This is a genomic window from Micromonospora antibiotica, assembly GCF_017599305.1.
In the GTDB taxonomy this organism is placed as follows: domain Bacteria; phylum Actinomycetota; class Actinomycetes; order Mycobacteriales; family Micromonosporaceae; genus Micromonospora; species Micromonospora antibiotica.
In genome coordinates, this window is sequence record NZ_JAGFWR010000001.1 from 57,672 (window position 1) to 115,342 (window position 57,671).

Consider the following 57,671-nt stretch of genomic DNA (forward strand, 5'->3'; position numbering starts at 1 on the left):
GGACGTCGAACACCACCAGGAACCGACGACGGCGGACACCACCGACCGTCGGCGTCAGCGTGCCCTCCCACCCGTCCGGGCCGCAGGTGGCGGCCAGCCTCACCCTGCGCCGCGACGATCCGCCCACCATCCGCACACCACCAGGCACCACGACAGAAGGGGTCCGATCCGTGGCGATCAGCCGACGAGCACTCATCAAGGCCGTGGCCGCATCCGGGGCGCTCACCGCAGCATCGGTGGCCGGGCTGCCCGGCGTCGCGTGGGCGGCGAACACCGCGTACGCGATGACCTACTTCACCGAGACGCCGAGCTTCCAGGGCGCGGACTACGGCCTGCACCTGGCGGTGAGCCGCGACGGTCTCAACTGGACGCCGCTGAACCAGAACAACCCCGTCGTCACCCCCACCCAGGGGCAGCTCGGCCTGCGCGACCCGTTCGTGTTCCGCAAGCAGGACGGCACCTTCGTGGTGCTGGCCACCGATCTCAAGGGCACCAACTTCGGCCTGAACAGCCAGTACCTGCACGTGTGGGACTCGACCAACCTGACGAACTTCACCGGCTACCGCCGGATCAGGATGCACACCCTGCCCAACTCGCACACCTGGGCGCCGACCGCGTTCTGGGACGCCGCCCGCGGCCAGTACGCCATCGTCTACTCCTGCAACAGCGGCGGCGACGTGCTGATGGTCAACTACACCAGCGACTTCGTCAACATCGGCCCCCAGCAGGTGTTCTTCAGCCCCGGGTTCGGCGTGCTCGACGGCGATGTCGTCGTCGACGGCGGCACCACCTACCTCTACTACAAGAACCTCTCCACCGGTCTGCTGCACGGCGCGCGCTCCTCGACCGGGGCGCCGAACAGCTTCACCACCTACACCAGCGGGCTACGGATGGGCAACGCGATCGAGGCTCCGCTCCTGGTCAAGAACAACGACGGCAGCGGCTGGCGGCTGTGGGGCGACTCGTTCAGCCCGGTCAACGCCGACTACTACATCTGGTCCACCTCGAACATCGGCGGCAACTCGTGGACGGCGCTCAACCAACGGGACTACACCCCGCCGTTGAACGCCAAGCACGGCTCGATCGTCGGGATCAGCGACGCCGAGTACAACGCGATGGTGTCCCGCTGGGGGACCCCGAACTGGGTCCGGCTCAAGTCGTCCAACCTGCCGGACTACGTCGTACGGCACAGCAACGGCGTCGGCCGGATCGACCCGTTCCCGTTCGACCCGTACCAGGATCAGTTGTGGCGGATGGTGGCCGGCCTGTCCGACGCCGCCGGGGTCTCGTTCGAGTCGGTGAACCGGCCGGGCAGCTTCCTGCGGCACAGCAACTACGCCATCCGGCTCGACCCGAACGACGGGTCGGCGACGTTCCGGGCCGACGCCACCTTCCACCGCACCGCCGGCCTGGCTGACGCGGCATGGACGTCGTTCCGCTCCGCCAACTTCCCCGACCGCTACCTGCGGCACGCCGGGAACCTGCTGCGGATCGACCCGCTCAGCGCCGGTTCGGCCCTGAACGACCGGCAGGACGCCACCTTCCGCATCACGCCCTGACCGAGGAGGACACCATGACCAGGACCCTGCTGCGCCGCGGTGCGGCGCTGCTCGCGAGCCTGCTCTGCGTGGTCGTGCTGACCCCGGTCGCCGGCCACGCGGACAACCCCATCGTGCAGACCGTCTACACGGCCGACCCGGCGGCGCTGGTGCACAACGGCCGGGTCTACCTCTACACCGGCCACGACGAGGACGGCTCGACGTACTTCACGATGAAGGACTGGCGCGTCTACTCCTCGGCCGACATGGTCAACTGGACCGACCACGGCTCCCCGATGAGCCTGGCCACGTTCAGCTGGGCCAGCGCCGACGCGTGGGCCGGCCAGACCGTCTACCGCAACGGCCGTTTCTACTGGTACGTCCCGGTCAAGAACCGGGCGACCGGACGGATGGCGATCGGCGTCGCGGTCGCCGACAGCCCCACCGGCCCGTTCCGCGACGCCATCGGCCGGCCACTGGTGGAGAACGGCGAGATCGACCCGCACGCCTTCGTCGACGACACCGGGCAGGCGTACCTGTACTGGGGCAACCCCAACCTGTGGTACGTGCGGCTCAACACCGACATGGTCTCGTTCTCCGGCGGCCCGACCCAGATTCCGCTGACCACCGCCGGCTTCGGCACCCGCAGCGGCAACCCGAGCCGCCCCACGTTGTACGAGGAGGCGCCCTGGGTCTACAAGCGCAACGGCCTCTACTACAACGTGTTCGCGGCCGAATGCTGCTCGGAGTTCATCGCGTACTCCACCGCGCCGGGCCCGACCGGGCCGTGGACCTACCGGGGGACGATCATGCCCAGGCAGGGGGCCAGCTTCACCAACCACGCCGCCGTCATCGACTTCAACGGCGGCTCGTACTTCTTCTACCACAACGGCGCGTTGCCCGGCGGCGGCGGTTTCACCCGCTCGGTCGCGGTGGAGAAGTTCGCCTACCGCGCCGACGGCACCATCCCCACCATCACCATGACCGCCTCCGGCGCACCGCAGGTCGGCACGCTCAACCCGTACGTCCGCCAGGAGGCGGAGACGATCGCCTGGTCGGTCGGGGTGGAGACCGAGCCGTCCAGCGAGGGCGGGATGAACGTCGGCTGGCTCAACAACGGCGACCACATCAAGGTCAAGGGGGTCGCCTTCGGTGCCGGCGCCAGTTCGTTCACCGCCCGGGTCGCGTCGGCGACCACCGGTGGCCGCATCGAGGTACGGCTCGGCGGCGTCACCGGCACCACCGTGGGCACCTGCACCGTCCCGGTGACCGGCGGCTGGCAGACCTGGACCACGGTCACCTGCCCGGTCAGCGGCGTCACCGGCACCCAGGACGTGTACCTGCGGTTCGCCGGGGGCAGCGGCAACCTCTTCAACGTCAACTGGTGGCAGTTCCGCTGACGCCCCGCCGCCCCGCCGCCCGGCCGCCCGTCCCACCGTGGCCCGCGGCGACCACCTCCACCCCCACGCACGAGGAGACACCTGATGACAGGACGCAGATCGAGACTCGGGTCGGTAGCCGCGACGATGCTGCTGGCCCTGGGCCTGGGCACCGCGATGGTCAGCGGCGGCCTGGGCACCTCCGCCCGCGCCGCGGACGTCGGGACGACCGCCGCGACGGCCGGCTGCGGGAAGGCCCCGACCCTGGCCAGCGGCACCCACACCATCACCAGCAACGGCAAGAACCGCAGCTTCATCCTGCGGGTGCCCGACGGCTACGACGCCAACCGGCAGTACCGGCTGGTGCTCGGCTTCCACTGGGTCGGCGGCACCGCCACCGACGTCGCCACCGGTCAGACCGTGCAGCGCGACGTGTGGTCCTACTACGGCCTGCAACGACTGGCGAACAACAGCACCATCTTCGTCGCGCCCCAGGGCCTGAACAACGGCTGGGGCAACGCCGGTGGGGAGGACATCACCTTCGTCGACAACATCCTCAGCCGGGTCGAGGCCGGGCTGTGCGTGGACACCACCCAGCGGTTCGCCCTCGGCTTCAGCTACGGCGGCGCGATGAGTTACGCGGTCGCCTGCGCCCGGCCCACCGTCTTCCGGGCGGTGGCGGTCTACTCCGGCGGGCAGCTCAGCGGATGCAGCGGCGGCACCCAACCAATCGCCTACTTCGGCGCGCACGGCATTCGCGACGGCGTGCTCTCCATCGCCGGCGGGCGTACGCTGCGCGACCGGTTCGTCCGCAACAACGGCTGCACCGCGCAGAGCCCGCCCGAGCCGAGCCAGGGCAGCCTGACCCACCGCAGCACCACCTACTCGGGCTGCCGCGCCGGGTACCCGGTGGTGTGGGCGGCCTTCGACGAGGGGCACATCGCCGCCCCGCAGGACGGCGCACCCGGTGACAGCGGCACCCGCACCTGGCTGCCGGCCGAGACCTGGCGGTTCTTCACCCAGTTCACGTCGACCACGCCCGCGCCCACCACCCCCGCGCCAACCACACCCGGCCCGACCACACCCGCACCGACCACCCCACCGCCGGGCGGCGGGGGCTGCGCGGTCACCGCGACGGTCAACGCGTGGAGCACCGGCCTGACCGAGGACCTCACCGTCACCAACACCGGCAGCACCCCGGTCAACGGCTGGTCGCTGATCTTCACCCTGCCCGGCGGGCAGAGCATCACCTCCGGGTGGAACGCCACCTACACGCCCGCCTCCGGCCAGGTCACCGCCCGCAACGTCAGCTACAACCCGACCATCGCCCCCGGCGCCTCGGTCAGCATCGGCTTCCAGGCCAACCACACCGGCAACGCCGCCGCGCCGCCGACGTTCACCCTCAACGGCGTCACCTGCACCAGGTAACCGCCGTACCGGTCGCGGGCGGGCCCGGGGTGGCCCGCCCGCGACGCTCCCGGACGCCTGCGTCCGGGAACGGCCCGCAGCTCAACCGACCGTCCAGGCGCGGAGCTTGTCGGGATTGAGGACCGTCCAGATGCGCCTGATCCGGTCACCCACGACGTCGAACGCCAGCACCGCCCCGACGACACCCGCCACCTGCGCCACCAGACCTGGCCGCCCGTTGACCGTGCACTCCAGGAGCCGGACGCCGGAGGCCGCACCGCCCCGATCGGCGAAGAAACGCGCGACCTGCCCGGCACCCTCGGTCGGGTGGAGTACCGCGCTGACCCGCCCGCCACCGTCGCCGGTCGCGGTGGCGTCGGGCGTCAGCAGACCGACGAGCGCGTCGATGTCGGCGGCCTGCCACGCCTTCCTGAACTCCCGGACGATGCCGGCCTGGCGGGCGGTGGGCACGCCGGGTGCCGGTGCCCCGCGCACGCGGCGGCGACCGGACGAGGCCAGCTGGCGGCACGCCGCCGGGGTACGGCCGACGACCTCGGCCACCTCGGCGAAGGAGTAGCGGAAGACGTCGTGCAGGACGAACGCGACGCGCTCGGCCGGGGTCATCGACTCCAGCACCACCAGGAAGGCCATCCCGACCGACTCGTCGAGGGCGATCTGGTCGACCGGGTCACCACCGGTGGGGTCGCTGGTCCACTCCGCACGTGCGGGCAGCGGCTCCGGCAGCCACTGGCCCACGTAGCGCTCCCGGCGGGCGCGGGCCGAGCCGAGCAGGTCGAGGCAGATCCGACCGGCGACCCTGGCCAGCCAGGCGTCCGGGGCCGCGATGGCGTCCCGCTGGCCGGGGGTCAGGGCATACCAGCGGGCGTACGTCTCCTGCACGACGTCCTCGGTGTCGGCCAGGGACCCGAGCAGCCGGTACGCGAGATTGACGAGCTGACGCCGTTCGCCGACGAGCCCGCTCGGGGCCGGGCCGGGCCGGTCGGACCCCGGACCGGTGGGGTTGGTCATGCTGCCGCCGGCCCCCTCGCCCGCTCCCCGCCCACCGGCTCGACCGACGTGCGCCAGCGGTGGCGACCCCGGCACGCCGCCTGACATTCGGCAGGGCTGTGTCGTCGTATCAGTGCACCGAACACTATCCCAGCGACGGGGGAAAAACGATCATGGGACCAGTGAACCTGGCGATCATCTACTACAGCGCCACCGGCACCGTGCACACCCTGGCCCAGGCCGCGGCCGAGGGGGCGCGGCAGGCCGGCGCGAACGTACGCCTGCGCAAGGTGGCCGAGTCGGCCCCGGCCGAGGCGGTCGATGCCAGGGCGGAGTGGGCCCAGCACGTCCAGGACACCGCCGACGTCGAAGTGGCCAGCGGCGACGACCTGGACTGGGCAGACGCGGCCCTGCTCGGCACCCCCACCCGCTTCGGCAACGTGTCGAGCCAGCTCAAGGCGTTCATCGACACCCTCGGCCCGCTGTGGTTCCAGGGCCGGCTCGCCGGCAAGGTCTACTCGGCCTTCACCGCGTCGAACACCTCGCACGGCGGGCAGGAGTCGACCCTGCTGTCGCTGTCGAACGTCTTCTACCACTGGGGCGGGATCATCGTGCCTCCCGGCTACACCGACCCGATCCAGTTCCAGTCGGGCAACCCCTACGGCACCTCGCACGTGGCCGGCAGCGGCCCGCCCGGTGACGTCACCCTCCAGGCAGCCCGCTACCAGGCCCGGCGCGTGGTCGACACCGCAGCCGCACTGAAAGCCGGACGGCCCGCCTGAACCCCTCCCCGCCCCGACCGGGCGGATCGCCCGGCCTGAGCAGGCCGGCCGGAACGGGGGCGGTCGGGGCGGGGCGGTCAGGGCCGTTGCGGAGCGCGACACTCGCATAGACAGGCGGTGTTACGTTGAAGCGGTCCACTAGCGACCGTCGAGGGGGTGTGCATGGCCGAGACCACGGGGCGGGTCCTGCCGGTCTATCTGGTGGCGGACGAGTCCGTCTCCATGACTCCGGTCGTGGACGAGCTGAACGCCGGCCTCCAGTCACTCCACGACGCCCTGCTACGTGAGCCGCTCGCAGCGGCCAAGGTCCGCTTCTCGATCATCGGGTTCTCCGAGGACGTGATCGTCCACTCCGCACTGTCCGACCTGCGCAACGAGTCGGCGCTGCCGCAGCTGTCCGTACGGGCCGGGACGGCCTACGGCGTCGCGTTCAGCCTTCTGGTCGACCGGATCCCGGCCGACGTGCGGGCCCTCAAACGGGAGGGCTTCGCGGTGCACCGGCCGGCGGTGTTCTTCCTCAGCGACGGCCAACCGACCGACCCGGGCGAGTGGGAGCCGGTCTATGCCGAGCTGACCGACCGGGAGCGCACCCCGACCGCGCCGAACATCATCGCGTGTGGCATCGGCGAGGCACGGGCCGAGACGATCCTGCACGTGGCGACCCGGCCGGAGTTCGCGTTCGTGGCCACCCCCGGGGTCGAGGTGGGGTTCGCGATCGCCGAGTTCTGCACCGCCCTGACCCGCAGCGTCATCAGGTCGGGGCAGGCCGTCGGTGGCGACACGGCGGAGCTGGTCGTGGAGCGGCCGGACAGCTTCCGGATGGCCGTGGACGTGGTGTGAGCTTCGACTGGGCTCCTCCGCTGATCGGGGCGACGGGCCCGGAGCTGCCGGCCCGCGCGCCGCAGACGCAGCCGTACCGGCCGGACACCGTGCTCGACGGGTGGGCGACGGACGGCTTCGCGGTGCGGGCGGCCTCGGTGCGCGGGCCCGGCCACCGGGCGTCCGACGTACCCCGGCAGGACGATTTCGCGCTGGCCACGGCGGACGGTTCGGTGATCGCGGTGGTGGCCGACGGGGTCTCCAACGCCCCGCTGTCCCACCTGGGCGCCACCATGGTGTGCCGGACGGTCGTCGACTACCTGCTGCGCGCCGACGACACCGTCGACTGGCACGACCTGCTGCGCTGCGCGGGCTGGGCCCTGGTGGAGTACGCCGGGCGGCAGCTGGGTGAGCCCGATCCGCAGCGGGCCGAGGCGCTGCTGGCCAGCACCGTGGTCGTCGCCCTCGTCCGGCCGGACGGGCCCGGTCGGGCCGTCGCCCACCTGGTCCGGGTCGGTGACTCGGCCGCCTGGCGGTTGCGCGACGGCACCTGGGAGCCACTGCTCACCGACCCGGCCGACCCGCAGGACGAGTTGCTCCCGGACGGCGTCGCCGCCCTGCCCCGGGTGCCCACCGAGGTCGACCCGGTGGCGGTGACCCTCGTCGCGGGCGACGTGCTGGTGCTGGCCACCGACGGTTTCGCCGAGCCGCTCGGTCACGGCACCGGGGATCTCGGGCGACTGTTCGGCGACGGGCTGACCACGCCGCCCGCGATGACCCGGCTCGCCTGGATGCTCGACTTCGCCGGCGGGGCCTGGGACGACGACCGTACCGTGCTGGCCGTCTGGCCGGTCCCGCCCGAACTGCCATGACCAGCCCACTGCCGCCCGAGGTGAGCCTGTCCGCCCTCGGCCCGCGTAACCGCATCGGGGTCGGCGGTCAGGGCACGGTCTACGCCCTCACCGAGGACCCCCGGTGGGTCTACAAGGAGTACGCGACCCGGCTCGTGGACGACGTCGACGTGACCACGCTGAACCGTTTCGTCCGACTCGCCGCCGACGCCGGACCGGACGCGGACGCGCTGCTCGGTCTCGCCGCCTGGCCCACCGCCGTCGTCCGTAAGGAGGGCGTGGTGCGGGGGTTCCTGATGCCCCGGGTGCCCGACCGGTTCCGGGTCCGCATCCAACTGCCACGCGGGCCGGACACCGTGCTGGCACAGGTGCAGTACCTGCTCAACAACGACGACTACCTGCGCGGCCGTGGCCTGCACGTCGACGACCGGATGCGCCTCGAACTGCTGCGGGACACCGCCGAGGCGCTGACCCTGCTGCACCGCCTCGGGGTCTGCGTCGGTGACCTGTCGCCGAACAACCTGCTGTTCAGCCTCGACGCCCGGCCCCGGTGCTACTTCATCGACTGTGACGCGATGCGCCTCGATGGCGACTCGGTGCTGGCGCAGGCCGAAACCCCCGAGTGGCACGTGCCGGACGCGGACGCCGAGGAACTGGCCACCCCGGCCACCGACGCGTTCAAGTTCGGACTGCTCGCGGTCCGCCTGTTCGCCGGTGACCAGCAGACCCGCGATCCGGCTGCGGCGCAGCGGCGGCTCGACCGGCAACTGGTCACCCTCGCCGGCCGGAGTCTCGACCCGATCCCGGACCGCCGGCCGGCCCCGGAGCACTGGCTGGACGCCCTGGAGCGGGGCATCCGACGCACACCGCCGACGGCACCGGCTGCTCCCCCGACGGGCCCGGAGCCGCCCGGTCAGGGGTCGACGCGCCCGAACGCCCCCCGCCGGGACCCCGTACGCCGCAACGTCCCCCGGCCCGGGGTGGTCAACCCCCAGCCGGCCGGCCGGGGTTGGGGTCTGCTCGTCGCGGCGATCGCCGCGATCGCGGTGATGGCCGGCCTGATCAGCGCCAACAGCGACACGACGAGCACGACCCCCCGGGCCCGGTCGAGTCTGCCCACGGGAGTGCGGTGGGACGCCACCACCGTGCCCTCCTACCCCCGGGTCCTGCCCACCCGCTACCCGGCAGGGGTGCCCGCAGCGCCCGTCCTGCCGCTACCGACCCGGTTCGACCTCGAAAAGCTCCTTCCCCTGGCCAGGCCCTGCCTGTTCAGCGACGTCACGGTGGGGCGCGGCCTCAACCGGACGTCCGCCCGGACGAAGGCGGCGGTCGCCGCCGTCGGCAGCTTCCTCTGCGGGATCAACATCGACTCACCACGCCTGGCCGACCGCAGCAGCACCCAGACCGCGCGGGCCGCCACGTTGGCGGACCGGGGCCCGTTCCGTGGCGCGACCATCATCGGGATCCGCACCGCGGCCAGCGGCAGCCCTCAGGTCAACGTGGTGTTCGTGCCGAGTGGTGAAGGCTCGTCATCCGGTTGCTGGCGCTCCCGGCTGTCACTGGTCAAGGACGGTGCCGGATACCGCGTGGGCTCGCTCGCCGCCCCGGCCCGGGCCTCCTGCCCGTGACCGCTGGCACCCTTGTGCAGCAGGTCGTTGACGGCGGCGGCGGTGGACGGGGGCAGCGGACGACCCTCCTCGACCGGGAAGCCCAACTCGGCGACCAGGCTGCGGTGCCGCAGGTCGACGGTCGCCTCCACGGTGTCGGCGAACAGGCCCACCGCGGATCGGGCCCGCCACCAGAAGACGACACCGAGGGTCGCGCCGAGCGGTGCCGCCGGCCACCACCACGGGGTCAGCGCCAGGTAGAGCACCGCCCAGCCGGCCGAGGTGACGGCCCGGTCGAACCGGTCACGGGCCTGCATCACGTCGGTCCGGCCGTCGGCGGTGAGCAGCAGCCAGAGCCGTGGCCAGATCAGGCCCAGGCGGAGACCGTACTGCGCGGCGACCCGGTCGTCGGCGAGGCGGATCCGGTCACCGATCCACGTCGGCCGGGCCGGTAGGTACACCGCCGGGACCACCCGGTGTTGCGCGTCCAGCCGACGCGCGGCAGCGGCCCGGCGGCGGGCGGTCAGCGTCGCCGCGATCCGACCCGCCGGGCCGGCCCAGGAGCCGAGCCAGAGGTGGCGGACGACCCGGCCGGCCGCCTGGGCGCCGACGGCGGCCACCGCGGCGACCGCGACGACGAGCGACCCGACCACCACGGCCAGGCTGACCCGGCCCTTCAGGTGGTCGAGCGCGTCGGCGGCGGCGAGCGCCGCGCCGGGCACGTCGAGGACCCCACCGCGCCCCGGCAGTACGGCGAACGCGGCGACCAGGCACCACAGCAGGCCGGGGCCCAGCGCCCGGGTCAGCCAGCGGTCGTTGAGGCGTCGGCCGACCTCGCCCAGCAGCACCTCGATCATGGCTCGGTCCGGTACGTCATCGGCGTACCGGCGAGCGCACAGTGCGGCACCCGACCCCGGTCGTCGCGGTGGGCCCGGCGTGCACAGCGGTGGTGTGGACAGCGGTAGTCACCGTTGAGCACCACCGGCGCGAGACCCTCCAGTCGGGCGCCCCCGGCGTAGTCGGGAAGTAACGGGCCGGAGCCGATGCCGCGCTCGGTCTCGGGCTCCGGTCCGACGGTCCAGCCGAGCTGCCGGCAGACCTCCTCCACCGGCCGGCCGGCGGCCAACTCGTCGAGCAGGTCGTCGAGCAGGTCGGTCCACATCCCCGCCTCGGCCCGTTCGCGCAGGGTCGGTACGGCGGCGCACAACGCGGCCAGCAGACGACGTTGCTCCATACACGACACTCCTGTCGATTGACGCCCGAGCTGCCGTCGAATCTACTGAATCCGTGCCATCCGAAGCGGGATCCGTCGATTCGATGGATCCGCTCATCGTCGCCTACAACGACAGCGGCGACGTGTCGCTGCTGGTCCGGGCCGAGGACGTGGCGCGGGGCCTGCTCGCGTCCGATCCGTCCCGGGTGGATGTGCTCGCCGCGCTCTCCACCGTCCTGATGTTGCGGGGCCGGGCCTCGGACCCGAAGCACCTCGACGCGGCGGTGGTCGCCGCCGAGCAGGCCACGGCGCTGACCTCGCCCGGTGATCCGTGGTGGCCGTACGTCAACGCCCAGCTGGCCCTGGTCGTCGGCTTCCGGTTCGAGCAGCGGCGTGAGGTGGCGGACCTGTCGACGGCGAAGCGGCACGCGGACGTCGCGGTGGCCGCCGTCGGCGCGGACGACCCGATCCGGATCGACGTGCTGGTCCGCTGCGTGAACGTGTACCGGCTCAGTTTCGAACGGTTCGGCCAGTTGGCGGACATCGACGCGGCCGTACGCCTCAGCCGGGAGGTCCACCGGTCCACCGACCCGGACCACCTGCTCACCGCCCGCCAACTGCTGGCGCTGTGCCTTGTCATGCGCTTCACCCGGACGGGCGGTCCACGCGACATCGACGAGGCGATCGAGCACTGCCGCAGCGGTCTGGCCGCCATGCCCGCGCGGCACGTGGACCGGGCCGCCCTCAACGGTGTGCTGGTGATCGCGCTGGTGCAGCGTTGGGTGAGCACCGACCATGCGGACGAAACCGACCTGCACGAGGCGGTCCGGGTCAGCCGGCAGGTCGTCGCGGACCTGCCGGCCATCGGCACGGTCCGCGCGCAACTGCTGGCCACCCACGGGGTGCTGCTGGTCCTGCACGGCCTCAGCAACAACTCGTCGGTGCACCTCGACGAGGCGATCCGCAGCGCCCGGGAGGCCGTCGACGCACCGACCGCCGGCACCCAACGGGCCGGCCACCTGGTCAGCCTGGCCCACTCGCTGCTCGTCCGGGCCCGGATGAGCAGCGACCCGGCCGGGGTCAGCGACGCCGTCGACACCGGTATGGCCGCCCTGGCCGGGTTCTCACCGGGCCATCCGGACCGGGCACGGGCCCTCAACGTGCTCGGCACGGCGTTGCGGATCCGCTACCTGATCGATCACGACCCGGCCGACCTCGACGCCGCGGTCGGCATGTGGCGGTCGTCGTCGGCCTCCCGGGCGGGTGCGATCGAAATCCGGATGACCGCCGCCCGCACCTGGGCGCAGACCGCCGCCGAGGCCGGTGACGCGGCGCTGGCCCTGGAGGCGTACGGCACCGCCGTGGGTCTGCTGCCGCTGCTGGCGTGGCGGGGCCTGGACCGTACCGTGCAGGAGAAACGGCTGACCTCGGTGGCCGGCCTGGCCGGCGATGCGGCGGCCTGGGCCATCGCCGCCGGTCAGCCGCAACGTGCGGTGGAACTCCTGGAGCAGGGTCGTCAGGTGCTGTGGTCACAGGCCCTGCAGACGCGCAGCGACCTGTCCGCGCTGGCCGCGGTCGCACCCACGCTCGCCGACGAACTCGACCGGACGCGCCGGGAGTTGGACGGCGCCGGGGCGTCCCCGATCGTCGCGCTACCGTCCCGGCCCGGCTGGGAGCTGGGCCGGGACCTGCTGACCAGCGCGCTGGGTGGACCGCACCGTGCCGAGACCGAGGACGCCGGTCACCGCCGCCGGTTGGCGGAACGCTGGGAGCGGCTGGCGGCCGAGGCCCGCCGCCAGCCCGGCTTCGAGAACTTCCTGCACCCGCCGTCGTTCGCCGCCCTCCAGCCCGCCACCAGGGGCGGGGCCGCGGTGCTGGTCAACACCTCGCGGTGGCGCAGCGACGCGATCGTCGTCACCGCCGACGGGGTACGGGCCGTGCCGCTGCCGTGGCTGTCGCACGACACGGCGCAGCGGCGTGCCGCGGCGTTCCTCGAGGTGCAGCGGGCGGTGGAGGGGGGCGGCGGGCCGGCCGAGCGGGCCGCGTTGCACCAGACGCTGGTGTCGTTGCAGCGGTGGCTCTGGGACACCGTCGGGGAGTCCGTCTGTGCGGCCCTCGACGACCTGCTCGACGTCGGGCCGGAGCGACGGCACCGCGTGTGGTGGTGCCCGACGGGGCCGCTGACGATGTTGCCGCTGCACGCCGCCGGCCGGTTCGGGGCGAGCGCCCCGCTCGCCGCGCGACGCCGGATCTCGATCGCCGCGCGTTGCGTGTCGTCCTACACCCCGAGCCTGTCCGCGCTGCTGCGCGCCCGCACCACCCCGGCGCCGGCCGGGCCGCCGCGGGCGTTCGCGGTGGGGCTCGGCACCCTGCCCGGCCAGCCGTCGCTGCCGGCGGTCAGCGACGAACTGCGCGCGGTCAGCTCGCACGTGCCCGGCCTGCGGGTGTTGTCCGGTCGCAGCGCCACCGTCGAGGGTGTGCTGAGCGCGCTCGAACGGCACAGCTGGGCGCACTTCGCCTGCCACGGCGACCAGGACTTCAAGCGGCCCAGTGCGGCCGCCCTCCGCCTGGTCGACGGCAGGCTCAGCGTCCTGGACCTGGCCGGCCGCCTCGCCGCCCGCAGCCAGTCGGCCGGTGGGGCCGACCTCGCCTACCTCTCGGCGTGTCGCACCGCGGCGGGCGGCCGGGACCTGCCCGACGAGGCGATCCATCTCACCGCGGCGCTCCAGATGGCCGGCTTCCGACATGTGATCGGCAGCCAGTGGGCGGTCTCCGACCGGGTGGCGGCCCAGGTCGCCGGCGACGTCTACGCCGGGCTGAGCGCCGGGGACCACCTGGACGCCGACGGTGCGGCCGTCGCGCTGGACGCGGCCATAGATCGGGTACGACGGGCGCACCCGGACCGCCCGGAACTGTGGGCGGCGCTGGTCCACACCGGCCCCTGACCCTCCGGCAGCAGCGGCCGGCGGGGGCGTCAGCGCCGCTGGACCGGGATCACCGGCAGCTCGGGGCCGGGTGGCACAGCTTCGCGGTGCTGCTGCGCGACGATGCCGGCGGTGATCTCGTCGGGTGGCACCGGACGACCGAAGTGCCAACCCTGCCCGTTGTCGCAACCGGCCGCGGTCAGCCGGTGGGCCTGCTGGGCGGTTTCGATGCCCTCGGCGGTCACGACGAGACCGAGCCTGTGCCCGAGCGACACGACGGTGCCGAGGAAGTCGTCATCCGTGCCGGGGCGACGGGCCCCCGGCCAGCGGGCCGGCTGCGCCGACGGCCGGGTCAGACTGGCGTCGAGTTTGAGGCCGTACAGGGGCAGGGAGCGGAGGTTGGCCAGATTCGCATAGCCGACACCGAAGTCGTCGATGACGATCCGGACGCCGAGTTGCATCAACGCCGCCAGGGTCTGCGTCACCACGCCGGTCAGGTCGATCACCGCCTGCTCGGTGATTTCCAGGTGCAGCAGGTGCGGCGGCAGACCCGTCCGGTCGAGAATCTGCGCCACCTCCCCGGCGAGGCCGGTGCGGTGCAGCTGGCGTACCGAGACGTTCACGCTCACGTACAGGCCGGGTTGGATCCGCTGCCAACGGCTGGCCTGCCGGCACGCCTGCTCCAGCAGTTGGCTGCCGAGCGCCACCACGAGGCCGGTGCGTTCGGCCAGCTCGATGAAGCGGGCGGCGCTCAGCAGCCCGAGCTGGGGATGCCGCCAGCGGGCCAGGGCCTCCACCCCGGCCAGCCGCCCGGAGCGTAGCGCGGTGACGGGCTGGTAGGCGGCGGTGAACTCGCCCCGTCGCAGCGCCGCCGGCATGGCCGCCGACAGCCGGTAACGCTCGGCGTCGGCGTTGCTGCGGTCCTGGTCGAACAGGCGGAGGGTGGCCTTGCCGTCCGCCTTGGCCCAGTGCAGCGCGATCTCACCGGCGCGCATCAGGCGCGCGGCGCCGCCGTCGGCGACGGTGCCCTCGGCCACCCCGGCACTCACCGTCAGCGGCACCTCGGTGCCGTTGACCCGGAACGGGGCGGCGAGCACGGCGAGCGCCCGATCAGCGATCTTGACGACGTCCCCGGCGCAGGTGGTGTCGCGGACCAGGATCGCGAACCGGTCGCTGTCCAGCCGCGCCACCAGGTCGAACCGCCCGTCGGCGAGCGCGCCGAGCCGGGCGGCGATCTCGCGCAGGAGCAGGTCACCCACCTGGTACCCGAGTACGTCGTTGACCGCCGCGAAGTCGTCGACGTCGAGGCAGCAGACCCCGACCCGGTCGGTCGGTGCCTCGGCGGTGGACAGCCGTCCCAACTGCTCGGTGAGCAGTGTCAGGTTGGGTAGTCCGGTCAACTGGTCGTGCGTGGCGAAGCGGCGGAACCTGACCTCGCTGACCCGTAACGCCTCCTCGGCCTGGGTGCGGGCGGCCAACGCGGCAAGCCGGACCGTGTCCTGGGCCCGCAGGCTGTGGTCGTGCGCGGCCGACGTGAAGCCCGTCGCGAGCTCCGCCAGCAGGTCGTTCAGCCGGGCCGTCCGGGTGGGATCGGCGGCGACGCCGAGGTCGCCGAGGAGCCGCGAGGTGAGGACCGCGATCGTCCCACCGAGCGCCTCCGGCGACCCGAAGCCGGCCGCCACCAGGTCGGCACCGATCCGACGGCCTTCGCCGGGCCCGCCCGGTCCGGCGAGAACCGCGGTGACCACGCGGTCCGCGAGCCCGGTGACGATGCGGTGCCGTTGTTCGGCGCTGATCGGCACGTAGTGGGCCCGGTGCAGGGCCGTGGCCCACGCCGTCACGAACTCCCCGACGCCCCGGCCGTCGGCGGCGGGCCGGTCGTCGGCCCCGTCGGCGGCGGGCCGGTCGTTCACCTGCGGCGTCCGACTCCGACGTAGAAACTCATCCGTTCCGGGTGCTCGCCGACGTCGGCCTCCGACTCGGGACGCCACAGCGGGGACCACACCACGCCGGGTTCAACCAGGTCGAGGCCCGTGAAGAAGTCCTCCACCTGGGCGCGGGTCCGGGCGGTGACCGGGGTGTTCGTCCGGCCGCTGAGCCGGGCGCCCTCGCCCATCTCGTCCGGCCGGCTGTCGGTGGTGACGTGGCTGATCGCCACGCAACTGCCGGGGGCCAACGCGGTCCACAGCCGCCTGATCAGTCCGTACGGGTCGTCGTGGTCGGGGACCGCGTGCACCACCGAGACGAGCAGCAGGCCGACCGGTCGGTCCAGATCCAACAGCCGGCGGACCTCCGGATGGTCCAGGATGGCCTCCGGATGGCGCAGGTCTTCGAGCAGGGCGACCGCGTTCGGTTGGCCGGCGAGGATGTGCGTGCTGTGCGTCACCGCCACCGGGTCGATGTCCACGTAGGCGACCCGGGAGTGCGGGTCCACCTGCTGGGCGATCTCGTGCACGTTGCCCACCGTCGGAATACCGGACCCGATGTCCAGGAACTGACGGATCCCCTCGTCGAGCATGAACCGCACCGCCCGGTGCAGGAACTCGCGGTTGGCCCGCGCGACCAGGCGGAGATCGGGCACCGCAGCCAGTGCCTGGCGGGCGAACTCCCGGTCGACCTCGAAGTTGTGCGAGCCGCCGAGCCAGTAGTCGTAGGCTCGGGCCACGCTCGGCCGGCTGAGATCCACATCTGCTGGTGCCCATTCCGGCCGTTCCATCGTCACCCTTCCAGCACCACGCATTGACGAGACCGCCGCCACTATAATCGGAACTTTGCCACCATTGCACCGCGCCGAGATCCCTACGCCGGTCCGCAGGTCGACGGGTGTGCCGGTGTCGGCGGGGGCCTGACCGTCGGCGTGGTGCTGCCCAACCGGCCGGCCGATCCCGGCGTCGGAGACCTCGGTGCACGCCCGCCGCCGGGAGCCGTACGACCGCCACGTCCGGTACCAACCTGGGCAGATGATCCGGGAGGCGCTGCTGCGGTTACGGGCGACGACGCCCTGCTCAGGCTGGGGGCGCAGACCTACGGGAGCTGCGCGCGCCGCCAGCGGCCGATCGGTGCGGAACGACCCGCCGTGCGGCCGTCCGCCCGCCACTGCATCTCGTGTGCGTAGGACCGACGGGCCGGGCGTCCGTGACGCCCGGCCCGTCGGCTCACGGCCTGCTCAGCTCGCCGCGCAGGACAACGTTGGTACGCCGTTGACGGCACCCGACGATCCGAGGAAACCGAAGGTCGTGCTGCCACCGGCAGCCAGCGCTCCGTTGTAGCCGACGTTGCGGGCGGTGACGGTCGAGCCGCTGGTGGTCAGCGTCGCGCTCCACGCCTGCGTCACCTGCTGCCCGTTCCCGAACGTCCAGGTCACCGTCCAACCGGTGATCGCCGAACTGCCGGCGGTCACCCGCACCTCGGCCTGGAAGCCGCCCTGCCACTGACCGGTCACCGTGTACGACGCCGCACAGGACCGCCCGGTCGACGGCGGTGGGGTCGTGGTGGGCGGCGGGGTGGTGGTCGGCGGAGGCGGGGTCGTGGTGGGGGGTGGGGTGGTGGGCGGCGGCGTGGTGGGGGTGGTGCCGCCGACGGCGCTCATGATGGCGTCGATGATGCCCTGCTGGGTGACCGTGGCGTTGCCGCGGTTGAACAGCCCGAAGCCGTACGCCCCGTTGTAGCCGTTGTCCCAGTAGGCGGTGGCCGCGCCGTACTTCTTGGCGGCGGCCACCAGGGTGCGCGCGTAGTCCGCGCGGTACCTGTTGTTCGTCGGGTCGGCCGACGTCTTGTCGACCGAGCCGTACTCGCCGACGAAGACCGGGTAACCACGTGAGACGAAGGTGTCGCGCACCTTCTTCAGCTGCCCGTCCATGTAGTCCTGCTGACCCCAGGTCGACTTCCGGGACGCAGTGGTGGCGTTCGGCCCCCACTGCGTGATGGTGCCGTTCTCCTCACCGGCGAAGTCCCAGGGGTCGTAGTAGTGCACGGAGATCATGAGCCGTTGCTCGTTGGCGGGCACGGACGACGACCGGTACTGGTCCGTCGGCAGCGCGAAGCCGTAGTTGCCCACGGTGTAGTCGATGTTGGTGTTCCAGCCGGGGACGAGCAGCCAGCGGGAGGTGTTGTTCCCGCCGGTGCGGCGGACCGTGTCCACGAAGATCTGGTTGTAGGCGTTGATGTTCGAGTAGCACGGCTGGGTGGGATTGCCGTACTGCCCGTCGAACTCCTCGTTCATGGATTCGAGGATGAGTCGCTCGCTGTAGCTCTGGAACCTGGTCGCGATCTGCTGCCAGACCTTCTGGTACTTGTCCCGGATCGTCGTCTGGTTGGACGAGTCGCAGATCAGCCACGAGCCGTTGACGGTCTTGAAGCCGTCGCCGTGCATGTTGATCAGCACGTACAGGCCGCGGCCGTAGGCGTAGTCGACGATTTCCTTGATCCGGTTGAGCCAGGCGGAGTTGATCGTGTAGTTCGGGGCGGACCCGATGTTGCCCAGGTAGGACACCGGGATGCGGATCGTCTTGAAGCCCGCCGCCTTGACCCGGTCGATGAACGCCTGGGTCACGACCGGGTTACCCCAGGCCGTCTCGCTGGGGATGCCGTTGGCGTTGGCCTCCAGGGCGTTGCCCAGATTCCAGCCCGCCCCCATGTCGGCGACGAGTTGGGTGGCGTTCACCTGGGCCATGCTGTCGGCCGAGGCGGAACTCGTCAGCACGGCGGTGGAGCCGGCCAGCGCCAGTACGCCGGAGAGCACGGCGAACTGCACCTTCCTGAGGGTCGATTTCACAAGAGTCTCCCGTCTTCGAGCCCATAGTCACGCTGGGTTGTCGAAGCGATTCGACGATATTTCGACTGCCTGTCCCGGCAGCCGACGGGCCGCCAAAGGATAGATGCATACACATCGATAAATCAAGGTCGTCGCCGCACAGTTGCCCGTCAGGGGCCATGGCGGACGCGCGACGGGCACCGTCCGGAGCCGCCGGGGAGGGACGCCTCACGGGCCGGATGTCCGGCCGGGCCGGCTCGCGGGCCGGATGTCCGGCCGGGCCGGCTCGCGCCCGGAAGGTCCGTGACGATGGCCTGACGACGGCACCGGGCCCTGACGGTACAGCCAGCGCTACCTCGGTCGGCCCGCCACCTGGATTGCTGGAGGCGATTCCCAAAAATATGGTTTCTCTGCAGAAGAAATCAACGAAAATGGGAGTCCGGCGATGTCGGTTAATAGTGCACGACTCGAATTCGGGTCGACAGTTGACAGAGAGACGCCAGTGGCGGCGGTGCGGGTCCAGCAACTGCGCAAGGTCTATGGCGGGGATCGGCACGCGGTGACCGCGCTCGCCGGAGTCGACGCCGCCTTCCAGCGGGGGACGTTCACCGCGGTGATGGGCCCGTCCGGCTCGGGCAAGAGCACGCTGCTGCAGACCGCAGCGGGTCTGGACCGCCCGACCAGCGGCCTGGTGTGGGTCGGCGACACGGAACTGTCGAAGCTGTCGGAGACAAAACTGACCAAGCTGCGACGGTCGGAGATCGGGTTCGTCTTTCAGGCGTTCAACCTCGTCGGAGCGTTGACGGTGCAGGAGAACATCACGCTGCCGTTGCGGCTGTCCGGAAAGCGGGCAGACCCCCTCTGGATACAGCAGATCGTCAACCGGGTCGGGCTCACCGAGCGGCTGTCCCACCGCCCTTCGGAACTGTCCGGCGGGCAGCAGCAACGCGTCGCGATCGCCCGGGCACTGGCCACCCGGCCGGAGGTCATCTTCTGTGACGAACCGACCGGCGCGCTGGACACCCAGACCGCCGGTGAGGTGCTGGCCCTGCTGCGCTCGGTGGTGGACGAGGCGGGACAGACGGTCATCATGGTCACGCACGACCCGGTGGCGGCGTCCTACGCCGACCGGGTGATGGTGCTGGCCGACGGGCGCATCGTGCAGGACATGCCGCAGCCGGGCGCGGAGCGGATCGCCGAGCACCTCGCGACGCTCGGGCGTCGTCCGCAGCTGACGCAGGAGGGCTGACCCGTGCTGAAACTGGCCGGACAGATGCTGCGTCACCGCAAGGGCAGCGCAGCCGCCACCCTCCTGGCGATGACCGCCGGAGTGCTGATTCTGATGTCGCTGGGCGTCCTCGTGGAGTCCGGCCTGCGCTTCACCGCCGCCCCACAGCGTTACGCGGCCGCCGACGTCGTCGTCGCCAACCGGGACATCACCCTCACCTCCACCATGCTCGGCGAAAAGGAAACGAACACCGTCGCGCTGCCCGAGGGCGGAACCGTCCCGGCCGCGATGGTCGACCAGATCCGGCAACTGCCGGGGGTGGCCACCGTCGTCGCCGACCGGACGGTGCCGGCGATCCTGCCGAACGGTGCCGCCACCGGCCACGGCTGGAGCAGCACCGCCATCACCCCGTACCAGCTGACCAAGGGTGCCCGACCCACCCGCGACACCGAGGTCGCGCTGGACGAACGGCTGGCCGCCTCGGTGGCTCCGGGCGACGAGGTGCCGGTCCTGGTGAACGGCAGCGCACGGACGTACCGGGTCAGCGGTTTCGTCCGCCACGCGGGCCCCCGGCCCGACCCGCACGCGCCACCCGCGGTGTTCTTCACCGACGCGCACGCGGTGGTCATCCACCCCCGGCTGGGACAGGTCGACGCGGTGGCCGTCCTGGCCGAACCCGGTGCCGCCCCGGCCGTGGTGGCCGACGTGCGCCGGCTGGCCGCCGAAGCCGGCGTCAAGGCCTACGCCGGCGACGAGCGGGGGCTGCTGGAACAGTCCGCGGACCAGACGGCCTCCCTCATGCTGGTCCAGCTGGGCAGCGTGTTCGGCGGCTACGTCGCGCTGCTGGTCATGTTCGTGGTGGCGGGCACCATCGGGCTCGCGGTCCGGCACCGCCGCCGTGACCTCGCCCTGCTGCGCGCCGTCGCCGCCACCCCCGGCCAGGTCGCCCGCCTGATCCTCGCCGAGGTGGGACTGCTCAGCCTGTTGTCGGTAGTCATCGGTGTGCCCGTCGGTTGGCTCGCCAGCCGCTGGCTGCACCAGGAGTTGGTGGACCGGGCGTTCATCCCGGACACCTTCCCGGTTCGCGGTGGCGGCTGGGCGGCGATCGCCGTGACGGTGGCAACGGTCACGGTGGCGACCGGTGCGGCGTTGCTCGCAGCGCGTCGGACGGTGCGGATCCGCCCGACGGAGGCGCTCGGTGAGATCGCCGTGGAATCCGGCCGTAACGGCGTACTTCGCCTGATCTTCGGCTTCGCCGCCCTGGCCGGCGGCTTCATCCTGATCGCCCTCACCGGCGCGGCGAAGGGGACCGCCGCCCTCGGGCCCGCGATGGGTCTGCTGTGCCTGCTCGTCCTCGCGGTCGCCCTGCTCGGGCCGTGGATCAACCGGGCCGCCGCCCGGCTGCTCGCCCCGGTGCTGCGGCGGGTGTGGGGCGACAGCGGCTACCTCGCCGCGGCGAACCTCCGCGCCAACGCCCAGGGCATGGTCACGGTGCTGACCGCACTGGTGCTGTCCGTCGGTTTCGGCGGCTCGATCTGGTTCCTCCAGGACAACCTGGACAAGCAGATCGTCGCCGAGAACCATGGTGGGGTGCTGGCCCAGCAGACCGTGGTTTCCGCCACCGGACTGCCCGACACCATGCTGGCGCAGATCCGCGACATCCCCGGTGTGCTCGCGGCCACCGGCGTACGGAACACCTCGATCATCCCGGACGGAGCCGTCGAGGGCGCGGACGCGCAGGCGATCGACCCGGAGGGCCTCGACCTCACCATGGACCTCAAGGTCCGCAGCGGAAGCCTGGCGGACCTGCGCGGGTCGGCCATGGCAGCGTCGACCCTGCAGGCCGAGTCGAGCAGCTGGCGGGTGGGCGACCAGGTCACGGTGCGGCTCGGCGACGGCACACCCGCCGACCTGCGCGTCGTGGCGATCTACGACCGGGGCTTCGCGTTCGGCGCTGTCACCGTCGTCAAGGACGTCGTCGACGGGCACACCGCCGTCGCCGGCTACGAGCGGATCCTGGTACGCACCGAGCCCGGCAAGGACATCTCCGCCGCGTTGGACGAGGTCATCGGCCAGTACCCCGGCAGCTCGGTGACCAACACGGCCGACGTCAGCGGTCAGCTCGCCGACGACCTCGCGCTGAGCGCCTGGCTCAACAAGCTCCTGATCGGCATCATGGTCGGCTACGCCGCTCTCGCCGCGGCGAACACCATGGTCATGGCCGCCCTCGCCCGGGGCCGCGAGCTGGCCCTGCTGCGCCTGGTCGGTGTCACCGGCAAGCAGGTCAAGCGGATGGTCCACGCGGAACAGACCGGCCTGCTCGGCGTCTCGCTGCTCATCGGCGGAGCCATCGCCGCCGTCACCCTGGTGTCGATCGTGCACACGCTCACCGGGCAGCTGGTGCCCTACGTGCCGACGCTGGGATGGGTGTCCATCATCGGCGGCACGACGCTGCTGGCGCTGTTCACCACGATCCTGCCGGTTGCCCGACTGCTCCGCGTCCCTCCGGTCGCCGGCATCGGCATCAAGGAGTAAGCGGCCACGGCCGGCCGGTCGGGGATCGGCCGAACACGCGCGACGGGCGGGCCCGCAACACGGGCCCGCCCGTCGACGTCAGGGCGACGACGGGCCTGAGCACATGGCCGCAGCGGTGCCACCCTCATCGTCCTTGGCGAAGATGCCGCGAATGTTCTCGTGCACCGCGCCCCCCCGGGGACGAACAGCCGCTCCGAGATGGCAGCGCTGCCGAGTCCCTCGGCCATCAGTGACAGCACCTCACGCCCACGCGGGGTGAGCCGGCCCAGGGCGGTGTCCGGCCGGCTGCGGGCGAGCAGTTGCCCCACCACCTCCGGGTCGACCGCGGTGCCACCCCCGGCGACCCGGCGCAGGGCGGTGAGGGACTCCTCCACCCGGCCGACCCGCTCCTTGAGCAGGTAACCGAGCCGTTCACCGCCACCGGCGAGCAACTCGGTGGCGAATGCCTGCTCGACATAGGCCGACAGCACCAGGACCGCCGGGACCGCCAGCCCGGGCTGCGGCACGATACCGTCGAAACGAAAACAGGGAGACGACCTCAGCTATGACGAGCGACAGGAACACGGGCCGCCGGGGGTGGATCGCCGCTGCGATTGCCGTCCTCGCGGCAGCCGTCGTGACGGAGGAACTGCTGCGCTCCGGCACGCTGGCCGACGGTCTGCTGGACCACTGGTGGGGCCACGTCGGCAGCACCGCACTGCTGCTCGGCGGTGTGGGTGCCGGGCTGTACTTCCTGCATCGCGCCTACCGCAGCTGAGCCGCCCTCGAAACAGGTACGCCCCGACCGGGCCCTTCAGAACCAGGTCGTCCCGCGCGGTCACGACGAGATCCTCGTCCGTAGCCGCGCCCGTCCTGCGTTGCACCGCCTGCCCGGGAGGCCGACCGCCGCAGCCACGGCGGGCCGGCCGGCTCGGCCAGGCGAACCCCGGGCGCGGCGAACCAGCAGGTCAGAACGGCGATGCGCGACGCGGCGGTCCGGTCGGTACTGCCCGCAGTGAGCCGGGTCGGCAACAAGCTCACGAACGGGGCCGGGCCCGCACCAGCTGAGGCGGCCAGGGGGCGAATCCCGCTCCGCCCTCCCACCGACGTTTCCCCGCCCTCGCCTTCTCCGGCCGCGACGGGCGCGACGACCGCTTCATCACCTCCTTCTTCCTGGGCGCCCACGCCGGGCTGTCCGAGGACCTGACCTGGTTGGCCGCGCGGGTCACGGACAATACGCTGACACCGCACATCGCCAGGCGCGACAGTTGGCAGGACGCCGGCACCACGATCCGGGCGCTGAACGAGGGACGGGTGCGCGGCAAGGTCGTCCTCGACATCGGCCGGTAGCCGCAGGGAGCAGGACGAACAATGGCACGACCACGTAGGGCCGGCCCCGACGACGCGGCTGCGCTGGTACGACTCCGCGTCACCATGCTGGAGGCGATGGGGGCACCCGTCGGCGACGCCACGGCACCGTGGCGGGCCGCCGCCCTGGACTGGTTCACCCGTTCGCTGAACGATCCGCAGACGTTCGCCGCCTTCGTGATCGACGACCCCGAACACTGCATCGTCAGCAACGCCTCCGGCCTCTGCGACCGGCACGCGCCGGGACCCGGCAATCCCGGAGGGCTACGCGGTCACGTCTTCAACATCAGCACCGTGCCCCACGCACGCGGACGCGGCCACGCCCGGGACTGCCTGAACGCGCTCCTGCGCTGGTTCGCCGACGACACCACGGTCAGCGTGGTCGACCTCAACGCCACCCCGGGCGGTGAACGCCTCTACCGGACCCTCGGATTCGCACCACCACGCCACCCCGCCCTGCAACTACGCCGGGACCAGATGTAGGGCTGCGGTTGTCGTCAACCGTCGCACTCCGGATGCACGGGAAGGAGGACGTCATGAATTCTCTTCCCGGCTACGCACACCTGTGGAAGCCAGTGCGCTCTCCCAGCACCTACTTCGATCCCCGGTTGCTGCGGTGCTCGCGATCAGCGGCACGGGCACGTGCCCGTTCCAGCAGTCGATCTACCTCGTCCGCGGTGGCTGGTCCTGGGTTGACCACGCTGACCCAGCCCTGCACGGCGTAGGCGGGATGGGGCATCAGCTGGTCGGTCCGCGTGAAATCGAGTGTGTCGCTGTGCGCGGCGAACTCCTCGGGCCCGTAGCCGAACAGGTTGCGGAACTCGGCCCGCCCGACCTCGATGTTGAGCCGGTATCGTCCCGGCTCGGACAGCCGGGATCGCTCGTCGAAACCGGGCACGTCGTGCCCGACGATCGTGGCGAACGGCCGCATCCGGTCCTCGCCGGCGAAGAAGAACCGGTCGCCCCAGGTGTAGGACGGCATCTCCGAGGCCGCTTCGATCCGGGTCTCCGTCACCGCGGGACGGCCGGCGATCCGGGCCGCGTCAGCCGCGCCGGGCTCCGAACCGATGTGCAGGATCGCGTCGCAGGTCTCGACCGTGGCCGCGTCCAGCGGAAAGTACCCGAGCAGGTCCGTCGCGCGTGGGCGCAGGTCGCTGCCGACGGGCGGTGCGAAGATGCCGCTCTGCGGGCCGAGGCGTTCCTCGTAGGTGCCGACGTCCGGTTGGCCGAGGCCGACCGGCCCGCTTGCCCCGAGGCTGCCGGCCACGTACAGGTATCTGTCGCCGAGCAGTGGCGACACGATGGAGCCGGCGCCGTTCCACTGTGCGGCGAGGTCCTGACCATCCCAGTGGGTGTCCCACCGGCTCGGGTGCCGCTGGAGGTGGGCGTTGTTGGCGGAGACCAGGACCGGTCCGCGGTCGCGTTCCAGGGCGAGGATGTCGAGCAGATTCTGCGCCATCAGCGCGTCCCGCGCCGCGAGCAGGCGGCCGATCCGCTGGGACTGGGTGCCCGGCTCGGCCATTGCGCCGTGGTAGGTGAGTAGGCCGATCGCCGTGGTGGCGAGCACCCTGGCGCGGTTCCAGGCCTGGGCGGAGGTGTCGCCGATGAGATGGGGCGCGTCGGCGTACAGCTGGGATCGCAGGTCCTCGGCCAGGCCGCGTAGCGCGGCGGCCTCAGGTGAGCGGCCCGGTGAACGCGACGCGTCATACATGATCTCCGGGGCGGCCCAGCGGTCTTCCGCGCCCACCAGGCGGTCGAGATCGGTCGTTGCTGCGCCGAGGTATTCGCACAGCTCACGCAGCAGCGGGCCGGGGCTCGGCGCACCGGTGATCTCGGTGGGGGCGTCGAAGCCATGGAAGGTGACGCGCTCTGCGGGTGGCAGTTTCCCGTTGTGTTCGCGCAGCCAGTCCACCAGTTCACGGGTGGCCGGGTGAGCACCCCAGCCGTGACTGATGACGGTGCTCAGGTCCACCTCGTCGCGCCGGCCCTGGACGTAGTCGTCGACGGCGAGGCCGGCGGCCCGGTCCGATTCGATCGCGATCGACCGGAAGCCGTGCCCGACGAGGGTTTCGAGGATCCGGTTACGCAGGCGGGGGAATGCCGGCTCCCCGTGGTAGGGCTCACCGATCGCGAGCAGGTGCGGCCGGCGGGCACGGACAAGGGGCAGCAACTCGGCGTCGAAAGCCATGACCTCAACCGTATCGTTGAACCAACCTGTGAAACTTCACCAATCTCTCGCTCGGAGACTGCCACGTGAAGCCTCAAACTGTGCGGTACCGGCCGGTGGATCTGGGCCGGGCAGTCGGGCTGTCCGCGCAGGCGGTCCGCAACTACGAGCAGGCCGGGATGATCCCGCCCGCCGCCCGCACGGCCAGCGGCTACCGGGTCTACACCGATGACCACATGGGCGCATTGACCGCATACGTCGCGCTCACCGTGGGATACGGCTACCGCGCCGCCGGAGAGATCATGAAAGCTGTGCTCGGCGACGACCTCCCGACGGCACTGGCCGTGCTCGACACCGCTCACATACAGCTGCACCGCGACCGGGAGACCGTGGAACGAGTCGCCTCAGCGGTCGTCCTGCTCGCCTCCGGCCCGCCGGCCACGCGGGACTCAGCCGGGCCCGTCTCGATCGGAGTCCTCGCTCATCGGCTCGGTGTCACCCCGGCCACCCTGCGTAAATGGGAACGAGCCGGAATCCTGGCCCCAACCCGGTCACGGACCGCGCGCACCTACCACGCCGACGACGTACGTGACGCCGAACTCGCCCATCTGCTGCGCCGAGGCGGCTACCCACTACAGCACATCGCGGCCGTGATCGAGCAAGTCCACGCTGCCGGCGGGCCCGGCCCGCTGGCAGCGTCGATCGACCAGTGGCGCGAACGGATCACAGCCCGCGGTCGGGCGATGCTCACCGGCTCGGCCCGCCTCGCGGACTACCTGTCCTCCTCGATCTGACGCGGGTCTGTTGCGCTGGGGGAAGCATGATCGATTTCAGCTTGGCTGGTGTGGTCTCCTTGCCTGGTGAGGTTGTCGTCCCGCGTCCGGTCCTGGTCTCCGCCGTCGTCGGCGTTCGTCGGACCGATGCGCGGACTCCGCACCGCCCAGACGATCGTCACCGGCCACGCCTTCGTTCAGAACCTCCGACGCGGACGCTACGAACTCGCCACCGCCGTCCCGCCCACGCTGCGGGTGGCCGCCGCGTTCACCGAACTGGCCCGAGCGATCTGACCAATACCGCTGACGCGGCGCGCTGTGCCCACCGATCCGCCAATGCAATAGCGCCGCTCTGAGCCCACCTACACATTCACGTACCGTAGCTAGCCCTCGATCCGTGGATCGGGTTTTGGGCGTTCCTGAGCCTGCGGCGGTCGCCCTACCCGTGGCTGAGTAGCGTGCCGTGTGGTCACCGAGTGAGTTCGAAGAGCTCCAACTGGATGCCGTCCGGGTCGCGCAGGTACAGGATCTTGGTGCCGGCGAGCTCGCCAGCGTGGATTCCGTCACCGCTGGCCAATATCACCGGATCAGCGTTGAGGTGTACGCCGCGCTCCCTCAGGTGGCGTACCGCCGTGTCCATGTCGTCGACCTCGAAGCAGAGATGCATCACCCCAACGTCGCAGTTGCGGCCCTCGAACGGCTTCGGCACAGGCCGGTCATACTGGATCAGTTCCAGCAGGACGTTGTCTCCGGCGAGCGAGAACACCGCGCGCATCGCGGGGTTCTCCACTTCCACCACGGCGCCGAGCGCAGCGTTGTCGGCCGAGATGGTCACGCCGTTCGCGGCGACCCCGAGAACATCTTCGTACCACCGCACCGACCGGTCGAGGTCGCTGACGGGCACGCCGATGTGGTTCATTCGCGTCACTTTGAGCATCCATCGATGCTCCTACACCGATACGTTCCGAGGGAGTCAGAGATCTTCCTCGTACTGCTGGTACCAGGACACGGGCAACCGGATACGGGATCATGAAGAGGATGAACCACCTTGGTGCCGCGCTCCGCGCCTGGCGAGACCGACTGGAGCCGGCCACCGTCGGGCTGGTCCACCACGCACCGCGGCGGGTCGTCGGACTGCGCCGCGGCGAGCTGGCGATGCTGGCGGGCGTCTCGACCGAGTACGTCGCGCAGCTCGAGCAGGGCCGGGCGAAGACCCCATCGGCTCAGGTGTGTTCGGCGTTGGCTCGCGCGTTGCAGTTGAACGACGAGGAGCAGGCCCACCTGCTGCGTCTGGCTGGGCATACCGCCAACCCGGATCGCATTCCCAGGTTGATCCCGATCAGTGTGCGCCGGGTTACCGACCAGCTCAGCGCCAACCCTCTGGCCGTGTACGACGCCGCCTGGCAGTTGCTGCACTGGAACCCGTTGTTCGCGGCGACCTGGGGTGACCCGTGCCGAGCCAGCGCTGAGGACCGGAACGCCATGATCACCCAGTTCGAACGGCGGAACGCCCGGGTCCGACAGACCGCGGCGGAACGGGTGTGGTTCGAGCAGTCCCTCGTCGCGGACCTGCGGACCACCACCGGCCGATACCCGAACGATCCCGATGTCGCATCGTTGATCGATCGACTGAACCGCACTGCGCGGTTCCGGGAACTGTGGGCGAGTCCGACCGTCGCGGCTCACGAAAGCGCGCACAAGACTGCTGTCCATCCGGAGGTTGGTGAGATCGCCTTGGACGCCAACATTCTTCCGACGCAGGACAGCGATCTGCGGGTCGTGGTGCTGACGGCGCGACCGGGCACTGACGCCCGAAGCAAACTGGACCTGCTGGCCACTATCGGTGTCCAGGAAATGGCTCTTCGCCCTGATTAACCTGGCATGCCGGGGCGTGATCCGGTCGTCCAGATTGGCAGGACTGGGGCGAAAGCCACCACGATCTCGCCGTGATCGATGACCACGGTCACCTCATCACCCACACTCGCCTACCCGACAACCCCGAAGGGCTGGCACGCCTCCTGGCCGCCCTCGCCGCGATCCGGCGGAACCGGCGGTCGATTCCGATCGGAATCGAGACCGGCCGCAGTCTGATGGTCGCCGGCCTGCTGAAGGCAGGCCAGCCCAACGTCGTGCTGAACCCAACTCAGGTCGCCAACTACCGCTCCCGCCTCGCCGCGCAACGAAAGAAGTCCGACCGCGGCGACGCCCACCTGCTCGCGCACGTCCTCCGCGTCGATAGGAGCACGCACAGGGCACAGACTCCTCGCCGCCGACGACCTCGACTACGCACACACCGAGGGCCTGGACGTGTGGCCTACACCAGTTGATCAACGGCGGCTACGTGCGCCCCGACAAACCCCTCCCAGAGGCCTACGACCACCCGGGGACGAGCCGGGTCCTCGGCGTGCTCGACGAGATCACCGTCGAGACCGGGGGCGACACGCAACCAGGTGGTGCTCGCCTGGCTGCTGCGGCAGGGCATCCGGCCCATCGCCGGCGTGAGCAGCCTCGCGCAGCGAGGCGAGGCCGTCGACGCGGTGGACGTGCCGCTGGGCGACGGCCAGCTGGCCCGGCTGGCCGCCGCCCGCTGAACAGCAACGGGGGGTATCGGGTGGATCGTCGTCCGCCGAGCCGGTGCCGCCGTCGGGCGACGGCGGCACCGGCCGTTCCGGCGGTGCCTCAGGTGGTGACGGTGGCCAGCGGCGTCAGGCCGTAGGTATGGGCGTAGCCGTTCTCGGTGCCCACGAGCAGGTCGACGACCTGGAAGTAGCGGTCCCAGAAGGGGGTCTCACGCAAGGCGTCGATCAGCAGGCGGTAGGCGTCGTGGTCGTCCGCCTCCCAGACCCAGATGTCGGTGACCCGCGCCGAGTAGAACTCCGTGTCGTAGAAGCGGGAGCGGACACCGCGGGTGCGGGCCTCGATGACGGGGAGAACGTGGGTGGTGAAGGCCTGGATGCGTTCAGCCGCGGTCATCGTCAGCCACTCGGGCATGGTTTTGACCAGCATGAAAGCGGTGACCGGCGGCTCGGTTCGGTCAGCGGGCATCGACGGCCCCCCGGGTGGTGAGGACGGCGGGCCGGAGCGTCTGGGCGCACCACTGCGCGAACGCGGTGGCCGACCCTGCCTGCGGTGAGCGGTCGACGCCCGAGTCCAGGCCCTCGTCCTTGGCGCGTTTCATGTCGACCATGGCCTCGACGAACGCCTCGTTGAGGCCGTAGCCGAGCATGGTGGAGCGCAGTTCGTCGAGCGACTGACGCTGGTAGCGGACCGGACGGCCCAGTTCCTCGGTCATGATGCGGGCCAGGTCGTCGGGCGAGAGGTCCTGCGGGCCGAGCACAGGGACGGTGCCCACGCCGGTCCAGGAGCGGTCCAGCAGCAGCGCGGCCGCGGCGGCGGCGATGTCGGCGACGGCCACCATGGGGGCCGGACGGTCTGCGGCGGCGGTGTCGGTGAAGACGCCGTCGTCGCGGATCGCGTCGACGTCCTCCAGCAGGTTCTCGAAGAAGGACGTGCAGGCCAGGGCGCGGTAGGCGACGCCGGAGCCGGCTATCAGGTCGTCCATGGCCAGGGAGGCGGTGACCAGCCCGGCCTGGGCGGCCTGCGGGGTGCCACGACCGAGTGCGGAGACGCCGACAACATGGCCGACGCCGTTGGCGGCGAAAGCCCGCGCGGCCGGGCGGGTGAAGCCGCTGTAGGCGTCGTCGGGCGTGACGGAAGCGTCCGGCGGCACCAGCCAGAACACGGCGTCCGCCCCGGCGAAGGCACGCTCGACGGTCGCGGCGTCGCCGTGCGAGCCGACAACCACCTCTACCCGTTCACGGACGCCCTCGGGTAGCCGGGTCGGATCCCGCACGACGACACGCAACTCCTCACGGCCTGCGGGAGCGGCCTCGATCAGCAGCGACAGCAGGTGTCGCCCGATGTTCCCGGTGGAGCCGGTAATCACGATCATGAAACCTCGATTGTCGGATCGGTAGGACTCGTTCATCGTGCGGACGGGCACCGCATTGCCACAATGGGAACTTCAGCATCCAATCATTGCCTGAAATGGAATAACTTCGGTGAGCAGCCCACCCCCGAACCTTGACGCCAACCTCGCCGTCGCTCTCGACGCCCTGCTGACCGAGCAGAGCGTCACCCGGGCCGCCGCGCGGTTGCAGACCTCCCCCGCAGCGATGAGCCGCACCCTGGCCCGGTTGCGTCGGGCACTCCGAGACCCACTACTGGTGCGGGCCGGACAGCGGATGGTGCCCACGCCGCGCGCCGAGGCGCTGCGGGACGAGGCCGGCGCGGTGGTGCGCCGGCTGGAGGCGTTGCTCGCCCCGAGCGGCGGAATCGATCCCGCGGCACTGCGGCGCACCTTCACCGTCCAGACCGCGGACCTGGTCGGTGCCGCAGTCACGCCCGGTCTGACCCGGCTCGCCCGACAGCGGGCGCCGGGCGTTTCGCTGCGCGTGCTGGCCGAGGAGTGGGAGGCGGGCCCCGCGCTGCGTGACGGACGGATCGACCTGGAAATCGGGGCCATCGACCACGTCGACCCGGAAACGTGCGTCGAAGAACTCGTCACCCTGCGGATGGCGGCTGGCGTCAGGGCCGGGCACCCCCTCACCGAGGGAACGCTGACCGCCGCCCGGCTCGCTGCGGCCGAGCATGTGGCGGTCAGCCGCCGCGGACGTTTCACCGGGCCGCTGGATACGGCCCTGGCCGCGCAGGGGCTCAGCCGGCGGGTCAGCGCCGTCCTACCCGGACACCTGGCCGCGATGATGCTGGCCGCAGCCGAGAACGTGGTCTGCCTGGTACCGACCGCGCTGCCGGGTGAGCCGTCGTCACGGCTCAGCGACGCGGCGCACGCGCTGGGACTGCGCCTGCTGGAGATCCCATTGCCGCTGCCACCACTGACGATCGGCATGGCCTGGCACCCCCGGCACAGCGTCGACGGCGCCCACCAGTGGCTGCGTGACGCCGTGCGCCACGTGCTCCGTCCCACCCGAGAGGAATAGGACCCGCGCATCAGGCCGCGTACGTGCCCGTCGGGGCGAGCGGCGCCGCTGGCTGCGGGTGCGGCCGATCACCGGCGACGGGACATCCCGTTCCAGGAGCAGTTTGCGGGGGCTCTGGAGCGTTACCAGCGTCGAACATCCCGGTTGATCGGCCAGGTCGGTGCAGTGTTAATGCTCACCCCCCGCTAGTGTAATGAGCGATAGCCAAAAGCAAAGCTAGTGCACCCGCGAATGCGCCGCCGCCGGTGAGAATAGCGGCGGGGATGTTACCGTCCGATGCGTACGAAAGCAGTCCGGCGACCCCACCGATGATACCGGCGAAGAGCAGCATAAGCAGCAGCCACATCCACCGAGGTGCTCGAGGCGAGGACGGGGGCGTAGCGGGCGGCGTGCTGGCGGTCAGCATCGGTGTTCTCCTGAAAGCGGTGAATGTGCGCATCGACGGTGCGGGAGGGGCGCCGCAACTCGTGCCTGAGTTCGAATACCCGGTTGAACTGCCTTGCGACGTAGAGCAGCTGCGCCCCGTATCGCCAGTTTTTCTCGGCGAGGCCGTACAGTTCGGCGCGGAGCTCCTCGCGGTATCGGGCACGCTGGTCTGGCGGAAGGACTCGGACGATGACATCTACCAAGCGCAACGCCTGCCTTCTCGGGTGCGAACCGACGCCAGTTGGCGCGGCGTCTTCGACCGCGTGAGGCTCTGATGAAGTGACCCTCTGAGACCGGACATCTCCTGACTTGGCATCCTGCCGAGGAGGAGGAAACCGCTGTGGCTCGACAGAGCAAGTACCCCGAGGAGTTCCGGAGCCAGGCCGCGGCGTTGGTGCTCGACTCCGGTCGCACGATCCGGGACGTGGGTCGGGAGTTGGGCGTCAATCACGAGACGCTGCGCAACTGAGTGGATCGGCTTCGGCAGGAGCGCGACGGTGGCCGGCCCAGCGACCTGGCCGCTGACGAGCGAGCAGAGCTGATCCGGTTGCGGCGGCAGGTTACCCAGCTGGAGCTGGAGAAGGAGATCTTGAAAAAAGCCGTGCGTGACTCAGGGAGTCGACGGGGCGGTAGGGGCCGGGTGCGGCATGGCCGACCGGCCGGACCTTCATCCGAGCAGCCGGCCCTTCGACGGTGGAGACCCGTGGTGCCCCGACGATTCCGGGGCCTGCTGCTCGCGTACCCCCGGGCGGATCAGCCCGCCCTCGTACGCCGCGATCGTCGCCTGCACCCGGTCGCGCACCCCCAGCTTGCCCAGGACGACCGCCACGTGGTCCTTGACCGTCGACGCGCTGATGCCCAGGACCGCCGCGATCTCGGCGTTGGACAGCCCGCGTGCCACCTGGTGCAGCACCTGCGTCTCGCGGGGGGTCAGCCCGCCGAGGCGTGCGGCGTCCTCGGGCCCGGGCCCGGTCGCGAACCGGTCGATGAGCCGGTGGGTGACCCCCGGGTCGAGCATCGCGTCCCCGGCGGCGACGACCCGGACGGCGTCGATGACCCGCTGCGGCTCCGCGTCCTTGAGCAGGAACCCGGCCGCTCCGGCCCGTAGCGCCGCGAACACGTACTCGTCAAGGCCGAACGTCGTCAGCATGACGATCCGGGTCGCCGGATGCCGCTGCCCGATCGCGGCGGCCGCCGCGATCCCGTCGGCGCAGGTCGGCCGGCCCGAGGGCGGGCCCTCCGGGCGGAGCCCCCGAACCGGAGGACCCGGGGTGGGGGGCCGGCGGGCTGGCATGCGTACGTCCAGGACGGCGACGTCGGGAGTGGTCGACGCGACGAGCGCGACGGCCGAGTCACCGTCGTGGGCCTGGCCGACGACCGCGATGTCCGGCTCTGCGTCGAGGATCGCGGCGATGCCGGCGCGCACCGTGGCCTCGTCGTCGGCGACGATGACCCGGATCATCGCAGCGCCTCCGGCAACCAGACGCGGACCGTGGTGCGGTCGGTGTCGACCGCCACCGAACCGCTGGCGGCGTCCGTCGAATCCCGCAGCGACCGCAGCACCTCCGCACCGACGGGCGGGCAGCGGCGGACCTCCAGGCCGATCCCGCCGGCGACGTACGTCACCGTGGCCACCGCGCCGTCGGCGATGAGCGCCGCGCCCGCCCGGTGCGCGGCCACCTCCAGGGGCGCGGGCAGGGACCGTGGCTCGCCGACGAACCGCAGCGCCGACCGGCGGCGCGCCGCCAGGTCGGACAGGGCGGCGACGGCGGGCGGCGGGTCGGGCCGGTCCTGGGGCAGCCCGTGCAGCAGCCGTCGCAGGGCGACCAGGCCGGCGCGGGCCTGCGCCGCGACCTCGTCCAGCCGGCCCGCCTCGGCCGCGGCGAGCGCCGAGGTGGCGTGCAGCCGCGCGCTCACGCGTAGGTCGTCCACGATGCGCGCGCGCTCGCCCCGCGCCGCGCTGTCGGCGTGCCGGCGCACGGTCTCCCGTGCGGCGGCCTCGGCGGTCGACCGGCGGGACCGCCGCGTCGTCACCAGCCTGCCGGCGAGCCAGGCGGCACCCAGCGGTATCGCGAGTACGACGCCCAGCACCGCACCGGCCGCGGCACGGTTTCCGGTGATGTCGGCGCCCGCGCCCAGGGCCACCCCGCCGACGGCGGCCACCGCCAACGGCGCGGCGAACCCGAGGCTGGCTGCGGGCCGGTAGGCGGCCACCGCGTACACCAGCGCCAGCTCGACCCACCAGCACCACAGGAACGTCTCCGCCGGGTCGTGCCGGGTCCAGCCGGCAGCGGTGCCGGCGAGCCAGGCGACCTGGACCGTCAACGCCGCGACCAGCGCCGCGCCGGGCGCGAGCCGGCGCCATGCCAACGGCAGCGCGTGCAGCACCAGCAGCGCGACCAGCAGCGTCGCCGGAATCGGCGCGGCCAGCGGATCGGGGCCGTCCCCGCCCGGCAGCAGCACCGTGCCCGTGGACAGCCCGAGCGCGAGGACGACCATCGCCCCGTCCCGGACCGCCGCGCCGGCCCCGGCCCAGGTCCGGACGCCCGGCGGCGCTCCCGTCGTCGCCCGGACGGGCGGCGTCGCTCCGGTCCCTGGCGGGGCACCCGGTGCCGCCCCGGGCCGCCACGGCAGCCGGGCCCGGACCCGCCATCCCGGACCGGCCGGCCCGGCGTCGAGGTCGCCGCCGACCGCCTCGACCCGGGCGCGGAGCCCGGCGATGCCGAGCCCGCTGCCCACGTCGCCGGCCGCGCGGCTGCCACCCCCGTCGAGCACCGTCACGGTGCACCCGCCGGGGTCGGCGGTGATCCGCACCGTCGCCGCCGCGCCCTGCGCGTACCGCATGAGGTTGGTCAGCGCCTCGCGGACGATCAGGTGCGCCAGGGCCGCGACCGCCGGCGGGACGACCCGCGCGGTGCGCTCGTAGTGCACCCACGGGTGGCCCGCCACCAGCTGGTCGACCGCCTCGATGCCGACCTCGTCGTCCCGCCCCGCCGACGCCACCACCCGGTCCAGGTCGTCGACCGCCGCCTGCCCGGCACCGATCGCGTGTTCGATCGCCCGCTCCCGCAGCACCGGGTCGGCGAGGCGCAGCGCCGCACCGGCGGACACGAGGATCGCGGTCAGCCGGTGACCGGCCACGTCGTGCAGCTCGGTCGAGAGCCGCCGGCGTTCCTGCGCGACCGCGAGCGGCGCGAAACCGTCCACGGCCGCCCGGAAGGTCTCGGCCGAGGCCCGGTCGGCGCGGACCCGACGGCGGAACCGCCCGACCGCCCACACCCCGGCGGCCACGGCCCCGAGCACGAGCGCGGTCGCGACGGTGGCCCGCGCCGACGCGCCGGAGGCCGCCGCCGTCACGGCGAACCCGGCCACCACGGCCGCGACGCCGGCCGCCGAGACCGCCGCCGTGCGGTGCACCACCAGCGCGTACGCCGTCAGCAGCACCGCGGCCGGGCCGGCCGGGGCGGCCCCGACGACGGGGGCGGCCAGCGCGGTGGCCAGGGCGGCACCGGCCAGCGCCGGGCCGGGCACCCGCCTGCGGTAGAGCAGCGCGACCACGGCGACGACGGCGACGGCGCAGACGCCGGGTGCCACCCGCGGGTCCGGCCGGGCGGCGAGCCACCACAGCGCCTGCGACACCGCCACGGCGCCGGGAGCCCAGGTGTCGCCCAGGTCAGGGGCCCAGCGTCGCATCCCCCGATGGTACGGGCCGCCCGGCCGGTCGGGACCCCGCCGCGAGACGGGGGTGGGGCGCGCGGAAGCCGTCCTGTGGCACGACGCGCCTGCGCCAGGCACCGGCCAGCATGATCTTCATGGTTCGTTCCCTTGTTCGCCGGAGCATCGGCGTCCTGCTGCTGCCGGTCGCCGTGGCCACCGCCGTGACCGTGGGCGGCGCGGGCTTCGTCGCCACCGCGCTCGTCACCGCCCGGATACCGCTGCTGTGCGCGGTAGGGCTCGTGTTGCTGGGCACCGTCGCCCAGCTCTTCGCCCGGCCCGCGTTCGCGCTCCTCGGCGTACGCCGCCGGAGCCGCGCCGCGACGGCGCTGGCCGCCGCCGTCACCGTCGCCGTCGCCGGGCTCGCCGCCGTGACCGTGTTCCGGCCCGGCCCGCACCCGGCCGCCCCGCCCCCGCCCGCCGGCGTCCGGTTCTGGGACCTGCCCACCGGATCACGGATCGCGTACGTCCACGCCGCCGCCTCCGGCACGCCCCGCCCGACGCCCGTGCTCTTCCTGCACGGCGGCCCCGGCACCCCGGGGGAGGGGGTGCCCGCCGTCGGTGCCCTGCTCGCTGCCGACGGCTTCGAGGTCTACGCCTACGACCAGCTCGGCGCCGGCCGGTCCACCCGGCTCGCCGACGTCACCGGCTACACCGTCGCCCGGCAGGTCGCCGACCTCGACGCGATCCGTGTCGAGCTGGGCGCCGAGCGCGTCGTTCTCGTCGGGCAGTCGTGGGGCGGGTCGCTCGCGGCGCAGTATCTCGCGGCCCACCCGCAGCACGTCGCCCGGGTCGTGTTCACCTCGCCCGGACCGATCTGGGCGGGCGCCTACCTGGACGGCGGAGGCGGCGACCCCTGGGCCCGGATGACCGCCGAGCAGCGTCGGCAGCGCGACGACCTGTTCGCCTCGCCCCGGGTCGTCGCCCAGGCGGTCCTGCAGGGCGTCAACCCGAACGCGGCGCACGCGCTCGTCGGCGACGACGAGGCGGACGCGCTGATGCACGCCGTCGCCGTGCTCGGCAAGGACACCGCCCGCTGCCCCGGTTCGGCACCCGCCGGGGTGCACGACAACCACCAGGGCTTCTACGTCAACCAACTGACGGTCGAGGACTTCCCCCGCATCCCCGATCCGCGGCCCGCGCTCCGGCAGGCCCGGGTGCCGGCGCTGATCATGCGCGGCGAGTGCGACTTCGTCCCGTGGGAGGAAACGTACGAATACCGGCGCACGTTGCCGCAGGCGACCCTGGTCTACCTGCCGCACACGGGACACGACATCACCTCCGGCCAGCGGGAGGCGTACGACGCGCTGCTCCGCGCGTTCCTGCGCGACGAGCCGCTGCCGCTGCCGGCCTACACCTCGGCCCGACCCCCGTCGTGAGTCGGACCCCGGCGACGATCGCTCCAGCGCCGGCCCGGCCGCGCGTCCGGCGGACACCCGGCCAGCCAAGACTGGGGTCCCGAACCAGGGAGATCCCTGGTCCCAGGCGGTTCCCGGCGGCACACACTGGCGTTCGTCCGGCCGAGCAGCCGGGCGCTCCCTCAGGGTGAACAGGGGTACGACATGAGGCGCAAGACCGTGCGGATCGACACGATTCCGGCAGGCGGCGTGGAACTGGCCGACGAGCAGCTCGCCCGAATGCTGGGCGGCCTGCCGAGGCGGGACGTCGGGGGTTCGTCGAAGACCATCGACGACATCCCCAGCGGGGGCCGGAACGACACCGACAGCGACTTCTGATCGGCCGCCGTCGCCGGCCCGCCCTGTTCCGGGCCGGTCGGCGACGGCCACCCCGCCCGGGGCGCCGATGACGGTGCGGCGATGACCGACTGGTCGGATGACCTCACGCCCGCGGGTGCTCGCCGAGCACGGGTTTCGCTATATGCGCGGCCAGGCCGACGGCGGCGGCCCCTCAGCTGGGCCTACGCTGACCACGGTCTCGGCGAGGTCGCCTTGATGCGCGGCGACACCGTCGCGTCGCCCGCGTCCGCCTGGGGAAGGCCGTCGAACTGGCCATTGCCGGCCCTCGTCGACGCCCGCCTGGCGGGGTGCGCGGCGTGCCGGCGGTGCGCAGTCCTTCGCAGACGCCACCGACCTCGGAGGCTCCCAGCTCAAGGCACTGCTACCCCGACTACGCAATCGCCCTGGGGATCCCGGCCGGCCGGTAGGACGTTGACACACGACCGGCAGAGCCGCGTCGCAGGTTCAACAAATTAATCAGAGTCATTTGGATTAGCGTAATCATCCCGATAATTATAAATGTAAAACATTGATGTCACCGATAGTGCTGGCCCTCGACGGTGGCGTACGGTCCAGGCAACCGTCCGCCTACGAAGAGATGGTCCCGATGAGTGTTGTACCGGGAAACCGCCTGACCACCGCATCGACCGGATTTATCGCTCCGCGCGTCAACGTGCGCGGCTTCGTGCGCCTGGCCCGCCTGCGGTTCCTGCTGTACAACGTCCTGCCGGTCGGCCTCGGGGTGGCCGTGGCGGTCCACCAGGGGCATGCGATAGACGTAAAGTGGTACTTGCTCGCCCAGGTGTTCGCCTGGACCGTCCACGTCACCACCCACTACTGCAACGAGTACTTCGACCTAGAGGCCGACCGGGCGAACGTCTACTTCACGCCTTGGACCGGCGGCAGCCGAGCCTTGGTCGACGGGCTCGTGCCACCGCTGGTGGCGCTCGGCACCGCGTTCGTGCTGCTGAGCGCGTCGATCGTGATGGTGGCGGTCATGCCGACCTGGCCCACGCGACTGCTCGCGACCGGTGCCGTCGTGCTGGCCTGGTTCTACACGGCGCCGCCACTGCGGCTTAACTACCGCGCGGCGGGGGAGTTCACGGTCGCTGCGATCCTCAACGGCCTGTGGCCCGCGGTTGCGGTGGTGCTGCAGACCGGGCGGGTACCAACGCTCCTGCTGGCCGTGCTGGCCCCGACCGCGCTGCTGCAGGCGGCCCGGATGATGGTGATGAACCTCGGCGACCGGCAGTCCGACGAACTGGTCGGCAAGCGCACCTTGCCGGTGATCCTCGGCCACCGCCGCGCGGTGACCGTGATCGTCGGCGCGCAGCCCGTCGCTTACCTGGCCCTGACCGCCTTCGCGCTGGCCGGCTGGGTTCCGTGGCTGGTCTGGGCGCTGATGACGGTGACCGCGCCGCTGTCCTGGTGGCTCGCCGTGCAGCTGCGCGGCGGCGCCATGCGCGATCTCGACCCGCGCCGGATGACGCCGGTCGTGTTCTGGGCGTCCAACCACGTGTCGCTCATCGTCGCGGCGGCGATGCTGGGCATGGTCCTCGACGCCGCCCGGCGCGGGGCCGGCGGCACGTCGATCGCCGTGCTGAGCGTCGTCCTGGCCGCTTACGCGGCACTGTTCGGCCACCGCCTGTGGCTCGCGAGCCGAGCCCGAGCCCAGGCTCATGCCTCGGGAGCGCCGGAGGCCGCGACGGCCGTGACGGTGACGCAGGCCCCGCCAGCCGCGACAACGCTGGAGGCCCCGGCCGCAACAAAGCCGGAAGCCACGCCGGCGGTCGCCGCCGCCGATCGTACGGTCGCCGACCTCATCGGCGCCGTCGAGCGCGCCGCTGACGATCCCTTCCCGGTCGAGGGCCTCGACCACCTCCGGTTCGTCGTCGGCAACGCGGTACAGGCGGCCCACTACTACCGCACCGCGTTCGGCATGACTTGCGTCGCGATGCGCGGCCCGCATCAGGGGTACCGTGACTACGCCGAATACGTGATGGTCAGCGGAACGGCCCGGTTCGTCCTCGCCGGCGCGGTGCACGCCGAGGCAGACGGGGCGGCTCACCACGCGAAGCACGGCGACGGCATCCAGGACGTCGCGATCGAGGTGACGGACGTGGACGCCGCCTTCTGGTACGCCACGCAACGGGGTGCCACGGCCATCGCCGAGCCGCACGACCTCACCGACGAGCACGGTACGGTGCGCACGGCCACGATCGCCGCATACGGCGACACCCGACACACCTTGATCGACCGTTCCCGGTACACCGGACCGTTCCTGCCGGGCTTCGTCGCGTGCGCGCCGCCGAAGGCACCGGCCGCCGGCGAGTTCTTCCTGGCCGTCGACCACGTGGTCGGCAACGTGGAGCTCGGCGCGATGGACGAGTGGGTCGAGTTCTACCGCTGCGTCATGGGCTTCACCAACATGGCCGAGTTCGTCGCCGACGACATCGCCACCGAGTACTCGGCGCTGATGAGCAAGGTCGTCGCCGACGGTACGCGCCGGGTGAAGTTCCCGCTCAACGAGCCGGCCGTGTCCCGCGGGCGCTCGCAGATCGACGAGTACCTGCAGTTCTACGGCGGGCCCGGGGTCCAGCACGTGGCGCTGGCGACGCCCGACATCGTCGCGAGCGTCGACGCGATGACGGCGGCCGGCGTCGAGTTCCTCGACACCCCCGACTCGTACTACGACGCGGAGCTTCGCGCGCGCGTCGGCGACGTCCGGGTTCCGATCGAGGATCTGCGCCGGCGCCGGATCCTGGTCGACCGGGACGAGGACGGCTACCTGCTGCAGATCTTCACCAAGCCGGTCCAGGACCGCCCGACGGTGTTCTTCGAGCTGATCGAGCGGCACAGCTCGGCAGGCTTCGGGAAGGGCAACTTCAAGGCCCTGTTCGAGGCCATCGAACGCGAGCAGGAAAGCCGCGGCAATCTTTGACCGTAACGGCGCGTCGCCCCGGATCAGCCGCCGGCCCTGGCTCACGAGCAGCACCGCCGCGGAGATTGGGCCACGCCCGGACATCACGGCGCCGCGTCGCTCGCCCACGAGGCCGGCGCCGACCGGAAGACCCTGCAGGACCTCCTCGGGCACTCCAGCATCGTGATCACGGCCGACACCTACACCAGCGTCCTACCGCAGATCCAGCGCCGCTGCGCCGACGCCACCGCCCAACTGGTCCTCGACGCCGCACGCCGCACCCGCCGGAAGATCAGAGCCAGCGCCCGCAAGAACCGGCCCGACTGCGGTCCCAAAGCCGGCACCCCGGCGCCGACGAAACCGAAAACAGGTGCTCCAACCCCGCCGAAGCGCGAGCAGGCCGCAAAGCCGCAGGTCACCTCCCAGCGAACCCACGAGAAGGCCGCTTCCGGGGCTGCATACATCGCACCCACGTGACACCCGCCGTCCACACAGGCCAGACAGCAAAAGGGCCTGACCTGCGTTTCCGCATGTCAGGCCCTTCATGATCTTGTGCGCCCGAAGGGACTCGAACCCCTAACCTTCTGATCCGTAGTCGGAAGGGAAGGGTTGCCATGACCTTCAGTTAGCAGGTTTGTCCGGATTCGGTATGTAGCAGTGTCGACGGAACGTGACACTAGAGGGCCCTTCCTTCCCCCAGGGTGCACCCATGGGTGCATGATCAATCAGCCCTGGAATCCAGGTCCGTCGCCCGCATCTTGATCTGATGGCGAGCTATCCGCCGCTCGGCGCGCCTGACCCACCAGGTCCTCGATCACCACCGAAGGGTTGACGCCGCGACGGTCGGCCTCCTTCGCCACCGACATGTCGTCGACCGGGCCAAGCCGCACCGGGAACACGTTCACCGCCGGCCGGGGCTCGTACTCCACCTCGGCCTGGTCGATCCAGTTGGTCACCGGCTCGTTCGCCAACCGCAGTGCCTCTTCACGATTCAGGCTCATGGTCCCCTCCGAACATCATCCGGCCCACATCTCATTCTTGTTCAGCTACCTGCCGCTGCCCACGACAAGTCGACACCTGCCGCCAGCGTGGCGGAGCGGCCAGGCCGATGCCGGCCGAGGTCGCCAGCAAGCCGGGGCGGGGCGCGGCCCGCGTTGACCCTTGCTCGAGCTCAATTCAACAGAGCAGCTGCTCTTCTTTGGTTGGCTTAAGCCACCCCTGCCGCAGGGGCGGCGGTGTCTCGGACGGAGTTGAGGATCGTGATCAGGAGGTCGACGTCGGCGGACAGGAAGATCGAGTCCGGCCCCTGCGGGGCGATGTCGCTGAACGGGGATTCGTAGAGCCGTGCGGGCTCCATGACGCCGTTCTGGGTCAGGTGGGTGATGATCAGGTTGACGAAGTTGATCTGGTTCGCGGTCAGGGTGCGGCCGGCGAGGAACTCGCCGAACGCCTCGGTGGCCGCTTCCCTGTCGAGTCCGACCAGCGAGCGGATGAACAGGCCGAGCCCGTGGGCCGAGCGGCGGGCCTCGTCGATGTCCTCGGTGCCGCCGCCGCTGGCCGCGAGCATCCGTTCCAGCTCGTCAAGGTCGGCCGGGGAGAGCTGCTTGTTGCGGCGCAGCTTCTGCAACGCCAGGTGGTCCTCGTGGGCGCGCAGGTACACCCGGGCCTTCGCGCGGAACCGCTCGAAGTCCGTACCGATCTTGATGTCGTTCAGCGTGACGACCGAGATCTCGCCCAGCTCGTCGGTGAAGTCGGTGTAGACGATGGCCCGCTTGGACCTCTCGATCAGCTTGACCAGCCCGCGAAGACGGCGGCGCATCAGCTCCAGCATCGGCAGGGTGACGTCCTGCCACCACTCGTCGCCGGCCACCTCGTCGAGGAGCTGCTGCTGCTCGCGGATCGCCGGGATACTGGTCTGCTCCAGCAGCGTCGAGGCGATGTCCTGCACCTGCCGGCGCAGCCGGTCGTAAGCGGGTTCCACGTCGAGCTGGCCGAGCTGGAGGCGCAGCACCATCAGGTCGAACCGCTTGGCGGCCTCGTCCTCGTCCTTCACCGCAGTGGGCAGCCCGGCGAGGTTGCCGCCAATCTCGTCCACGGCCTCGGGGGTGAGCCGATGCCAGTGCGCGAAGTCGACGTAGTACTCCACCAGGCGCCGCTTCGGGCGGACGACGAAGTTGTCGAGGTGGATGTTCTCCACCCGGCGATGGAGGTTGCGGGCGAGGTCCCATCGCAGGCCGTCCGCGCTCTGCGTCCCGTCGGCCTCTGCCTCCGCGCTGGCGTCGGAAGGGAGGCGCAGGTCGAGGCGGTAGATCAGTTCGAGCTGGGCCTTGAACAGCCGCTCGGTCAGCGACTCACCCAGCGTGCCCTCCGCCGCCTTCGGGTTGTGGTTGAAGAACTCGAAATTCTGGCAGAAGTCGAAGATGAAGAAGTCCTGCTTGTCCTGCCCGGGGCCGTAGAGGCCCTTGCACAGCCGGGTACCGCGGCCGATCATCTGCCAGAACTTCGACTTCGACCGCACGATCTTGAAAAAGACCAGGTTGACGACCTCGGGTACATCGATGCCGGTGTCGAGCATGTCCACCGAGATCGCGATGTGAGGGTCCTTTTCCTTCTCGGAGAAGTCGTCGATGAGGCTCTGGGCGTACTCGGTCTTGTGGGTGATGACCCGGGCCAGGTGCCCGCGGTGCATCGGGTACGCGAGGTCGAACCGCTTCTGGATGAAGTCGGCGTGGGCATTGTTCTTGGCGAAGATGATGGTCTTGCCGATCCGGTCGCCGCCCGCGACGTGGTGGCCGTGGGTCATCAACGTCTCCAGCACCTTGTCCACGGTGTCGGCGTTGAACAGCCATTTGTTGACCGCGTCGGGGTCAACGCCGTCCGGCGGCCCGTCCTCACCCCAGTCGAGGGCGTCCCAGGCGTCCTTCTCGTCCTCGGTGAGGTCGTCGTAGCGGATGCCGTCGCGCTGGAACTTCAGCGGTACGGAGACCGCCCGCGGCGGCACGAGGAAGCACTCGTTGACCGCGTCGTCCAGATCGTAGTGGTCGGTGGGTACGCCGTCTTCGAGGTTGAACAGGCTGTAGGTGTTGCGATCGACTTCGTTGCGCGGGGTCGCGGTGAGCCCGACGAGGAGGCTGTCGAACCAGGAGAAGATCGCCCGGTACTTCTGGTAGACCGAGCGGTGCGCCTCGTCGATGATGACCAGGTCGAAGTAGCCGGGGCCGAAGCGCCGCTCGCCGCTGGCGGTCTCGTTGATCAAGCCCATCATGGTCGGGTACGTCGAGACGTACACCCGGCCCTCGGTGTTCTTCTCGGTGACCAGGTTGACCGTCGCCGCTTCGGGCAGGTGGGTCTTGAACGCGTTAACCGCCTGGTTGACCAGCGCGTTGCGGTCGGCGAGGAACAGCACCCGCTTGACCCAGTTGGCCCGCATCAGCAGGTCGACCAGGGCGATCACGGTACGGGTCTTGCCGGCGCCGGTGGCCATCACGACGAGCGCCTGCCGCTGCCGCTGCCGCTGCCCCTCGAACGCCTCGCCGATGGCCCGGATCGCCCGGTGCTGGTAGTACCGCTCGACGATCTCCTGGTTGATCGGCACGCCCGCGAGCGGCTTGCGAGTGTCGCGCCGCTGGATCAGCAGGTGCAACTCGTCCTTGGTGTAGTAGCCCTGCACCAGGCGCGGGGAATACGCGGTGTCGTCCCAGAGCCAGGTCTCGTAGCCGTTGGTGTAAAAGATGACCGGGCGCTGGCCGTACCGCTGCTCCAGGCAGTCGGCGTACAGCTTGGCCTGCTGCTGGCCGACGGTGGCGTCCCGGCGGGTGCGCTTGGCCTCGACCACCGCGAGCGCCTTGCCGTCGTCACCCCACAGGACATAGTCGACAAATCCCGTGCCCGTGGTGTTAGGCATGCCGGTGACCTCGAACTCGCGGTCCTCCGGACGGTCGAGCCGCCATCCGGCCTCCCGCAGCATGAGGTCGATGTAGAGGTCGCGGGTCTGCGCCTCGTCGTAGTCGTGGTCGTCGGGGCGGGCCTCGTTGGCGGCCTTTGCGGCGGCGATCTCGGCCCGCAGCTTCGCCAACTCGGCGTCGAGGGTATTGCTCTTCTCGCGTTCGGCGGCCAACGCCGCGTCTTGGGCGGCGAGCTTGTCGGCGAGCGCCTTTAGATCGGTCTGGCTCTGCTGCCGGACCTGCGAGGGGATCGGGCGGGGGATGAAGTCCGGGTTGAAGGCCAAGGCGCTCGCCGGGACCTTCGTCTGATCGCGCGTGTAGTGCCGGGCAATCCAGTACGTGACGTGGAACAGCTCGCGGAGGACCGGCACCGCCTCCTTCGGCGTCACCGGCGTGCTCTTGTGAACGGCCGTGTTGCCCTGCTTGCGGATGATGTCCATCTTGGCCTGGAGGGTGTGGCCCACCAGGTTGCGCAGCGACGACTCGTGGATCATCGCCGACAGGTCGTCCTTGTACGGCTTGGTGAGCGTGCTGTCGGCCTCGAAGAGCCAGGTAAGGGCGAGTTCGAGCGTCCGCCGGGCATAGAAACACGAAGCCCGCGGATCGGCGACCGCCAGCCGCTCGGCCCGCAGAGCCTCGCCAAACAGTACGGGCCACTCAGCCCGCAGGAACGCGAAGTTGCTCATCGAACGCCAACCCCCACAGTCGACAGCAGCCCTCGATCATCCCACGTCAGAGCAACCCCCGGAAGGCCCGATCCTGCAACGACGCGAACAGCGCGTCCAGCTCCGTCAAGCTCGCTTGATGAGCCACATCTAGCTTTTCGGCGGCGGCGATCCGCTCGCGAAATTGTCGTTGGTCAGCGAGCGGCGGCAGGGGCAGCGCCATCTCGCGGACCATGCCAACGTTCAGATTCTTCTGACGCGCTCCCCGCTGTAGCCGGCGGAAATGATCCCTTCCCACTCGCAGTGCGAAGTAGACATAAACCGGATCAGCCATTTCGGAATCCAGGGAAGCAAAGGCGATTGCCTGGTTGCATGAGCAATCGACTGCGGCGATGCTCGTCTTCAGCGCAGCCGTATCGTACATGCCGATCATAATCGATCCGCGTAGGACTTTCTTTGCGGATGTCTCAGCCAGAGCTTTTAGCGAGACTTGCTCATTGCTCTGGGAGACATACATATTGCCAAGCTCACCCGACGAAAACCATGGAATCTCGCCTTCGAAGTATTCCTCAGCGCTGCGCGGTGGCGTGCCTCCGCTCCTCCATTGGCCGAGTTTGCCCAGCGGCGTCAGCGGAAGGCCCTTGTTGTTCCGGGCAGGGTCACCGAACATGTCGAGGAAGATGGATCGGGTGAGGTCGTCGAGGCGGGCGAGGGCTTCACGGCGCTTGGCGCGCAGATCGTCCGCCCGATCCAGCGCCTCCGCAATCCTCCGCTGTTCTTCAAGCGGAGGCAGGGGTATCTCTACCTGCGAGACGATGCCTTTGGAGATCTCCTTGAAGGTCGCACCGTTGCCAAGGCTCTCCAGATATGGCCTGTTTGCCTTCAGCCACCAGTACAGGTACTTCGCCTCTACTGCCCGGACGTCAGGGACAAGGCTCTTGAAGCCCTGGTTCGTGGCCATCGGAATGGTGTTGATGGCAACGTGTCCGATTGGCGCCCGGGAGCTGAGCAAAACCGAACCAACCGGAAGTACCGATGCCGCACAGCTTCTCAGGCCGGATGCAGTGATTTTTCGGGGCGTATCATGAATATAGGTGCCGCGAAGGACGCTTAGGTCCTTCGGCGTTGCCCAGGGAATCTCACCATCCCAATATTCCTCAACACCAGTTTTGGGCGTAGCGCCGGAAACGATCTCGCAGCAGTCGCTCAGCCTCGCCTTTTGCCATGCGCTCATGCCAGGAACGCCTTGAGGTCGGACATGCCCTGCTGGATTTCAGCCTCCAAGCGCTCCAGGTCGGCCAGGATGTCGAGCGGCGAGCGGTGCTCGACCTCCTCGTGCACAACCTCCTTGTAACGGTTGAGGCTGAGGTCGTAGCCCTGCTCGACGATGTCGGCCTTGGGTACGCAGAAGCTCTGCTCGGTCCGCGCCCGCTGCAACTCGTCGCCGTCACGCCGGAACCACCGCGCCAGGGCGTCCGGAAGGTTGTTCCTGGTGTGCCCGTCCTCGGCCAACGCCACGTCCGGCACCGGCCCAAGCTTCTCGGCTGGCAGCAGCGGGGTCCGCTTGTCATCGAGGCTCCAGCCGTCAGCGGTCACCTCGTAGAACCAGACGTTGTCGGTACCGCCGCTGTTGGTTTTGGTAAAGAGGAGGATCGCGGTCGACACACCGGAGTACGGCTTGAACGTCCCGCTGGGCAGCTTCACCACGCCGTCAAGCTTCTGGTCCTCGACCAGCATGCGGCGCAGATCCTTGTGCGCGTTGCTCGATCCGAAGAGCACACCGTCGGGCACGATGACGGCCGCTCGGCCGCCGGGCTTGAGCAGCCGCAGGAAGAGGGCAAGGAAGAGCAGCTCAGTCTTCTTGGTCTTGACGATCCGCTGGAGGTCCTTGGACGTGGTTTCGTAGTCAAGGCTGCCGGCGAACGGCGGGTTGGCCAGGATCAGCGAGTACTTCTCCGACTCGTTGCTGACGTTCTCGGCCAGCGAGTCACGGTAACGGATGTCGGGGTTCTCCACGCCGTGCAGGAGCATGTTCATGCTGCCGATTCGCAGCATGGTGCTGTCGAAGTCGAAGCCGTGGAACATGCTCTCGTGGAAGTGCTTCCGCTGTACCGCGTCGAAGAGCGCGTCGGGGTGGGTGCGGCGGACGTACTCGCCAGCCTCGACGAGGAAGCCCGCCGTGCCGCAGGCTGGATCGCAGATCTCGTCGGTCGGTGTTGGCGCCATCATCTCGACCATCAGCTGGATGATGTGGCGTGACGTGCGGAACTGTCCGTTGTGCCCAGCCGTGGCAATCTTGCTGAGCATGTACTCGTAAAGGTCGCCCTTGGTGTCCCGGTCCTTCATCGGGATGTGGTCGAGCATGTCGACCACGCGGGCGAGCAGCGCCGGGTTGGGGATGGTGAACCGGGCGTCCTTCATGTGGTGCGAGTATGTCGACCCGTCACCGCCGAGCGTCCGCAGGAACGGGAAGACCCGCTGGCCGACGATCTCGAACATCTCGGCCGGTGCGGCGCTCTTGAAGTGCGACCAGCGCAGGTCGTCGTACTTGCGTCCCTGGTCGTCGCAGCCCTCCGGGAAGATCCGGCGCTCCATCGGCTTGCCCAGCCGGTTCGCCTTGTTCTCTTCCAGCGTGTGCAGGTCATCGAGCCGCTTGATGAAGAGCAGATAGGTGATCTGCTCGATTACCTCCAACGGGTTCGAGATGCCACCCGACCAGAAGGCATCCCAGACGCGGTCGATCTTGCTCTTCAGCTCACCGGTGATCACGTAGCTTCGGTCCCCACCCCGTCGTACTGCCAAGTCGACCTAGGCTAGCCCCGCCCTTCCGTCGGGTGGGATCGGGCGTTGGGGCGAATACTCCACATGCCCGGCGCGCTAAGGAGCAGCCGAGGATGCGTCAACGCCTCGGGCTCGGGGCGTCATGCGCTGACCGTCTACCCCTGGGTCGACTCGCGGGTCTGGACGGCGAGTTCGGATCACCCAGATGCCACCCTTGGCGACTCTCCGTAACGATAACGAAGCTCAGCGACACGACGTGCACCTTGGGTGCACGAATAAATGCCCCTCCATCGATGGATGGAGGGGCATTTACCCTGCTCAAGTGGTGCGCCCGAAGGGACTCGAACCCCTAACCTTCTGATCCGTAGTCAGATGCTCTATCCATTGAGCTACGGGCGCCCGGTGCTCGACCAGTCTACACAACCGGTTTTGCGCGGAGACTCCGGGATTCGAACCCGGGAGGGGCTTTAAGACCCCAACCGCATTAGCAGTGCGGCGCCATAGACCAGACTAGGCGAAGTCTCCTCGGTGACCCTGCGGACCACCGCGGACGAGGATACAGGTCCGCCCCCACCCGGGGCAAAGCGACTATCCCGACCGACCGCAAGCCCTGCTGGGGGATCGTGCCGGGGGATCAGCCCGGAGGTGGATGCGGGGCGGCGGTCGCCCTCCCACGACACCGCCCCGCACGCGTATTCCCGCGTGTGCCAGGTCACGTTCGCGACTACGCTCCTGTCCCATGCAGGAGCAGCCGCCGAGCGACCCGCCCCGTCGCCCCACCAGCGACCGGGCGCGTCGCCGCTCGCCGGAGGCGACCTTCACGCCGCCGCCCGTACCGCCCCGGCAGCAACAACCTTCCGATGACGAGGCGACGCCCCGGCCGAAGCGGAGTCGCCCCACGAAGGCGGCACCGGCCGTGCTGTTCCAACCCCCCGCCGACGGGTCGCCCGTACCATCGCCGCCGCCTGCCGCCCGACCACGCCGCGCGGCCGACGGTCCGCCGGCAGACAAGCCGACCAGCACGGCCGACGGTCCGCCAGCAGACGGGCCGACCAGCGCGGCGGGCGGTCCGCCGACCGCACCGGCGCAGCGCGGAGGGGACGAGAGGCCGGTACGCGACGCCGCCCCCGCCGCGGGCAGCGCGCCGGCATCCGCCGCGATCCCCGGGTCGCCTGCCGCGCGACGCACCGCCCGCAGCCGGGCGGCGGGGGCGGCCGCCGGCAGCACCACCTCCCCACCCCGGCGAGAACTACGGCCCGACCCGGCAGAGGGGCCCGCCGCAGTCCCCGGCACCCCCGATCCACCGGCGGAGACCGCTGCCTCGGCGGAGACGCCGAAGACGAGGAAGACGCCGAAGACGAGTGTGTCGGCGGAGGCGCCGGAGTCAGCTGTCTCGGCGGAGACGAGCACGCCGACAGAAACAGCCGCTCCACAGGCACCGGTTCCGCCACCGAAGACGACCAGACCGGCACAGAAGTCCACGGCTTCACAAGCGGCCACACCGACGACGACCACGCCGGTGGTGCCGGGCACGCCGCCACGGAAGCGGACCCCCCGGAAGGCGGTGCCGGCGGAGGAGGCCGGCCCGACCACCCGCCGGGCTGCGCCCCGCAAGCGGGCGACCCCACCGAAGAAACCGGCACCGCCGGAACCCGCCCCGGCGGCGACCACCAACCCCACCGGGGAACCCGACCCGACCATCGGGCAGCACCCGGCAGCAGGGCCCGACCTGGCGAGCGGGCAGCGTCCGCCCGCCGGATCGGAACTCGGCACCGCGCCGACCGCCCCCGGGCCGGCCACCGCCGACCTGGCGGAGCACGGCCCACGAGCCGTGCCCCCACAGCCCGACGCCACCGGCGCACCTGTCGGGGCGGCAGCGGACCCGGACGGCGTGCCATCGGGGCGGGTCGAGCTGGCGGTGCTCCGGGCCCGGCTGCTGGCCCACCCGGGATTCGCCCCGGAGCTGCTGGCCCTGGCGGCGGTCGAGGGGATCGGGCCGCGCGCGCAGACGTGGGCGCGCGGGCTGCGGGAGGCGTACCCGGATGCCGGTCCGGACGGGCTGGCCCGGCTGGCCACCCGGCGGTTCGTCAGGTGGGCCGGGGTGGGTGGGGCGACGGCGGCGGTGGCCGGGCTGTTCGCGCCGGTGGCGGAGCTGGCGGCGGTGCTCTGGACGCAGTCCGCGCTGGTGCTGCACGTGGCGGCGGCCTACGGGCGGGATCCGCTCCACCCGGACCGGGCGGTGGAGTTGCTGGTGCTGACCCGGGTGCACCCGGACGCGGACAGCGCCCGTGCCGCGTTGGACTCGGCGCGGGCGGCGGACGGGCCCGGTGACGGGCCGTGGCCGCGTGCGGCGGAAGCGGCCTGGCGGTTGGCGGCGCCGCTGGCCGCGCAGGCCGGGGGCTGGGCTGCGCTCCGGCTGGCGGCCCGGCTGCTGCCGGGGGCGGCGGTACTGGCGACGGCGGCGGGTGACGCGGCGGCAACCGAACGGCTCGCTGCCCGGGCGGTGGCCTCCTACCGGCCGGCCCGGGTCGGCCGGTAGGGCCGGTCCCCACCGAACCCGCCCACCGTCGGCGGCCTCCGCGGCACTTCAGTGACCACCGCCGGAACATCGACAGCGGAGCGGCGCGGCGACAGGAGGGCGGCGTGGGTGGCGGCGGTCAGAGCCAGTCGAACCAGTCCTTGGGCAGCAGCGAGTAGCCGACGAAGGCGACCACGTCGAGCAGGGTGTGCGCCACGATCAGCGGCATCACCCGCCGGGTGCGCAGGTAGAACAGGCTGAACACGACGCCCATCACGGCGTTGCCGACGAACGCCCCGAAGCCCTGGTAGAGGTGGTAGGAGCCGCGCAGCAGCGCGCTGGTCGCGATGACCGCGCCGATCCGCCACTGGAACTGTCGTAGCCGGGTGACCAGGTAGCCGACCACGATCACCTCCTCCAGCACGGCGTTCTGCACGGCGGCGAGGACCAGCACCGGCACCGCCCACCACAGCGGCGGCAGGCCGGCGGGGACCAGGGTGGCGTTGATGCCGAGCTGCGCCGCCACCCAGAACAGGGCCAGGCCGGGCAGGCCGATCAGCGCGGCCAGCCCGGTGCCCCGGGCCAGGTCGGACCCGGGCCGTCGCAGGTCCACGCCGAGGGTCCGCGCTGGGTCGCCGGGGTCCCGTGCCAGCAGGTGTACGGCGAGCAGCACCGGCAGCAGCGCGAAGACGATGCCGAGCAGTTGGTACGTCAGGTCGAGCCAGGGCCGGGCGGACTGTGAGGTGTTGAGCGAGGCGGTCTGTTTCGACAGCGGCCCGTCGGCGGTCAGCTTCGCGGTCAGCGACACCACGGCGTAGACGGCCGACTGCCCGAGCGACAGGCCGAGCACCAGCAGGGTCTCGGTGCCGAGGACCCGCCGGGTCACGGGGCGGGTGGGCTGCTCATCGGTCACCGCACCACTCTGCCCGACGGGGTGGTCCCGATCGCACCGGCCGGTGGCCCCGGACGAGCCGATCGCACAGTCTGTGCGACCGCTATATACGCTCCGTGGACATTCTATCGGGGCCCGATCCGCCGTCAGGAGGAGGACCGCCCCCCGTGGACAACTTCGCTCGGCTGTTGAAGGAGAGTTGGACCCTGGTCGAGGAGGACCGGAACCGGCTGAGCGGTCGTTTCTACGCCCGGCTGTTCCTGCTCGATCCGGAGCTGCGTCGGCTGTTCCCGGCGGAGATGACCGGCCAGGGTGACCGGATCCTGGACGCCATCGTCACCGCGACCCAGGTGATGGACGATCCGGAGAGCTTCGACGAATACCTGCGCTCGCTGGGCCGGGACCACCGCAAGTACCACGTCGACACAGCGCACTACGCGACGATGGGGGTGGCGCTGCTCGACGCGTTGCGTACCACCGCCGGTGACGCTTGGAGCCTGGAGTACGACCAGGCGTGGCGGGACGCGTACGCGGCGATCACGGCGACCATGCTGGCCGGGGCGGAGGCGGACGAGAACCCGCCGTTCTGGCACGCGGAGGTCCTCACCCACGAGCGGTACGGCACCGACACCGCCGTGTTGACCGTCCGCGCCCTCCAGCACCCGCTGGTCTGGCGGGCCGGCCAGTACGTCAGTGTCGAGGTGCCCCGGCACCTGCCCCGGGTGTGGCGGACGTACTCGGTGGCGAACGCCCCGAACGACGACAACGTGCTGGAGTTCCACGTCCGTACGCCGGCCGGCGCGGGCTGGGTGTCCGGGGCGTTGGTGCGCCGGACCAAGCCGGGTGACCTGCTGCGGGTGGCCGCTCCGATGGGGTCGATGACGGTGGACCGGGATTCCGGGCGGGACATCCTCTGCGTGGCCGGCGGGGTCGGCCTGGCGCCGGTGAAGGCGATGGTGGAGGAGTTGGCCGGCTGGAACCGGGCCCGCTGGGTGCACGTGTTCTACGGTGCCCGGCACGCCGACGAGTTGTACGGCCTGGCCGGCCTGGAGGAGCTGGTCGCCGCGCATCCCTGGTTGTCGGTGACCCCGTCGTGCAGTGACGACCCGGGCTTCGACGGCGAGCGGGGGGACGTCCCCGAGGTGGTGGCCCGGTACGGCCCGTGGACGTCGCACGACTGTTACGTCTCCGGCTCCGCCGCGATGGTCCGGGCGACGTTGCGGGCGCTCGCCGAGGACGACGTCCCGCCGCAGCACATCCGGTACGACACGTTCGGCAACCTGTAGAGCTTTACTCCCCCCGAACCGGGGCGCGTGCCCCCGCCCCCTGGGGCACGCGCCCCGGTCCCCTCCGTGCCCACCCGGATCAGCGTCCGGGCAGGCGTTCAGGCGTTGCTGTCGCGGTATTCCTCGACGGGGACCAGCGGCACGCCGGGTGCCATCCGGTCGGTCCAGGCCCGCCCGTCGAGGTGGTCGATCTCGTGGGCGACCAACCGGGCCATCCCGTACGCGAACGAGGTGATCATCCGGCTGCCGTCCCAGCGGGCGTGTTCCACGTCGACACGCAGTGGGCGGGGCACCAGGCCGCGGTGGTCGGCGGTGGCGAGGCAGCCCTCGTACTGTTCGACGGTTTCCGGGCTTTCGGCGACCAGCCGGGGGTTCACCAGGACGACCGGCGGGGCGGTCCGGTCGGGGGGGCGCACGACGGCGACGGCGGCGTCCAGGCCGAGCTGCGGTGCGGCGAGGCCCATCCCGGCGCTGAACGTGTGCACCTCGTCGGCCTGGGCCAGCAGGTCGGTGAGCCGGCCGGCCACTTCGCGGGCGGCGGCGGCTTCCCGGGGCAGGTCGAATGGGCGGGCGGGCCGGCCGGACGCGGTGGCGTCGGGGGGCAGCACGCCGAGGGCGCGCAGCCGGTCGGTGGGGCGGGCCGGCACCTGCGGCGTCGTCTCCGCCGGCTCCTGACGGAACCGCCACTGGAGGCGGAAGCGGGTGTTGAGCGGCGGGTCGTCGGTGGACCAGTCGAAGACCACCCGGTCGCCCCGGTCGTGTCGGCGGACCGGGGTGCGCAGTGGCCCCTCGTCGGCGGAGAGCGAGGTCTCCACCCCCCAGACCCGGGGGTCGAGGGCCGCCGGGAGGTCGAGCCGCACAGCCAGGTGCCGGGTGGGCAGGCGGACGGCCCGTTGGAACCACGGGCCCCACTTGACCCGGCCGACCCGGTAGGCGTACTCGACCTCGGCGCGATCGCCGGGGTGCAGCGGGAACGGCCCGTCGGCGTTCTCGAACAGCAGCCAGATCTCCTTGTACGCGTCCCGGTCGTGGCGGACCCGCCAGTGCATCGGTTCGCGACCGCCGTCGTCGTGGTAGATGGCCCGGAAGCGCAGCTCGGCGAAGGTGAGCGGGTGTTCCCGGTGGTGCCGGTTGGAGCGCCCCGGGTCGTCGGGCCACCGGTCGACGGCGACCCGGACGAGGTAGCGGGTGACCGGTTCGGTGCCGGCGTTGTGCAGTCGACGACGGATCACGCACCGGTAGGTGCCGTCGACCAGGGTGAGGGTGGCGGTTTCCTGTTCGACGACGAGCCCGGTGCCCGGCGGGAGCCACCGCCCGGGGGGTGTCGGTTCGCGTTGCCCGGGAACGGCACGGGCCTGGCGGAGCTGGTCGTACTCCTGGAAGCACTGCCAGATGACGCCGCCGGCGTCGAGGACGGCTTCGGCGCGGCGGGCGAAGTCTTCGGTGGGCCGGTGCCGACGCCCCTCGACGTGACTCACGTACGACGGGTCGAAACCCATCAACGTGGCGAGCTGTTTCTTGGTCAGCCCCCGCCCCGTCCGGTGCCGGGCGAGTTCCGCCGCGAACGAATCGGCGGCCCGCTCCAGGGGAGAGGTCGTCATCAGCTTCCTCACGCAAAGCAGCCGGGACGACAAGTCTTCACGTTTTCTCCGTTTCCCCGTACCGAACTGGCACGTTGTCGACATATGCCTTGACACCGCCGGCGTTTTCCGCGCCTTCGGTCGGGTAGTAGCCGAACCGGGCTGATCCGTGCCGACCGGACGGCCATGGTGATCCCGACCTCCCGATCCGCTCCCGGAGAGGCTTCCCTCAGGACCCCAGGCATGGTTAGGCTAGCCTTAGCTTCACGGGCGACCCCTCCGGCACCGGAGTGGCCGACGGGGCCTCCGCCACCCACGGCGGACGAGCGGTGACGGGAGGGGGTCGGGATGACGGCGGTGATGCCGGGCCAGGATCTCGCCGGCCGGCTCGCCCCGGTCACCACCACCCTGCGGGCCATGTTCGGCACCGACGCGCTGCCCGGCCTCGCGCCGGGTCTGGTGGTGGCGGACGAGTTCGGCTGGAGCCCCGCCACCACCCTCGTCGACGGCACCCGGATGCCCGAGTTCCTGCGCGCCGCCGCCCGCCGCTGGGGTGGCACCCCGCACGCCTGCGCCGCGCTGGCCTGGAAGTCCTACAGCTACTGGACGGCGCTGCCGGTGGTGCTCGGGTGGGCCTCGGCCCGCCGGGTGCCGCTGCTCGACCCGGCCGACGTGCTGATCCACTTCGAGGACCACCGGCAGCTGCTCACGATGGGCCTGCGCCGCTCGACGACCGTCGCGGTGCTGCCCGGTGACCCGCTCGCCCTCACCGGCCAGCTTGGGGTCCGGGTCGCCGCCGACGAGGCCGAGCTGCTCGGCCTCCTGCGCGCCTCGCTGCTCGACGCCCATCTCGCCCCGATGGTCACCGCGATCCAGGCGGAGGTACGGGTGGGCGTGCGTACCCTGCTCGGCTCGGTGGCCTCGGGCATCGCGCACGGCATCCTGCGGGCGGCGGACGCCCTGCCCGGCCCGTCGGTGCGCACCATCGACACCCTGCTCGACACCCTCGGCATGGCCGACCTGGTCGAGCTGGTGCCCGGCCGGGGCGGCGAGCCGACCGTGCAGCGGCGCACCTGCTGTCTCGCCTTCACCCTGCCCAGCCCCAAGGTCTGCCAGGGCTGCTGCGTCCGCTCGGCCTGACCGGCCCGCCCCCGCTCAGTCCGTGAGCGGCCGGACGTCCCACCGCCACACCCCACCGGTCCAGACGGGGGTGATGCCGGTCACCGCGGTCATCGCCCTACGCAGCGCGTCGGCGTGCGGGTGCGGGCCGAGGATCACCACGCCGGCCCGCCAGTAGCGCAGGTCGGTCACGGCGGCCCGTCGGTCGGCGGCGGTGACCGGTGGAATGGTGCCGGTGCGCGCGATCCCGCCGAAGAAGTTGCTGGTCCGCCGGTACGGCGCGGTGAACAGGGCGGCGTCCGGCTCGGGCGACCACGGCCGGGTGTCGGGGGCCAGGAAGTAGCCCCGCGCCAGCGGCATCTCCAGCCGGGTCCGGGCCGACCAGCGCAGCGGGTCGGCGTAGGTGTTGTCGGGCAGCGGCAGGGTCACCACGCTGCGGCCCCCGGTGACGTAGGGGCGCCACCCGCCGGAGGTGACGAACGCCGGCACCGGGTCGAGGCGGGTCGCCGGCAGCGGGGTCGGCAGCAGCGGCAGCAGGGCCATCAGCAGGACGGTCGCCGTGACGAAGCGGATCTGCCGCCTGGCGGTCGGGTGCCGGTGGGCGAGATCCCGGGCCCGCTGCACGCCGAGGGCCAGCAGCACGCCGATGACCGGGGTGATCGCCAGCGACCACCGGGTGGGCACCACGGAGTGCAGCAGGGGCAACTCCTCCAGCAGCGCCCAGGGGGCGGGGACGCCGGTGTTGCGCCCGTTGAGCTGCACCTCCCGGCCCAGCGACAGGACGGCGAAGAACAGCCCGAGCGCGGCCAGGCCGAGCACCAGGGCGTTGCGCCGCAGCCACCAGACCAGGGCGACCGTGAGGACGACCAGCGGCCAGCCGAAGAACGCGTTCTCCTCGGTGGGGTTGCGGGCCAGCGGGTCGGCGGACCGGGCGTCACCGGCCAGCGACTCCCGCGACCAGCCGACGAACGCCCCCAGGTCGGTGCGGTAGCCCCGGATCAGCCGGGACAGCCCGTGGTAGGAACCCGGCCCGAAGAGCTGCACGTACAGCGGGTAGGCGAGCAGCACGGCGGACAGGAGCGCAGCCACGCCGAGGCCGGCGAGGAACGGTCGGGCCGCCGCGCGCAGGTGCGGCCGGCCGACGACGAGGGCACCGGTGACCGCGGCCAGGGCGATCGCCGTCATCAGCAGGATCTCCAGGTTGAGGAAGGCCTGCCAGACGATCAGCAGGCCCAGCAGGAGCCCGTTGCGCAGCCACCGGCCCGGCTCGGTCAGTCGCAGGGTGCGCCAGATGATCAGCGGTACGACGAACTGGGAGACGATGTTCGGGTGGGCGTTGGCGTGCGACACCATCGCCGGGGCGTACGCGCAGAAGGCTGCGCCGAGCCAGGCCGGCCCCCGGGACCGGGTCACCACCCGGGACAGGAAGAAGTACCAGGCGGTGCCGGTGGCCGCCATTCCGAGGGTGAGGAAAAGAAGAAAGGACCAGTGCGGCCCGAAGAGCATGGTGACCGGGGTCATTGGTATTGAGATGGATAATACGGAGGTATTCGCCATCAGATTCACGCCGTCGGGCACGTTCATCCGGTCCGAACCGAACGGATAACTCCATTCCGTGACGACCCGAGCGCCGTGCGCCATCATCCACTCGAACTGCGCCTGGTCCGACCGGTTGTCCCGCACCCCGGCCCCGGGGTCACGCCACAACCGGGCGGTCACCCACATCGCCAGCGCGAGATAACTGGCCACGGCGAGCGCGTCCCACCGCCACCCCGCCCTCGCCGGACCCCCCGCCGCCGGGGCAGGTGGGCGACGCGGGCGGCCCGTCGGGAACACCCGCCGCCACCTCCGCCGGACGACACGCCGGGTCGGCACCGGCTCGGCGTCCCCGACGCCGGACCGACCGGCGACAGGCTCCGATTCGGAAGTAGTCATGACAATTCACAGCGTAGTTGGCCTATGGCGGGCACGTGACATGTTTCGGGTACTGCCGTACTATGTGCCGGGTTCGCCGACCGCCGATCACGTGCCCTCCCCCGACCACAATTCGGCCTTCACAGTGCCCCGTTTCCTCCGCCCCTCGCGCGGATGATTCACTCTGTCGGTCCAGGCGCGGGTCAGTCATATCGTGAGGAATCGACGCATGGTAGAAATCACTGGGGATCAGCGCGTCCAGTCAGAGGTCCTGGAGGGCCTCGCCACCGCGGTCAACCACCGCCGGTGGTTCGTCGAACTGGCGGTGCCCCACCTCGGTGACGACCCGATCGAGATCGGCAGCGGCCTGGGCGACTACGCCCTGGAGTGGGCGCGGCACGTGCCCCGCTTCACCGCCACCGAGGCCGACCCGGACCGGCTGATCCTGCTCAAGGAGCGGCTGGTCGACGAGCCGACGATCGAGGTCCGCGAGATGCTGCTGCCGCACCCGGGCGGCGGCGACTACAGCGCGGCCGTGTCGTACAACGTGCTGGAGCACATCGAGGACCACGTGGGTGCGCTGCGCAGCATGCGCGACCTGGTCCGGCCCGGCGGCGCGGTGATCATCATCGTGCCGGCGTTCCAGTTCGCGATGGGCCCCGCCGACATCGCCACCGGCCACGTGCGCCGCTACACCAAGAAGACCCTCGGCGACGCGATGACCGCGGCCGGGCTGCACGTCGAGACGATGCACTACGCCAACGCCCTCGGCCTGATCGGCTACTTCATGGCCACCAAGGTCTTCCGGCTGATGCCGAAGGAGGGCCCGATGGTCAAGGTGTACG

Annotated in this window: 46 protein-coding genes, 2 tRNA genes and 2 pseudogenes (1 of these 50 only partly in view); 30 read left to right on the forward strand and 20 right to left on the reverse strand. The window is 71.2% G+C overall.

Translation table 11 applies throughout. The features are described from left to right. The first annotated feature begins 59 nt into the window (after positions 1-59). The 3 genes from JQN83_RS00220 (at position 60) to JQN83_RS00230 (ending at position 4,345) form a co-directional block, all read left to right on the forward strand. On the forward strand, positions 60-1,559 hold the full coding sequence (locus JQN83_RS00220) for a glycoside hydrolase family 43 protein (protein WP_307798933.1): 1,500 nt from the start codon (positions 60-62) through the stop codon (positions 1,557-1,559). Positions 1,560-1,573: 14 nt separating this feature from the next. After that, positions 1,574-2,938 (forward strand): glycoside hydrolase family 43 protein, encoded by a 1,365-nt coding sequence (locus JQN83_RS00225; protein WP_208564983.1) that lies wholly within the window; start codon positions 1,574-1,576, stop codon positions 2,936-2,938. Positions 2,939-3,022: 84 nt separating this feature from the next. Then, positions 3,023-4,345, forward strand: coding sequence for a CE1 family esterase (locus JQN83_RS00230; protein WP_208564984.1), 1,323 nt, complete (start codon positions 3,023-3,025; stop codon positions 4,343-4,345). An 81-nt stretch (positions 4,346-4,426) separates the two neighbouring features. Here the strand turns inward: JQN83_RS00230 and sigJ are convergent, their stop codons facing one another. Then, entirely contained in the window at positions 4,427-5,353 is a 927-nt protein-coding gene (gene sigJ, locus JQN83_RS00235; RefSeq protein WP_208564985.1) for an RNA polymerase sigma factor SigJ, read from the reverse strand. A gap of 152 nt (positions 5,354-5,505) precedes the next feature. On the opposite strand from sigJ, the gene wrbA reads away from it, so the two are divergent. The 4 genes from wrbA (at position 5,506) to JQN83_RS33625 (ending at position 9,412) form a co-directional block, all read left to right on the forward strand. Further along, positions 5,506-6,114, forward strand: a complete 609-nt coding sequence (wrbA, locus tag JQN83_RS00240; RefSeq protein WP_208564986.1) for an NAD(P)H:quinone oxidoreductase — start codon at positions 5,506-5,508, stop codon at positions 6,112-6,114. A 162-nt stretch (positions 6,115-6,276) separates the two neighbouring features. Continuing rightward, complete coding sequence (locus JQN83_RS00245; protein ID WP_208564987.1) at positions 6,277-6,954, forward strand: vWA domain-containing protein; 678 nt, start codon at positions 6,277-6,279, stop codon at positions 6,952-6,954. Beyond that, positions 6,951-7,805 carry a protein phosphatase 2C domain-containing protein gene (locus JQN83_RS00250; RefSeq protein ID WP_208564988.1) on the forward strand — a complete coding sequence of 285 codons (855 nt, stop codon included), beginning with the start codon at positions 6,951-6,953 and terminating at the stop codon, positions 7,803-7,805. Before JQN83_RS00245 ends, JQN83_RS00250 begins: the two co-directional genes overlap by 4 nt. Next, positions 7,802-9,412 carry a hypothetical protein gene (locus tag JQN83_RS33625; RefSeq protein ID WP_208564989.1) on the forward strand — a complete coding sequence of 537 codons (1,611 nt, stop codon included), beginning with the start codon at positions 7,802-7,804 and terminating at the stop codon, positions 9,410-9,412. The genes JQN83_RS00250 and JQN83_RS33625 overlap by 4 nt, the downstream gene beginning before the upstream one ends. Positions 9,413-10,244: 832 nt before the next feature. Here JQN83_RS33625 and JQN83_RS00260 read toward each other — a convergent pair. Further along, complete coding sequence (locus JQN83_RS00260; protein ID WP_208564990.1) at positions 10,245-10,625, reverse strand: hypothetical protein; 381 nt, start codon at positions 10,623-10,625, stop codon at positions 10,245-10,247. Positions 10,626-10,708: 83 nt separating this feature from the next. Between JQN83_RS00260 and JQN83_RS00265 the strand changes: the two genes are divergently transcribed. After that, complete coding sequence (locus tag JQN83_RS00265; protein WP_208564991.1) at positions 10,709-13,549, forward strand: CHAT domain-containing protein; 2,841 nt, start codon at positions 10,709-10,711, stop codon at positions 13,547-13,549. A 29-nt stretch (positions 13,550-13,578) separates the two neighbouring features. Here JQN83_RS00265 and JQN83_RS00270 read toward each other — a convergent pair whose 3' ends face one another. The 3 genes from JQN83_RS00270 to JQN83_RS00280 form a co-directional block, all read right to left on the reverse strand. Next, positions 13,579-15,441, reverse strand: a complete 1,863-nt coding sequence (locus tag JQN83_RS00270; protein WP_307798934.1) for a putative bifunctional diguanylate cyclase/phosphodiesterase — start codon at positions 15,439-15,441, stop codon at positions 13,579-13,581. Next, positions 15,438-16,244, reverse strand: a complete 807-nt coding sequence (locus JQN83_RS00275) for an SAM-dependent methyltransferase (RefSeq protein WP_208564992.1) — start codon at positions 16,242-16,244, stop codon at positions 15,438-15,440. Before JQN83_RS00275 ends, JQN83_RS00270 begins: the two co-directional genes overlap by 4 nt. A gap of 450 nt (positions 16,245-16,694) precedes the next feature. Then, a complete protein-coding gene (locus JQN83_RS00280) occupies positions 16,695-18,302 on the reverse strand; it encodes a cellulase family glycosylhydrolase (protein WP_307798936.1) in 1,608 nt (535 codons plus the stop codon). 481 nt (positions 18,303-18,783) lie between these two features. On the opposite strand from JQN83_RS00280, the gene JQN83_RS00285 reads away from it, so the two are divergent. From JQN83_RS00285 to JQN83_RS00305, 5 genes are all read left to right on the forward strand, one after another. Then, positions 18,784-19,530 carry an ABC transporter ATP-binding protein gene (locus JQN83_RS00285; RefSeq protein WP_307798937.1) on the forward strand — a complete coding sequence of 249 codons (747 nt, stop codon included), beginning with the start codon at positions 18,784-18,786 and terminating at the stop codon, positions 19,528-19,530. A 3-nt stretch (positions 19,531-19,533) separates the two neighbouring features. Next, the gene (locus JQN83_RS00290; RefSeq protein WP_208564994.1) at positions 19,534-22,044 is read left to right on the forward strand and encodes an ABC transporter permease; all 2,511 of its coding nucleotides are present in this window, start codon (positions 19,534-19,536) and stop codon (positions 22,042-22,044) included. A 616-nt stretch (positions 22,045-22,660) separates the two neighbouring features. Further along, a complete protein-coding gene (locus tag JQN83_RS00295) occupies positions 22,661-22,801 on the forward strand; it encodes a hypothetical protein (protein ID WP_208564995.1) in 141 nt (46 codons plus the stop codon). A gap of 395 nt (positions 22,802-23,196) precedes the next feature. Further along, on the forward strand, positions 23,197-23,373 hold the full coding sequence (locus JQN83_RS00300; RefSeq protein WP_372443967.1) for a zinc-binding dehydrogenase: 177 nt from the start codon (positions 23,197-23,199) through the stop codon (positions 23,371-23,373). A gap of 21 nt (positions 23,374-23,394) precedes the next feature. Then, positions 23,395-23,874, forward strand: coding sequence for a GNAT family N-acetyltransferase (locus JQN83_RS00305; RefSeq protein ID WP_208564996.1), 480 nt, complete (start codon positions 23,395-23,397; stop codon positions 23,872-23,874). Between the two features lie 109 nt (positions 23,875-23,983). On the opposite strand, the gene JQN83_RS00310 is transcribed toward JQN83_RS00305, so the two are convergent. Then, positions 23,984-25,579 (reverse strand): DUF6194 family protein, encoded by a 1,596-nt coding sequence (locus JQN83_RS00310; RefSeq protein ID WP_208564997.1) that lies wholly within the window; start codon positions 25,577-25,579, stop codon positions 23,984-23,986. 80 nt (positions 25,580-25,659) lie between these two features. Here JQN83_RS00310 and JQN83_RS00315 point away from each other — a divergent pair, with 80 nt between their 5' ends. Further along, positions 25,660-26,352, forward strand: coding sequence for a TioE family transcriptional regulator (locus JQN83_RS00315; RefSeq protein WP_208564998.1), 693 nt, complete (start codon positions 25,660-25,662; stop codon positions 26,350-26,352). A 126-nt stretch (positions 26,353-26,478) separates the two neighbouring features. Beyond that, positions 26,479-26,625: a hypothetical protein gene (locus JQN83_RS00320; RefSeq protein WP_208564999.1), complete on the forward strand. Its 147-nt coding sequence runs from the start codon at positions 26,479-26,481 to the stop codon at positions 26,623-26,625. Positions 26,626-26,800: 175 nt separating this feature from the next. On the opposite strand, the gene JQN83_RS00325 is transcribed toward JQN83_RS00320, so the two are convergent. Then, on the reverse strand, positions 26,801-27,268 hold the full coding sequence (locus JQN83_RS00325; RefSeq protein ID WP_208565000.1) for a VOC family protein: 468 nt from the start codon (positions 27,266-27,268) through the stop codon (positions 26,801-26,803). Between the two features lie 101 nt (positions 27,269-27,369). Between JQN83_RS00325 and JQN83_RS00330 the strand changes: the two genes are divergently transcribed. From JQN83_RS00330 to JQN83_RS00340, 3 genes and pseudogenes are all read left to right on the forward strand, one after another. Further along, on the forward strand, positions 27,370-28,206 hold the full coding sequence (locus JQN83_RS00330; RefSeq protein ID WP_244251533.1) for a helix-turn-helix domain-containing protein: 837 nt from the start codon (positions 27,370-27,372) through the stop codon (positions 28,204-28,206). Positions 28,207-28,259: 53 nt separating this feature from the next. Continuing rightward, positions 28,260-28,658, forward strand: a pseudogene (locus JQN83_RS00335) (IS110 family transposase); the annotation flags it as partial. Between the two features lie 123 nt (positions 28,659-28,781). Beyond that, positions 28,782-28,922: a hypothetical protein gene (locus tag JQN83_RS00340; protein WP_208565003.1), complete on the forward strand. Its 141-nt coding sequence runs from the start codon at positions 28,782-28,784 to the stop codon at positions 28,920-28,922. Positions 28,923-29,010: 88 nt separating this feature from the next. On the opposite strand, the gene JQN83_RS00345 is transcribed toward JQN83_RS00340, so the two are convergent. Beyond that, positions 29,011-29,376 carry a darcynin family protein gene (locus JQN83_RS00345; protein ID WP_208565004.1) on the reverse strand — a complete coding sequence of 122 codons (366 nt, stop codon included), beginning with the start codon at positions 29,374-29,376 and terminating at the stop codon, positions 29,011-29,013. Beyond that, positions 29,366-30,283 (reverse strand): NAD(P)H-binding protein, encoded by a 918-nt coding sequence (locus JQN83_RS00350; protein ID WP_208565005.1) that lies wholly within the window; start codon positions 30,281-30,283, stop codon positions 29,366-29,368. The genes JQN83_RS00345 and JQN83_RS00350 overlap by 11 nt, the downstream gene beginning before the upstream one ends. 109 nt (positions 30,284-30,392) lie before the next feature. Here JQN83_RS00350 and JQN83_RS00355 point away from each other — a divergent pair, with 109 nt between their 5' ends. From JQN83_RS00355 to JQN83_RS33630, 3 genes are all read left to right on the forward strand, one after another. Further along, positions 30,393-31,331, forward strand: a complete 939-nt coding sequence (locus JQN83_RS00355; protein WP_208565006.1) for a LysR substrate-binding domain-containing protein — start codon at positions 30,393-30,395, stop codon at positions 31,329-31,331. Between the two features lie 389 nt (positions 31,332-31,720). Beyond that, the gene (locus JQN83_RS00360; RefSeq protein WP_208565007.1) at positions 31,721-32,032 is read left to right on the forward strand and encodes a C2 domain-containing protein; all 312 of its coding nucleotides are present in this window, start codon (positions 31,721-31,723) and stop codon (positions 32,030-32,032) included. A gap of 65 nt (positions 32,033-32,097) precedes the next feature. Continuing rightward, positions 32,098-32,226: a transposase gene (locus tag JQN83_RS33630; RefSeq protein ID WP_208565008.1), complete on the forward strand. Its 129-nt coding sequence runs from the start codon at positions 32,098-32,100 to the stop codon at positions 32,224-32,226. A gap of 198 nt (positions 32,227-32,424) precedes the next feature. Here JQN83_RS33630 and JQN83_RS00370 read toward each other — a convergent pair whose 3' ends face one another. Both JQN83_RS00370 and JQN83_RS00375 read right to left on the reverse strand, forming a co-directional pair. After that, entirely contained in the window at positions 32,425-33,219 is a 795-nt protein-coding gene (locus tag JQN83_RS00370; protein WP_208565009.1) for a response regulator, read from the reverse strand. Then, a complete protein-coding gene (locus tag JQN83_RS00375) occupies positions 33,216-35,450 on the reverse strand; it encodes a sensor histidine kinase (protein ID WP_208565010.1) in 2,235 nt (744 codons plus the stop codon). Before JQN83_RS00375 ends, JQN83_RS00370 begins: the two co-directional genes overlap by 4 nt. 119 nt (positions 35,451-35,569) lie before the next feature. Here JQN83_RS00375 and JQN83_RS00380 point away from each other — a divergent pair, with 119 nt between their 5' ends. The 5 genes and pseudogenes from JQN83_RS00380 to JQN83_RS34285 all read left to right on the forward strand — a co-directional run bounded on the left by JQN83_RS00380 (position 35,570) and on the right by JQN83_RS34285 (position 40,604). After that, a complete protein-coding gene (locus tag JQN83_RS00380) occupies positions 35,570-36,850 on the forward strand; it encodes an alpha/beta fold hydrolase (protein ID WP_208565011.1) in 1,281 nt (426 codons plus the stop codon). Between the two features lie 183 nt (positions 36,851-37,033). Further along, positions 37,034-37,207, forward strand: a complete 174-nt coding sequence (locus JQN83_RS00385) for a putative ATP-grasp target RiPP (RefSeq protein WP_204925396.1) — start codon at positions 37,034-37,036, stop codon at positions 37,205-37,207. Positions 37,208-37,814: 607 nt separating this feature from the next. Continuing rightward, positions 37,815-38,639 (forward strand): annotated as a pseudogene (locus tag JQN83_RS32650) (prenyltransferase); the annotation flags it as partial. Positions 38,640-38,954: 315 nt separating this feature from the next. Next, on the forward strand, positions 38,955-40,148 hold the full coding sequence (hppD, locus tag JQN83_RS32655) for a 4-hydroxyphenylpyruvate dioxygenase (RefSeq protein WP_244251609.1): 1,194 nt from the start codon (positions 38,955-38,957) through the stop codon (positions 40,146-40,148). Positions 40,149-40,310: 162 nt separating this feature from the next. Further along, positions 40,311-40,604: a hypothetical protein gene (locus JQN83_RS34285; protein ID WP_244251534.1), complete on the forward strand. Its 294-nt coding sequence runs from the start codon at positions 40,311-40,313 to the stop codon at positions 40,602-40,604. Between the two features lie 248 nt (positions 40,605-40,852). On the opposite strand, the gene JQN83_RS00400 is transcribed toward JQN83_RS34285, so the two are convergent. From JQN83_RS00400 to JQN83_RS00425, 6 genes are all read right to left on the reverse strand, one after another. Continuing rightward, a complete protein-coding gene (locus JQN83_RS00400; protein WP_208565013.1) occupies positions 40,853-41,128 on the reverse strand; it encodes a hypothetical protein in 276 nt (91 codons plus the stop codon). 206 nt (positions 41,129-41,334) lie between these two features. Beyond that, on the reverse strand, positions 41,335-44,757 hold the full coding sequence (locus tag JQN83_RS00405; RefSeq protein WP_208565014.1) for a DEAD/DEAH box helicase family protein: 3,423 nt from the start codon (positions 44,755-44,757) through the stop codon (positions 41,335-41,337). Between the two features lie 46 nt (positions 44,758-44,803). After that, on the reverse strand, positions 44,804-45,970 hold the full coding sequence (locus JQN83_RS00410) for a restriction endonuclease subunit S (protein WP_208565015.1): 1,167 nt from the start codon (positions 45,968-45,970) through the stop codon (positions 44,804-44,806). Then, the gene (locus JQN83_RS00415) at positions 45,967-47,538 is read right to left on the reverse strand and encodes a type I restriction-modification system subunit M (RefSeq protein WP_244251535.1); all 1,572 of its coding nucleotides are present in this window, start codon (positions 47,536-47,538) and stop codon (positions 45,967-45,969) included. The genes JQN83_RS00410 and JQN83_RS00415 overlap by 4 nt, the downstream gene beginning before the upstream one ends. Positions 47,539-47,840: 302 nt before the next feature. Then, positions 47,841-47,916 (reverse strand) — tRNA-Arg (locus JQN83_RS00420). Between the two features lie 35 nt (positions 47,917-47,951). Continuing rightward, a tRNA-Ser gene (locus tag JQN83_RS00425) sits at positions 47,952-48,042 on the reverse strand. A gap of 1,039 nt (positions 48,043-49,081) precedes the next feature. Between JQN83_RS00425 and JQN83_RS00430 the strand changes: the two genes are divergently transcribed. After that, a complete protein-coding gene (locus tag JQN83_RS00430; protein ID WP_208565016.1) occupies positions 49,082-50,056 on the forward strand; it encodes a hypothetical protein in 975 nt (324 codons plus the stop codon). Positions 50,057-50,174: 118 nt separating this feature from the next. Here JQN83_RS00430 and JQN83_RS00435 read toward each other — a convergent pair whose 3' ends face one another. Beyond that, positions 50,175-50,948, reverse strand: a complete 774-nt coding sequence (locus tag JQN83_RS00435) for a CPBP family intramembrane glutamic endopeptidase (protein ID WP_208565017.1) — start codon at positions 50,946-50,948, stop codon at positions 50,175-50,177. Between the two features lie 146 nt (positions 50,949-51,094). Between JQN83_RS00435 and JQN83_RS00440 the strand changes: the two genes are divergently transcribed. Further along, positions 51,095-52,213: a globin domain-containing protein gene (locus tag JQN83_RS00440; protein ID WP_208565018.1), complete on the forward strand. Its 1,119-nt coding sequence runs from the start codon at positions 51,095-51,097 to the stop codon at positions 52,211-52,213. Positions 52,214-52,311: 98 nt separating this feature from the next. Here JQN83_RS00440 and JQN83_RS00445 read toward each other — a convergent pair whose 3' ends face one another. Further along, positions 52,312-53,814: a peptide deformylase gene (locus JQN83_RS00445; protein WP_208565019.1), complete on the reverse strand. Its 1,503-nt coding sequence runs from the start codon at positions 53,812-53,814 to the stop codon at positions 52,312-52,314. Between the two features lie 339 nt (positions 53,815-54,153). Between JQN83_RS00445 and JQN83_RS00450 the strand changes: the two genes are divergently transcribed. Beyond that, the gene (locus JQN83_RS00450; protein WP_208565781.1) at positions 54,154-54,933 is read left to right on the forward strand and encodes a hypothetical protein; all 780 of its coding nucleotides are present in this window, start codon (positions 54,154-54,156) and stop codon (positions 54,931-54,933) included. A gap of 15 nt (positions 54,934-54,948) precedes the next feature. Here JQN83_RS00450 and JQN83_RS00455 read toward each other — a convergent pair whose 3' ends face one another. After that, positions 54,949-56,637, reverse strand: a complete 1,689-nt coding sequence (locus tag JQN83_RS00455; protein ID WP_208565782.1) for a DUF6311 domain-containing protein — start codon at positions 56,635-56,637, stop codon at positions 54,949-54,951. A gap of 418 nt (positions 56,638-57,055) precedes the next feature. On the opposite strand from JQN83_RS00455, the gene JQN83_RS00460 reads away from it, so the two are divergent. Then, a protein-coding gene (locus JQN83_RS00460; protein ID WP_208565020.1) for a class I SAM-dependent methyltransferase crosses the window boundary here: on the forward strand, positions 57,056-57,671 show its 5' portion. Its footprint extends 95 nt past the window's final position; only the first 616 of its 711 coding nucleotides appear in the window; its start codon is at positions 57,056-57,058; its stop codon lies beyond the right edge, outside the window.

Coding starts and splice junctions, on each gene's coding strand:
- JQN83_RS00305 (WP_208564996.1), top strand. CDS start 23,395: ATGGCACGACCACGTAGGGCCGGCCCCGACGACGCGGCTGCGCTGGTA.
- JQN83_RS00310 (WP_208564997.1), bottom strand. CDS start 25,579: ATGGCTTTCGACGCCGAGTTGCTGCCCCTTGTCCGTGCCCGCCGGCCG.
- JQN83_RS00350 (WP_208565005.1), bottom strand. CDS start 30,283: ATGATCGTGATTACCGGCTCCACCGGGAACATCGGGCGACACCTGCTG.
- JQN83_RS00225 (WP_208564983.1), top strand. CDS start 1,574: ATGACCAGGACCCTGCTGCGCCGCGGTGCGGCGCTGCTCGCGAGCCTG.
- JQN83_RS00400 (WP_208565013.1), bottom strand. CDS start 41,128: ATGAGCCTGAATCGTGAAGAGGCACTGCGGTTGGCGAACGAGCCGGTG.
- JQN83_RS00455 (WP_208565782.1), bottom strand. CDS start 56,637: ATGTGGGTGACCGCCCGGTTGTGGCGTGACCCCGGGGCCGGGGTGCGG.
- JQN83_RS33625 (WP_208564989.1), top strand. CDS start 7,802: ATGACCAGCCCACTGCCGCCCGAGGTGAGCCTGTCCGCCCTCGGCCCG.
- JQN83_RS00370 (WP_208565009.1), bottom strand. CDS start 33,219: ATGATCCGGGTCATCGTCGCCGACGACGAGGCCACGGTGCGCGCCGGC.
- JQN83_RS00230 (WP_208564984.1), top strand. CDS start 3,023: ATGACAGGACGCAGATCGAGACTCGGGTCGGTAGCCGCGACGATGCTG.
- JQN83_RS00245 (WP_208564987.1), top strand. CDS start 6,277: ATGGCCGAGACCACGGGGCGGGTCCTGCCGGTCTATCTGGTGGCGGAC.
- sigJ (WP_208564985.1), bottom strand. CDS start 5,353: ATGACCAACCCCACCGGTCCGGGGTCCGACCGGCCCGGCCCGGCCCCG.
- JQN83_RS00345 (WP_208565004.1), bottom strand. CDS start 29,376: ATGCCCGCTGACCGAACCGAGCCGCCGGTCACCGCTTTCATGCTGGTC.
- JQN83_RS00385 (WP_204925396.1), top strand. CDS start 37,034: ATGAGGCGCAAGACCGTGCGGATCGACACGATTCCGGCAGGCGGCGTG.
- JQN83_RS00330 (WP_244251533.1), top strand. CDS start 27,370: ATGAACCACCTTGGTGCCGCGCTCCGCGCCTGGCGAGACCGACTGGAG.
- JQN83_RS00450 (WP_208565781.1), top strand. CDS start 54,154: ATGCCGGGCCAGGATCTCGCCGGCCGGCTCGCCCCGGTCACCACCACC.
- JQN83_RS00445 (WP_208565019.1), bottom strand. CDS start 53,814: ATGACGACCTCTCCCCTGGAGCGGGCCGCCGATTCGTTCGCGGCGGAA.
- wrbA (WP_208564986.1), top strand. CDS start 5,506: ATGGGACCAGTGAACCTGGCGATCATCTACTACAGCGCCACCGGCACC.
- JQN83_RS00405 (WP_208565014.1), bottom strand. CDS start 44,757: ATGAGCAACTTCGCGTTCCTGCGGGCTGAGTGGCCCGTACTGTTTGGC.
- JQN83_RS00325 (WP_208565000.1), bottom strand. CDS start 27,268: ATGCTCAAAGTGACGCGAATGAACCACATCGGCGTGCCCGTCAGCGAC.
- JQN83_RS00380 (WP_208565011.1), top strand. CDS start 35,570: ATGGTTCGTTCCCTTGTTCGCCGGAGCATCGGCGTCCTGCTGCTGCCG.
- JQN83_RS00265 (WP_208564991.1), top strand. CDS start 10,709: ATGGATCCGCTCATCGTCGCCTACAACGACAGCGGCGACGTGTCGCTG.
- JQN83_RS00320 (WP_208564999.1), top strand. CDS start 26,479: ATGCGCGGACTCCGCACCGCCCAGACGATCGTCACCGGCCACGCCTTC.
- JQN83_RS00260 (WP_208564990.1), bottom strand. CDS start 10,625: ATGGAGCAACGTCGTCTGCTGGCCGCGTTGTGCGCCGCCGTACCGACC.
- JQN83_RS00275 (WP_208564992.1), bottom strand. CDS start 16,244: ATGGAACGGCCGGAATGGGCACCAGCAGATGTGGATCTCAGCCGGCCG.
- JQN83_RS00375 (WP_208565010.1), bottom strand. CDS start 35,450: ATGCGACGCTGGGCCCCTGACCTGGGCGACACCTGGGCTCCCGGCGCC.
- JQN83_RS00410 (WP_208565015.1), bottom strand. CDS start 45,970: ATGAGCGCATGGCAAAAGGCGAGGCTGAGCGACTGCTGCGAGATCGTT.